Source organism: Priestia taiwanensis, from assembly GCF_014638355.1.
Lineage (GTDB): Bacteria > Bacillota > Bacilli > Bacillales > Bacillaceae_G > Priestia_D > Priestia_D taiwanensis.
In genome coordinates this window covers 436,174-493,844 of record NZ_BMFK01000001.1, presented here as the reverse complement: position 1 = coordinate 493,844, position 57,671 = coordinate 436,174, and the positions used below count along the sequence as shown (strand labels likewise).

The following is a 57,671-nucleotide window of genomic DNA, read 5'->3' as shown; positions in this document are numbered from 1 at the left end:
CGCTTTCTTTGGTAAAAAATTAAGATACAGAACCATCAATTCCCCGAGAGTAATGATTCATCTCTATCAACTCTAACATGTATTGTGTAATCCGTAAGTCTACTTCAACATTTTCGCGTGCTTCTGGTGATAATTGGTCATTCTCTAACATACGTAAAAGTTCCTGCTTCTTATTCTCTGTGTGGGCCTTTACTTTCTCATAGTTCAATTCCATTCTAATCACCTGCTTTTCTTTTATTATTATTAGTATAAACTATAAACAATATATGGAAACTATGTATTATTGAATTTTCTGTAAACATTGTGTGACAATTTAGACAAATTTACTTTTCTTTCTCTGAATAAGGATATACACATATAGAAAAATAAAGACTACTACGACTACGATGACATACGGCATATATGGTGTCACATATGCCTTAATCCTGTACCAACTAGTCCCGAGACTGCGCCCAATATAAATGAAACAAAATGACCAAGGAATCATTGCCAATATCGTATAAAACGTAAACGGAATTACCCGCATTTTTGCTAAACCAGCTGGGATGGAAATAACATGACGAACAATCGGGACAAATCTAGCAAGGAAAACAATCCCTGTTCCATAACGATTAAACCACGACTCCGCCATCTCTATATGCTTCTGACGAATGAACAAATATTTCCCGTATTTCATTACGAAAGGTCTTCCGCCGTAATAACCAATCCAGTACAAAAACAACTGGGCAAGTGTTCCCCCAATAACACCAGCTATTAACGCCCCAACAAACGTAATTTCGCCTTTTGCTATTAAATATCCCGCATAAGCAAGAACAAGTTCACTTGGAATAATTTCAACCATTAATCCAATCATAATCCCAATATATCCGAGACTCATTAAAAATTGTAATAACTCTGTAACAACCGATGTTAGCATCTTCATCCTCTTTTCCGTCTCATCTTCCGTACATATGTATGACCTTTGTCCATGAAACAGAACAAAAAAAGAGAGAAGCATAACGCCTCTCCCTCTCTTTATTACTCTTATTCCACAATAGATACCCACTTGTAACTGTAGTCCCCACCGATTTTATGTGATACTAATCCCTTCACATTTGGACGTAATACGTATGCACGAGCACGTTGGTAAACTGGTGCAATTGCATATTCCTCTGCTACAAGAATTTTTTCCGCTTCTAATAATGACTCCCAACGCTTCGGTAAATCTGATAACAAATCAACTTTCGATTTCTTAATAAGATCATCATACTTCGCATTTGAGAAGCCCATGCTGTTATGGCTATTGTCTGTTATGAACATATCTAAGAATGTCATTGGATCTTCATAGTCAGGACCCCATCCACCGTAGCTAATATCATATTCCATTTTGTCTACTAATTCTAACTGTTGTTTGAATGGTTGGATTTTAACATTAATTTTTAAGCCAGGTAAGTTCTTTTGTAATTGACCTTGTAAATACTCAGCCGTTCTCTTCCCTACTTCTGTATCTGATGACAGAAGCTCAATCGCTACTTCATCTTTGCCTAACTCTTTCTTTGCTGCTTCCCATGCTTTTTGTGCTTCAGCAACGTTGTATGAAGATAAGTTACCATTCGTTTCACGGAAATCTTTTCCAGTTTTAGTATCTGGACCTTTCGCCCAGTTTCCTGGTACTAATGCATCAATTGGTTTAGAACCATCACCTAATAATTCTTCTGCATAGCTCTTCTTATCGAATGCTAATGCGATTGCTTTACGAACATTCTTATTCGCTAACGCTTCTTTCTTCTGGTTCATACGTAAGAAGAATGTAGTTGCTTCTTCTCTCGCTCCTAAATCTGGCTTATCTTTAAATGATTTTACTACGTCTCCACTAATAACAGAGAAATCTGCTTCATTTGTGTTATACATGTTCACACGTGTTTGAATTTCTTTTACAACGTTTGTTTGAATTTCTTCAAGCTTCACCGTTGCTTTATCCCAATATTGATCGTTCTTCTTGTATGTCCAACCTTTTTCTTGTACCCAATCAGTTAATACGAAAGGACCATTGTATAAAGCTGTTGTTGCTTCTAATGCATATTTGTTTCCTTGTGCTTTCACAAACTCTTCATTTAGCGGCATAAATGTACCAAACGTTGTTAATTTGTCAAAGTAAGGAATTGCTGTTTCTAATTCTACTTCAAGTGTTGTATCATTTACTGCTTTTACACCCAGTTCAGAAGGTTGCGCTTCTTTTGCCATGATTTTATTTGCGTTTTTAATATCTCCCATGATGTACGCATATTTAGACTTTGTTGCCGGGTCAATTGCACGTTTCCATGCAAATTCGAAATCTTTTGCAATAACTGGCTTACCATTTGACCATTTTGCATCTTTACGTAGCATGAATGTGTATTTTTTTCCATCTGGGCTTACATCATGTTTTTCTGCTACCCCAGGAACTAATTTATCCCCTTCACCAAGACGATATAATCCTTCCATTACGTTATTTAATGCAAGGAATGAAACAGCGTCTGTTGCTATCGCTGGGTCAAGTGATGGTAAGTTAGATGTTTCGATTGTTTTCAATACTTGCTTCGCTGCTAACTTGCCATCACCTTTACCTTTACCATTAGATTCTTCTTTTTCCCCTGTGCTTCCACACGCTACTAAAAATACACTTAACATGAAAACGAGTGCTGTAAGAATGGACCATTTTTTCTTCATTGTATAGAACCCCCTCTATTTAGTATGTAGTCGTAGATGAATGCATGTATACGATAATACATCTACAAGCTATATTTTACGCAATATTATCAAAATATCAATAATTTTCTGAAAAATATAAAAATATTTTTTTACAACGATATACTTCCTTCTCTTTCTTTCGCTATAAATACACATGAAACAACAACTTCCCCGACTTCCAACTCCCCCAGGAAAGAAAGCGTTACCATTTTAGGTGTAACCTTTCATTTGTATGTTACGCAGCAAAATCATTGATAAAAAACATCACTATGTTGCAAAATATTATTGCAATATCCTTTAGCTTCCTTCAAAATGGTAAAGAGGATATATTATACATTTCTTTTATACAAGAAAGTGTATTTATGTAATTAATTTTAAGTAGGAAGTGATAGTTTGATTAGAAGTATGATCCCTAATTTATTCACATTAGGAAACTTGTATTGCGGATTTTTATCTATCGGTTACGTAGCCGCCGGAGAAACAAGAAATGCAGCAATCCTTATTTTAATCGGTATGATGCTTGATAGTTTGGATGGTCGAGTAGCTCGAATGCTGAACGTACAATCTCCACTAGGAATGCAATTAGACTCCTTAGCAGACGTTGTAACATTTGGTGTGGCTCCTTCATTCTTAGTATATAGTACTGTTTTTAGTGGTACTGGTTATACTGGATTATTCATCGTTGGACTATTCCCACTATTTGGCGCGTATCGCCTAGCACGCTTTAATATAACTCCTGCTTCTACGTCGATGAAACACTTCACAGGAGTGCCGATTACTGCCGCTGGTGGTATCGTTGCATTAATGACGTTATTTACGCATTGGATTCCTAACGCAGTAACAATGGTTGTATTCTTTGCATTATGTTACTTAATGGTTAGTACAATCAAAATTCCAAGCGGAAAAGACATCCCAATGCCAAAGTACGGTACAATCGTTACAATTTTCTTACTGAGTGCCATTATCGTTGTATGGCAAACGAAAAAAGCAGATTGGCCATTCTTCTTGTACATAGCAATTCCATTATACGTTGTATACTTACTATTCCAGTTCGTATGGAAGAAGCGTAAATATGTCGATGAGAACGGCAATCCAACTAAGAAGCGATTTAAATTGCATCGCAAACAGTAATACGAATAAAAACCGCTATTACCCTGCCTTTATTGGCGAAAGTAATAGCGGTTTTTTTCTACTCCAATTACGCCTTACACCTTTCACTAGGAATCTAAATGCTCTCCTTTTCATATGAATAATATTGTGACAATTCACTCATATAGGAGGAAGATGATGAATCAGCCTATTTTACAACGTGAACGTATACAGAAGTTGGATATTATTCGTGGCTTTGCGATACTAGGAATATTTCTTGTTAATATCCCTACAATGGCAGGAAACTCCTTCATGCACCCCTCTTCATTTGTTGGAATAGATAAGTACGTTAACCTATTCCATGATCTATTCATCCAAACAAAGTTTTACACGATTTTTTCCTTTCTATTCGGTTTCGGTTTTTATATTTTCATTAGTCGTGCAAAAGAAAAAGGACTTGGCTACAAGTGGCTATTTGGAAAGCGCCTAATTCTACTATTTCTCTTCGGAGTCACTCATTATGTATTTTTCTGGTTCGGTGATATTTTACATACGTACGCTTTGCTTGGGGTATTTCTGCTTTTCTTTTATCGGTGTAAGGCAAAGACAATCTTAATATGGGCTATTTCTCTCTTCATTATCGCTCATACAGCCGTTCTTTACTTACTCACTGAGGGCATAAGAAAGGTGACACTAACTTCACCACCTAATTATTTTTACGAATGGGCTACTCATGTACAAACAAGAGCAAGCGATTTCTTTAGCCTAAAATTGCTTGCTCAATTATTAATGAGTCCAGAAATATTATCCCTCTTTTTATTCGGATTATATGTTGGGAAGAAAGGATTCTTCTACAAAATAGAGGAATACCGAAACAGTTTGCGTAAATGGCAAATAGGCTCCCTTATTGTCGGACTGTTACTATGTATCCCAATCGTCATTGGATTTATTCAAAATGAAACATATTCAACGAAAGAACATTATCTGTGGGTTATTTTAAGTGGAAAACCGCTAGCAATGTTCTATATCACAACGCTCATGTTAGCGAAAGCAAAATGGTTGAACCATCTTGGATACGTAGGACAAATGGCGCTTTCTAACTACATTACACACACACTAATCGGCACAGTTGTACTTTCTCTTTTCGTTCAACAAACAGCGGACATTTCGCTTCTCACTCAAGTCTTCATCGTACTTGCGGTATACATTACGCAAATATTTATAAGTAAATGGTGGCTTGCTCGTTATCAGTTTGGCCCGCTAGAATGGGTATGGAGAAGCGGAACGTACGGACGCTTCCAATCGATGAAAAGAAAAAGAGAGCTTGAGAAATAATAAATGAATTTAATACAAAAAGAGCATGGAATATTTCCATGCTCTTTTACATTAGGAAAAATTCAGCTCCTACTGGATACAAAGCAGTATATTCATCGTCTTCAGGATTTAAATAACCTATGCTTACTCCTTCAAGTAAATTGTTATTCTTTAGTTCTTCTAGGATTGTTTGTGTTGCCTTCTTAACATCTATAACGTAGTTAACAATATTAGCTGTACCACTACCTATATCACCACCATCACAAAAACCATTCCCTGTCCAACCTAAACATTCATTCATTAAATCCTCAACGTGATGTCTCTTTTCAAGAGTCACTTCCATCTGATGTTCCCCATAACTATATTGAACAACAAGCTCCAGTAGTTCATCTTCAGCTAAAGAATTGTAGCCATCATTAGCTTTTTCTTCTACTAATTCGCCCATTAACTTTTCTGCCTTTTGAAATAGTAATAGTTTCTTTTCCTCAGTCTCACCAATATCTCCAACAGTACCGTGATGAATTACTAATGTCTTACCATCTTGCCAAACTTCCCAATACAAAACCATATCATCAACCACTTTGACCATCTTAATCAAGACTAACACCACCCATTATTTTATCTTAAATAGAGTATATCATTTGTTTTAAAAACTTTACTCGTAAATTCTCGATTTCTGGGCTGAGGTTAATTTTTATATAAAAAACAAAAGTTATAATACGTCCGTAAAATTATCAACAATCTAATTTTTAATAACAAAAAGACAGACCTATACATTGCTAATTGGCCTGTCTTTTAACTGTTTATTTTATCGCCTTCGCTCCTAAAGAAAAAACCTCTAAGCAATAATTCAAACTTACTTTATTCTTATCCTACTTCGCTACACAATCACGAATATGTTCTTCAAACCATGCTTTATTTAAGTCTTTTCCAATGAAGACAAGCTCACTTACTCTCTCTTCCCCTTCGCGCCACTCTCTGTCTATCTTGCCAGCAAACAAGCTATGTACACCTTGGAAAACAACTCGCTTATCCGTTCCTTTAACCGAAAGAATACCTTTGTAGCGGTATAAGTTCTCTCCTAACATCTCTACAACCGCTGTCATCCACTCATTCACTTGTTGCATATTAAGTGGACGCTCTTCACGAATAACGAACGATGTAATGTCTTTCAAGTGACCCCCATCGTGTTCTACGTTATGTAATTCCAACTTGTCTTTCATCGAGAAAGTACCAATATGCAATAAATCTTCGACATCTACTTCTGTATTTTTCGAACGAATAACTGTTGCTGTTGGATTTAACGAATGAAGAAGTGTTTCTATCTCTCCTGCTTCCTCTCCTTCTATTAAATCCACTTTATTCATTAAGATGCGATCGGCAAACGCAATCTGCTCGCCTGCTTCAATACCTTTCTCCAGGTGTTTCTTAATATGATAACTATCAACAACCGTTATAACACCATCAATGTTATACGCCTCTTGTACAACTGGATCTAAGAAGAACGTACCGATAATCGGTCCCGGACTCGCTAAGCCTGTCGTCTCAATCACAACTGCCTCGAACTCTTTCTCTGCTTGTAGTAACTTTTTCAGCGCTACTAATAAATCGCCACGGACACTACAACAAATACAGCCATTCGTCATTTCCATTACTTCTTCATCTGTATTCATGACAAGTTGATTATCGATGCCAACTTTCCCAATTTCATTGACAATAACCGCAATTTTCTTCCCATGCTTCGCTGTCAAAATATGATTTAATAACGTCGTCTTCCCACTACCAAGGAATCCTGTCAAAATCGTTACTGGTATCTTTTTCATTGCTTCCACCTCTACTACATAATCTTCTCCTACTGTATCACTTCTTTTTACAACAAACAATGAAACAAATTGCACACATATATATTTCTTTCTATGAAACGTTATGATATTGTATTGGTACAAGAATATCGAAAAGGAGACGAAACAAATGATTGACTTCGGATACGATGAAAAACAATTAGAACGATATGCAGATTTACTCAAGACATTAGCCCATCCTGTTCGCCTATGTATCGTCAAAGGCCTCATCGAAAAAGGAACATGTAACGTATCAATGATGCATACATGCTTAAATATGCCACAATCAACGATTTCGCAACATTTAGCAAAATTAAAACAAGCGAATGTTGTAACAAGTAAACGAAACGGCTTAGAGATGTTCTACAGTGTGGAGAACAAACAAGTTATTGCACTTGTCGATACACTCTTTAAAGATTAAGCAAAAAATATTTGCTTTTTCGCCAACTATATCGTAATATTTGAATATAAAGATTAATAAATGATAAACGAGGGATGCACAATGAATCAAAAAATCGTAATTGTCGGTGGCGTTGCTGGTGGAGCAACTGCAGCTGCACGTCTACGCCGCTTAAATGAACAGGCTGAAATTGTACTTTTTGAAAAAGGTGAATATATTTCGTTCGCAAACTGTGGACTTCCATACTATATCGGTGGCACAATCCCACAACGCGACAAATTATTACTACAATCCGTTGAAGGCATGAGCAAGAAATTCAACATGGACATTCGCAACTTGAGCGAAGTAATCCGTATCGACCGCGCGAACAAAAAAGTAGTCATAAAAGACTTACGCACAAACAATGAATACGAAGAAAGCTATGATAAGTTAATTCTTTCTCCAGGCGCAAAGCCAATCAAACCTGCTATCCCTGGAATCGAAGACGCAAACAACTTATTCACACTGCGTAACATTCCTGACACAGACAAAATTAAGAGTCACGTTGATACCAACAATATTAAGAAAGCAGTTGTCATTGGTGGTGGCTTCATCGGTCTAGAAATGGCAGAGAACTTAGTAGACTTAGGGATTGACGTATCATTAATTGAAGCAAGCAACCAAGTTATGGCCCCACTTGATAGTGAGATGGCGGCGATGGTTCATGAACATTTAGTACAAAAAGGTGTTACTCTTCATTTAGGTGACGGCGTTCAATCATTTGAAGCGAATGGAACAAAAGTGAACGTAACGAGCGGCGCACACGTAGATACAGACATGATTATTCTATCAATTGGTGTAACACCAGAGAACACACTAGCAAAAGACGCAGACTTAGCCCTTGGCGTACGTGGTACAATCGTTGTAAATGAGCATTTACAAACAGAAGATGAAGACATTTACGCAATTGGAGACGCTATCCAAGTAACCGACTATGTAAATGGTACACCAACAATGATCCCACTCGCATGGCCAGCAAACCGCCAAGGACGACTAGTTGCTGACCACATTAACGGTCTTCAAGCAACATACAACGGCACAATGGGAACAGCTATCGCAAAAGTATTCGACCTAACTGTTGCGTCAACTGGCAACAACGAAAAAACATTACAACGCTTGAACATTCCATACCGTGCAATTCATATTCACCCGGTATCACACGCTGGTTATTATCCAGGCGGTGCACCAATTGCTCTGAAACTATTATTCGATGAGCAGACTGGTAGAATACTAGGTGCACAAGCAGTCGGAAAAACCGGTGTTGACAAGCGTATTGATGTTATTGCAACAGCAATGAAAGGTAACTTAACTGTTCATGACTTACAAGACCTTGAATTAGCATACGCACCACCCTACTCTTCAGCGAAAGATCCAGTGAACATGGCTGGATACGTAGCAGGAAACATCATGGACGAAATGGTCGAAACTGTTCAATGGCACGAGATTGACGAAATCATCGCAAACGGTGGTATTGTTGTTGACGTACGCGAACCAATCGAACGAGAAGCAGGATACATCTCTGGCACACTTAACATTCCACTTGGTGCAATTCGTGAACGTTTAACAGAATTACCGAAAGACAAAGCCATTTATGTATCATGTCAAGTTGGTTTACGTGGCTATTTAGCAAGCCGCATTTTAACACAACATGGATACAAAGCAATCAATGTAGACGGTGGCTACAAGACATATAAATACGGACATTATACAGTAGGGACACCTACTCCACCAACAACAACAACGAAGGAAGAAACAAAGATGACAAAAGAAGCAAACATTACTTTAGATACATGTGGCCTTCAATGCCCCGGTCCAATCTTACAAGTAAGTCAAACAATGGCGAAATTAACAGACGGCGAAACATTACATGTAAAAGCTTCTGACGTAGGATTCACGAGCGACATCGCAGCATGGTGTAACAAAACAGGTAATACTCTTCTATCATCAACAACAGATGGAAACGCTATTTCTGTTACTCTTCAAAAAGGAGCAGAAACACCAGTAGTACCTATGACAACAGACAAAGACGGTGCAACACTTGTTGTATTTAGTGGCGAGTTAGATAAAGCAATCGCATCATTTATTATCGCAACAGGTGCAGCCGCAATGGGCAAAAAAGTAACGATGTTCTTCACATTCTGGGGCTTAAACATCTTAAAGAAACAAGGTGCACCAAAGGTTGAAAAAGCACCACTAGAAAAAATGATGTCGATGATGATGCCAAGCGGTCCAACTAGCTTACCGTTATCAAAAATGAACATGGGTGGTCTAGGATCAAAAATGATTCAACACGTTATGAAAGAAAAGAATGTAGATGACATCCAGACATTGATCCAAAACGCACTAGACTCGGGTGTAACCCTAATGGCATGTACAATGAGTATGGACGTGATGGGAATTAAACAAGAAGAATTAATTGACGGGGTTGGTCTTGGTGGTGTCGCAACATACTTAGGCGATGCAGAACATGCAGGCGTTAACTTATTCGTCTAATATGAAAAGACGCAATCTAAATGATTGCGTCTTTTTCTCTATCCTTTAAAAAGTAGAAGGTCCATCAGCAAACTTAATGATTGTCATATTCGCAGACGATCCATTAGCCGTAACAACAATCGTTCGATCACTTAAAGAACGATTGGCAAGACCTACATCAAATGGTACCGTTGTTACATTTATAAGCGCCATCCCTGCTGTATTCCCACTCCCTGCATCATTACCGACTCCCGAGAAAGGATTTCCATTTTGTGACAAACCAAACGCACTACCTAAGCTATCAGCTTCTATATTCACTGCCCAGTTAACAAGGTACAACCCTACTTCCTCAATCGTAATAATATTCCCGGGTGCAGTGAAATCAAATGATGTCCCAACATTTTCTGCAGACGTAAAAAGCACTAACCCATCATTTGGTATCGTTTGCGAACTAGCTCTTAAAAGTTCTATTCCACTGGACAAAATTTGTTGAGGACCAGTAGGACCCGTGTCTCCTGTTACTCCTGTTGCACCAGTGTCCCCTGTCGGGCCTGTTATTCCTGTCACTCCCGTATCTCCCGTTGGGCCGGTTATTCCTGTTGCTCCCGTATCTCCCGTTGGGCCTGTTATCCCTGTTGCTCCTGTGTCACCCGTTGGACCTGTTACTCCTGTTGCACCAGTGTCTCCTGTTGGGCCTGTTACTCCCGTTGCTCCTGTGTCACCCGTTACTCCTGTTGCACCAGTGTCTCCTGTTGGGCCTGTTACTCCTGTGTCACCCGTTGGGCCTGTTACTCCCGTTGCACCAGTGTCTCCTGTTGGGCCTGTTACTCCTGTTGCACCAGTGTCTCCTGTTGGGCCTGTTACTCCCGTCGCTCCTGTGTCACCCGTTACTCCTGTTACTCCTGTTACTCCTGTTACTCCTGTTACCCCGGTGTCTCCTGTTGCTCCAGGTGCAATTAATGTATAATCTGATGATATTCCTGGAATCCCTTGCGGTGGCGCTGTATTTACTAGATACGTTTGACCATCAAATACTACTACTTGGCCTACTTGATAGTTCTGAGCATCTGCTGGATTAAAAGTTACAATCCCTGCTGGACCTGTTGGACCCGTTGCTCCTGTTATAGCTGGAGGAATAATAGGGAATGCGCGGAAGTCCCTACATAAATCATCACTAGAATACAAGATGAATTCTCCCTTTCTCTCATTAAACTAAAACATAAAATCTCCGTTTCTTCATAAGATGCACAACAACACTATATGGGGATAGTCTTTTATACCATTTTCTTCATCAATATGTATCTTTTATTTTTCGCATTTTGCACAACTATTTATCCCCATTCACAAATAAATTGAACAGATAACCACTTCAGTAGAAAAAACGTAAGCATTATGCCTACGTCTCTCTACTATATAATCTCCCCCTTAAATAATTGTTACTCCTGCACTACCATATCCCGCAATAGCCGCCGCAAATGTTAGTCCTGTCGTTGTCACAGTAAATACCATCAACAAGCGATCTTCCGTCGTTACTGGGATAGATAACCCTGTCGTAATGCCATTTGCAATATCACCAATATTAATTAACCCTGAGAAAGTAGGTGCCAATACGACACTTGCTCCTGCAATCGGGGTAAATATATTATTAGGTGTTGTGGACTGATACAACTGTGCAGTAACTGTTGCTGTTCCAATACCTAGCTGTACCGCTGCTGTTGTACTAAAGTATGCGGAGAGAGCAGTAATTGTACCATCACGAGGTACAGAGAATGACATATTAAGCAATAATCCAACTGCGCCAGTTAAATCAATCGTCCCACCTAATACACTTACCGATGATGCAGAGTTACCAAAGCCTACTATCCCACCTGTGTCCGCAGTTCCAGCAATAAGAGACGTCAAAATTAGCGGCAATCCTGATGCAAGCGGAATAATTGCTCCTTGCCCTGTTACTCCTGTTACCCCTGTTACTCCTGTTATTCCTGTCGCCCCTGTCCCTCCCGTCGGACCTGTTGGACCTGTTGGACCTGTTGGACCTGTCGGGCCTGTTGGACCTGTTGGACCTGTCAGACCCGTTGGACCTGTCGGACCCGTTGGACCCGTTGGACCAAATGGACCTGTTGGACCTGTTATACCTGTTGGACCTGTTGGGCCTGTTGAACCTGTTGGGCCTGTCGGACCCGTTAGGCCTGTTGGACCTGTTATACCTGTTGCTCCTGTTGCTCCCGTTGCTCCTGTTGCTCCTGTCGCTCCTGTTACCCCTGTCGCTCCTGTTGCTCCTGTTGCTCCTGTCGCTCCTGTTACCCCTGTCGCCCCTGTCGCTCCTGTTGCTCCTGTCGCCCCTGTTGCTCCTGTTACACTAGGTGGAAAAATAGGAAAAGCCATGAACCCATCTATAGACATACGCATTCCTCCTTTCAATTCATACAAGAAATCCCTCTATAATAATAGATGCAACTCTCCTAACATTTGTATAGATAATCTAACTATCTTTTTCAAAAATATAGCCAAACCTTAAACAACTATAGAAACTAAGAAAAAGGCGCTATTACACTAAACGTAAATCGCGCCTTTCCCTTCACTACTATACACATTCATTTTGTCTTAAAGAATATTTACTCCTGCACTTCCATAACCCGCTACAGCTGTAGCTATAGTAAGTCCTGTTGATGTGATGGAGAAAACCACTAACAGACGTGTTTCTGCTGCTACTGGAATTGCTAGACCATTTGTAATACCATTTACAATTGTTCCAATTCCAAGTATTCCAGTTAACGTTGGCGCCAAGTTCACAACAGCACCTGGAATTGGTGTGAAAATATTATCCGGCGTCGTTGATTGATACACCTGAGCTGTAACAGTCACATCTCCCCCAAGAATCGTTAACGCTAGTGTTGTACTAAAGTAAGCTGCGATAGATTCAATGACACCATCCCTCGGCATGGAGAACGACATATTAAGAAGCGTTCCAGCTGCACCAGTCAAATCAACTGTTGAACCAAGTAATAATACAGTAGGCGCAGAATTACCAAATCCTACAAGACCAACAGTCCCCGCTAAGCCACCAACTAGGGTTGTCAACGCTAGTGGTATTCCTGACGCAAACGGAATAATTGCTCCAGATCCTGTTGCCCCTGTCACTCCTGTTGCTCCCGTTGCTCCTGTTACTCCTGTCACCCCAGTTACTCCTGTCGCCCCAGTTACTCCTGTTGCTCCTGTTGGACCCGTTGGACCTGTTGGACCTGTCGGACCTGTTGGACCTGTTGGACCCGTCGGACCTGTTGGACCTGTTATACCTGGATCACCTGTCGGACCTGTCGGACCTGTTGGACCCGTTGGACCTGTTGGACCTGTTGGACCCGTTGGACCTGTTGGACCTGTCGCTCCTGTTGCCCCTGTCGCTCCTGTTGCTCCTGTTGCTCCTGTTGCTCCTGTTGCTCCTGTCGCTCCTGTTGCTCCCGTTGCTCCTGTTGCTCCTGTCGCTCCTGTTGCTCCCGTTGCTCCTGTTGCTCCCGTCGCTCCTGTCGCTCCTGTCGGACCATTAGGAGGAAAAATCGGGAAAGCCTGAAAGTTATCACATATTGACATACTCTTCCCTCCTTATACGTTTACTAATAGAGGATTTTCATGAAAATTCTCTATAATAGTAAATGCCAGCTCTCTACAACTTGTATAGGTGATGCAACTACATTTCCAAAAAGAATATATCCAATCCTTCATTCTAAACAACACAGCTTGTTCATATAGTTAATACAAAACACATTGGAGGACAAACAAATGGCCAAAAAACAAGCGAACTTATCCTTCAAAATTGCCGCAACGTATATAGGGACAATTGTTGGTGCTGGTTTTGCTACTGGCAAAGAAATCGTTGAATTCTTTACAGTACATGGTCTTTACGGTGCTATTGGTATTCTCCTTAGCGGGATACTCTTCATTTGGCTTGGAACAAAAATGATGCTACTTTCTGTCGATATACAAGCATTTTCCGTACAAGAATTCAATCGTTATCTGTTTGGCAACACCGTTGGGACAATCATTAACGGCATTACCATTGTCGTATTAATAGGTGTTACGAGCGTTATGTTATCTGGTGCCGGAGCAGTATTCGAAGAACAACTACATCTTAATCGCCAACTCGGCATTATTCTAACTGTAGCGATTTCTCTACTCGTTCTCCAAAAAGGAATAGAAGGTGTCTTTTCTGTCAATGTCATTGTCGTTCCAATCATGATGCTATTTATCATCGGACTAAGTTCGACGACGTTTTCCACAAGCTTAGCTTCTATCGGACAAACCATCCCAGAAGGACCAGTAAATATAAAATGGTTCATCAATCCATTTGCATACGTTGCACTCAATCTCGTATTAGCACAAAGTGTCCTCGTCCCACTCGCTCATGAAGTACAAGATAAAAAAGCGATTATGAAAGGTGGTATTCTAGGCGGAATCGGTCTATGTTTTATCTTATTAAGTAGCCATTTAGCGATTTCATCAATTGAATCGTTTCATACATACAACATCCCTATGGCAGAAGTCATTAGACAGCTCAATTATGTATTTCATTTCCTCTTTATTTTCATTATTCTCGGCGAAATCTTCACAACCGTTGTCGGCAATGTCTTTGGTATTAGTAAGCAACTACAAAGTATTTTTGATATCCCATACTTTATCGTCGTTGTTGTCGTGATTTGCGTTGCGTATTCCATTAGTTTCGTAAGCTACAGTCCGTTACTTAGCTTCTTATATCCCTTAATCGGATGGGTCAGCTTAGCCTTCCTTCCACTTGTTGCCTTCAAAACAAAAAAGCACCTCTAACCTTGTCGGTAGAGGTGCTTTCTTATTCATCACATTCATCACACGATTCAAAGAACGGTCCGAATTCCACGTGAAGATGTGGCTCTACTTGCACCTTAATCATTCTACTAGGCATACGTTCTAGTATGAATTGCACACTTTTTTCAAAACCATCATCTGTAAAAATACTATCTTGAATAGCAATTGCTTTAATATCTACGATACGTCTATCATTTTGTTCCCACATAACCTTTAATTCATTATCATCATTCACACAGATTGTTAATCTATTCAAGGCGATGCTTCCTTCATTTCCTGTTAACAAAAAGCGGAAAAATTCTTGTCTATCCATTACTGGCATTATTGCGAAAAACTCTTGTAATTTCGCTAGCATTCATCATCACCTCTATCTTTATCTACATCCTATTATACCAATATCCCAATGCTTTATGTACTATTATAGAGCGACAGAATTACGCCATATGTATAATATTTAACAGTAGCATATGTCACTTTAAAAAAGACGCGATATTTCGCCCCTTTGGATTTGTTTATCTAAAGGGGTGTTTTTATCGTGAAAAGTGTCTTATTAAAAAAACATTTTAGACCATAGAATGAAATATTAGACTGTTAAACAATAGTTGCAGAGCATTTCTTTGAATGAAAAATGTTTTTTATTTTTGTTTAAAACAAAAACACGCAATAAAAATATTATTTAAACCAACAAATTTTTATTGTAAAACAATAAAATATATATTAAAATCAAAAACAGAATAAATAAGTGAGGTGCTTTTTATGAAAAAAGTAACAACGTTGTTTTTAAAATTTGTAAGGCTTTAGAGTGGCCACCAGGAGATATTTTAGAATAAAAAAGTGACGAAGACAGTTAAATGAATCAAGGAAACTTCATATAACAACTATTAGGGGGAGATATAACTATGGACATTAACAATTTGCTTATTAAAAATATTACTAACCCCCATGAGCTGGAGAGAATGTATAGAAAAGATCCGAAAACTTTTAAAAAGTCATTCTCACACGCATGGGAACAAAATCCTGATTCTCAGGTTCTTGGCGTTTGGTATGAAAGATTGCATTTCAAGGAGACGGCGAATACAGAAAAACCTTCCTTGCTTCAAAAAGATTTCTTATTCATGGGCATTTTAGCCATTCTGGCCGGGATAATCACCAGAATCATTTTCCATTTTGTCGAACAGGAAGCAATTGCTCCAATTAACCTGGCTTTTGGTATAATTCCCTTTATTGCTGCCTATTTTGTTTACAAGAATACTCCAAAAAAACGTATTATTTATTCCATTACAGCCCTATTCCTAATTTCCGGAGTGTATCTTAATATGCTGCCATTACATTATAAAGACAGTACTATCCTTGCTTATTTACACCTTCCCATATTCTTATGGGTATTGGTAGGGCTTGCATTTACAGGAAATGAATATTCAAAAGGCAGTACAAGATTAGCCTATATTAAATTTAATTTGGAATATTGTATTCTCTACGCTAGCATGGCAGTTAGCGGAATGATACTAGCAGCATTAACCATGCAGTTATTTAGCTTTGTTGGCTTGAATATAGAAGACTTCTATTTTAGTAATGTCGTTTTATTTGGTGCAGCCTCTCTCGCTGTCGTTGCTGCATACCTAGTATCAATGAATCTTAAACTTGCTAAGAATATTACACCATATATAGCTAAAATTTTTAGTCCTCTTGTCCTGGTCACATTGTTGGTCTATCTTGTAACAGTTATATGGGTCGGAAAAAATCCATTCTTGGACCGCAATTTCCTGATAGCCTTTAACGGAATTCTCCTTGGTGTATTGGCCATTACCATATTTTCCATTACCGAGAGCGATTCAGACGAGAAAAAGAGCATTTCAGATTATATAAATTTTTCCTTAATTGTTCTTGCACTTGTCATTGACAGTGTGGCTTTGTCCGCCATTGTGTTCAGACTGTCTTCTTATGGGATTACGCCTAATAGACTTGCTGTTTTAGGCATAAACATACTTATCTGGGCAAATCTAATTTGGATTATGTTCTCCTATATGCGTTTTCTACAAAATAAATCCGGACCTTCAACTATCCAAGATGCCGTTACTAAGTATTTGCCGGTCTACGGACTTTGGGCAGCTTTCGTTATATTTACTTTTCCAATAATGTTTAGGTAGAAAAGCTAATCTTCTATAACTTATAAGATCCTTAAAGCCGATAGTATGCAACTTTTTATACAGAGTTACATACTATCGGCTTATTTTCATTACTAAAGTTAAAAGGAGCATATTCCAAATTCAAGTGTTACTAAAATAAAATTATGTGCTAAAAAACGGCCAAGATATACTTGACCGTTACGTACGTTAATATGCTTTATATTTCTTTTGTACCTTCTCTGGCTTCTTGCTTTTTCCATTCAGCGCTTTCCTTAAAGCCTGCTTTTGCTTACGTAATCCGTATGCAATTTCACGTTGTAATTTATTGTAGCTTATTAAACGTCCGTGTTCTAATTGACCACTTTCAATTGATTCTTGTACAGCACACCCTGGCTCTGTTTCATGCTTACAATCATGGAAACGACATAACGTCGCTAACTCATCAATGTCCGAGAACGTCGCACTAAGCGAAGAATCTCCGTCCCATAATTGTAATTCACGCATACCCGGTGTATCCATTACAAGGCCACCCGTCGGTAAAATAAACAATTCACGATGTGTCGTCGTATGTTTCCCTCGGTCATCGCCTTCACGCACTTCTGACGTATGCTGAATTTCTTCACCAATTAGCGCATTTAAAAGCGTCGATTTGCCGACACCAGACGAACCTAACAATGCTACCGTCACACCGAGCGACAGAAGCTTACGTACTTCCGCTACTCCATCATCTTCTAAACTATTCACCGCGATAACCGGAATGCCAAATGCTACTTTCTCTACTTCTTGTATTTTCACCTCTACATCATCACACAAATCTTTCTTTGTTAAAACGATAATTGGCGTTGCACCACTTTCAAAGGCTAATAACACGTAACGCTCCAAACGACGGACGTTAAAATCTCCGTTCAGTGCATTTACTAAAAACACATAATCAACATTCGCGGCGACGATTTGTTCTTCCGCTTTGCCACCTGGCGATCTCCTAATAAAGACACTTTTTCGTTCGAATAAGCCGTGAATCATCACCTTTTGCTCACCAGGTACTTTCGTGATGAATACCCAGTCTCCAACCGTTGGATAATCGCTACGTAAATGAACGCCATGTCTGAACTTCCCTGTTAGTTCCCCGACATATTCACCGTCTTCACACATAATGCGATAAATGTGTTTATGCTCCAAGCAAATGCGTCCGACCTCATAAGTCGTATCCGTACATTGCCCTTCAAAAAATGATTGCCATCCTAATTCTTGTTTTGTAAATTGATTCAAATGTGTATCCTCCAATATAAATGTTATGATGAAGGACACAGCTAGAAACAAACTACTTTCCGCTGTCTCCCTCCAACCCGCGACTTAAGTGACGAATCAATACAATGCTCATTTTTTTCATCATTATCAACACTTCCTTTCCGAATAAGTTATTTCTAGTTTATACCAAATTATAGAGAAATGCTACAACTAGTCACAAAATTAAAAATGCCCCAGCAAGCCTCATCAGCTACTAGGGCACTATCATTTTATGAACTTAATTCTTCCCACTCATCATATAGTGCTTGAATGGCTTCTTTCGTTGCTTCGCATTCATCGTTAATCGATTTCGCTTGCATTGGATCATTGAAGATTTCTGGATCGCATAGTTGTTCTTCAAATGCAACAACCTTCTCTTCTAATTCCGCAATTTCTCCTTCAATTGCTTGAAGACGTTCTTCTTTCTTACGTGCCTCACGTTTTAACATGCGGTCTTCTTGGCGTTTACGCTTTTGGTCTTCGAATGATGTATCTTCTTCTTTTTTCGTTTCGACTAGTACTTCGCCGTTTTCTCTTGCTAATTCTTCTAAAAAGGCCTTCTTCTCCACATAGTCATCGTAGTTTCCTAAGTAAGTAGTAAGTCCCTCTTCCCCAAGTTCTACGACACGTGTTGCTAGACGATTTAAGAAGAAACGATCATGTGAAATGAAGAATAGTGTACCAGGATAATCCGCTAGCGCACCTTCTAATACTTCTTTTGACATTAAATCAAGATGGTTCGTCGGCTCGTCCAAAATCATCACGTTTGGTTTTTGTAACATTAACTTTACTAAAGCAACGCGGGCGCGCTCTCCACCTGATAAAATCGAAATCGGCTTCTCTAAATCATCCCCTGTAAATAAGAAATGACTAAGAATCGTCCGAATTTCACGACGATCTAAATGCGGGAAACTATCCCACACTTCTTGGATAACCGTCTTATTCACCTGTAAATGTTCTTGTTCTTGCGTGTAATACCCTAGGTCAATATTCGTTCCGAAACGAACATTCCCTTTAAACGGCTTCATATCACCAACGATATTTTTCAATAACGTTGATTTACCAATTCCATTCGGGCCGATTAACGCAACACGTTCGCCTCGTTTTAACTGAAGGTTGATATCCTTGGATAATTGTTTAGTCTCATAACCAATCGCCACATCTTCGACCATTAATACATCATTTCCTGTTTGACGCATAATATCGAAAGAAAAACTAACTTTCCCAGTACTCGTAATTGGACTTTCAATACGGTCCATCTTCTCTAACATTTTACGACGGCTTTGTGCTTGTTTCGTACGGACACCCTCAATGTTACGACGAATATACTCTTCTGTACGTGCAATTTCAGCTTGTTGTTGTTCAAAACGCTTCGCTTGCAGTGCTAAATCTTGTGCTTTTTGCTCCAAATACGCTGAATAATTTCCTTTGTAACGTTTTGTCACACCACGCTCGATTTCGTACACAATATCCGCTAATGCATCTAAGAAATAGCGGTCATGCGACACGATTAAGACCGCGCCAGAATACGACTTCAAGTATTCTTCTAACCACGTTAGACGTGCAATATCTAAGTAGTTCGTCGGCTCGTCCAAAATAAGCAAGTCCGGTTGCATAAGAAGTTGCTTTCCAAGCGCTAGACGCGTCTTTTGTCCACCCGATAATGATTGAACAGATTGACTATGCATATCTTCCGGGAAGTCTAATCCGTGTAAGATCGAGCGTACATTTGCATCAATTGCATACCCATTACGATCTGTGAATTGTTGCTGTAAGCGCGCGTACTCCCCGCTTAAACTTTGAAACTTGCTTTCATTTTCGTATACAGACGGCTTACTCATCTCCGCCTCTACTTCACGCATACGCTTCTCAACTGCGAATAAATCATTATATACAGAACGTAATTCCTCATACACAGTCATTGAAGAATCTACCGTTGAATGTTGTGCCAAGTACCCAATTGTCGAGCCCTTTGCGATATGTACTTCACCTTTATCATGTGATAATTCACCTGCTATCACTTTTAAAAGCGTTGATTTGCCAGCCCCGTTCGGACCAACTAACGCTACACGTTCTCTCTCTTGAACTGTAAGCGTCGCATCTTCTAAAATAACATCTGTCCCGTACGCTTTATGTATATGCGATGCCGTTACAAGTATCATACTATTGTCACTCCCTTAAAACTTATCTTCTTACAAGTTTAGCGTATATACGACAGAAAGGGAAACTATTTTCGCTCTTCAACCAACCCCATCATGAAAAACTGCTATTCATTAAAAAAAATAAATACAGACATATAATTTAACTAAAAATGGAAGGAATATACGACAGAAAACGAAGAGGCATGCTCTTTTTGAACTCCCTATTACATATTTGGATTAACGGCTATCTTCGTAAAAGAATAAATGGCTATCTGTACAACAAAAGATTCGTAGATAATAGGAATTCTAGGTTGAATATTGAGAAAATCCTTCTAACTCATTCACAAGTAGCATAACATCAATTCCTCCTATAACTCTTTCATCTTCACATTATTTTCATGTTAGTCAAGAAACATGATCTTTAAAATAGGTAAATACAAAAAAACAGCTAATCCCTAGTTAGGAATTAGCCAGTTTTACGTACTAATATCTTTATATGCCATATAAATTTGTTTCTATTCTTAACTGATAAGAAGTACTAAATCTATTTATAGATTCTTTCTTACCAGTTAAATATCATGATACACTCATTCTACATACAATACTCGATATTATTATCTGCCTTCATAGTGACCGTAATAGCCGCCACCACAATCAGATGTTTTAGAAGAACCTTTGAAATACCATGTAATCCCTGTACTATCGGTATATTGATTAGCGAAAACATTGCTAGAGCTGAATTTATTTTGATAATATTTACCAGTTCCACTGTCATACCAAGATAATTCAGAAGCACATGACAACGTTTTCGGAGCACTTTCTACACTCGATGCCGATACTCCACCAGTTCCTAATGTTAATGCAATACCCGTTGCAACTACTCCTAATACTAACTTCTTAAACATAATAAATTCCTCCTTGTAATTAAGCATAATAGTAGTCTTTTAAATTGGCGTATTTATTAGACTACCATCACACTATCATAGGAAAAATGAAAAAAATGTAGAATTTTGACATATTCATATTGGGAAAATAAATCTACAAAAGCCACCATTCAAACAGCTCTAGCACCATAATAACAGTCACTTTTAGTACTTAAATTACTCTCCCCTTTCAGCTTGATATCCCCTACACATACAAAAAATTACTTTTTTATGATATAATTGGAATAATCTGTATAAGGAGGTAAAGAATACGTGGAAATTGGGAAAATAATTTATTATCATCGTAAAAATCAATGTAAGACACAAGAAGAATTATGTAGGGGAATATGCTCTATTACACACTTGAGTAAAATAGAAAATAACGTAAAAGAAGCAAATGTAGATACACTAACTTTGCTATGTGAACGATTGGGCATATGCATTGAAATAGAAGAGAAGAAGTTCCAAGACTTTCAAAAAGAAATAAATCTTTTCTATGATTCTATAGAAAGGTTACATGCAACAAAGGCAGAATCTATCTATAATTATTTAAACAATCATCAACCTTATATAAATTGTACAAATCTAGTTTATTTATACGAGCTATATGAAATACGCTATTATTTATTTTTAAATAAATTAGACACCGTTAAAGAAATGCTTACGAACATCATGAAACATAGCCGTAAATTTTCCCAATATGAAAGGTATTTATTAGATTTTTTATATGCTATATACTATTTTAAGAGAAAAGAATTTATCAGCTCGTTAGAACTATTAAATAACATTAGCGAGTTAGTTGAAAAATTTAGCGACAAAGTAAGAGAGTATTACTATTTCAAAGCTTTAGTACATAGCAAGTTGAATCATTCTACTTTAGCTATTCATTTTGGTCATAAAGCATTAACAATTTTTCAAGAAACGAGCAATATTTATCGTATATTACATGTGAAAACGATTATAGCCATTCACTTAATAAATACATGTGAATATAGAAAAGCAGAAATATTTTTATTAGAACTATTAGATGATGCAGACTTAATGCAAAATGTTAAGGAAACAACAAGAACTTTACATAATTTAGGTTTTTTATACGAATCTGATAATAAACCGTTAAAGGCACTAGATTACTACTCTAAATCCTTACAATTAAAACAAAAACATACCCCCACTTACTACCTAACAATAGCCAGCATTGCAAAAGTTTACGTAAATATGCAAGAATTCGAAAAAGCTGAAGAACTATTAAAAGAGGAACTGGTTCTATTAAAGGACCAAGAAGACCCTACATATGTGATTCTAAAAGCTTTATATCTGCAATCTTTAAAAAACGAAAAAGGTTTAATTAACTATTTAGTTAACTATGGTCTACCTATTATGCAAAAACATGACCAATTAACAAAAGTTGTAGAGTATGCAGAAAAAATTGCTTCATATTACGTACAAGTTGATTGTTTATTAGCTAATCAGTATCTCTGCATTAGTAATAATACCTTAAAAAGCTTATTAAATAACAAAGGAGGAAATAGCTATGAAAAAATTGATTAAGTATTTCGCATTATGTTTAGTATTTTTTGCTGGTGGTATCGCAATAACAGATGACTATTCTCGTACAAACAATAACGAAAGCGCATTCAGTATGCTTGACCCAGAAGATCCACCAGGACAAAAGATTAACATGCTTGACCCTGAGGATCCACCGGGACAAAAGATTAACATGTTTGATCCTGAGGACCCACCAGGATACACAATGTAAGTATTATGGATTTTTTCCTATAATATATACTTACGCCGCATGAAATACATGTACTTCTTAATCATAGGGGTATTCGCTTTTATGCGGCGCATCTTAAGAGGAAGTCTCTTCCCCTACAAATAAACCACCAGGCTATAAAGAGGTTTCTATCCCTTCCTCTTTAACCTGGTGGTTTATTTTACTCTTACATTCAAACATGTATTTTATATAAGTCATATAAAGTAGTAGACTTTCTAGCTAGCGCACATACATTACCATTATGCAGAAGGGCTTCTACACCTCTGCTATTTCAGAAAGATACAGGTTAAACTGAGACCTTTTATTAAATAAAATAGTTTACATGCTCGGTCGCCCATTCTGCAAAAGTACGTGCTGGTCTACCCGTAACCTTTTCAACACTCGAATTTACCGTATATGAATATTCAGGAGGATTACTATGCCAACGGATAACATAATCAATAGCATCTTCCTGAACACCCATTCTTCTCATCCGTTCACGCTCTTGTTCTTCCGACAGCTTAACAAATCGTATGTCTCGATTTATTATTTTACTAATAATCCCGACCTTTTGAGGTACTGTCAGTGATTCTGGTCCAGTAAGTACATACGTTTTTCCAGCATGACCGTTCTCCACTAAAGCAATTGCCGCTACACGCCCTATATCCCCCTCATGAATAGAAGCACTTAATGAATCAGCAAATAAATCTTGGACTACGCCTTCGGAGCGTATCGATTCTTTCCATTTAAGCGCATTAGACATAAACTCTGCCGGATGAAGCAATGTCCACTCCAGATTACTAGCTTCAACAGCTTTCTCTGTAAGCCCCTTCTCCCCTCCCCATAAGACGGTAACACGCCGAACTCCAGCTTTTGTAGCAAGCTCAACAATCTCTTGCCCTGTTTGCAGTGGTACATACCCAACTCCATTCGTAATTAAATGCATGCCAGTAACACCTTCCAATGCTCGCTTAAGCGTATGTGGTTGACTTAGATCACCAAGCGCAACTTCCACCCCTTGAGGTAAATTAATCCCTTCAACATTACGTGTTAGTGCACGGACTTTCTGCCCAGCCATTAACAACTCATTAACAACATGACGTCCAACTCGCCCCGTTGCACCTGTTACTAAAAACATCGCCATTCATCTCCTTCTTAACACAAGTAAATCACCTTTGAATATACATACCATTCAACAAAATATATTCCTTAAAGCGATAGAACATACAGTTTTTCCGCGGGAATGAAGTTGGGCACACATACGATGTAGCAGGTATCATAAAATCCATGTCGAATGAAATATATTACATTATCTACAGAAGAAAGGAGAATCACATTGAAACGAACGTACCTACTCCTTACCACACTACTCCTATCCCTACTACTAACTTCTAGCTGCACAAACAACCAAAACGATGAAGCAATCACCATCTCAGCAAATCAACACTCCCACTATATGAAGAAATTTAAAGATTTAAATTTGGGTATTTTATATGATTTCACCCTTCGACTGCCACACGCCGATAAAAGGTGGGTAACTCTTTGGATAGAAAAATTCACCGATGGTCAAAAAGAATCTCAGTCTCTTCTAACATTAGGTTATGGTTTAAATCCTAATCAAACACCAGAAGGAAATATAGGATTTGGAATCCTAAAGCAGACTGAACTCCATTCATTTTTTCTTTATGGATCTGGCGCAAAATCAGTCATTCAGCCAACCGAAAACATTCTCAGCAAAGAAGGTGCAAGCACATGGGGATATGCAATTGGAAACGAAAAAGTAGAGATACAAATAGGTAAAGAGCTTGTATTAGCCGCATACCGACAAACATCGGAAGACTTTATGCAGACATATGATTTACAAGACGAAGACTCTATGAAACAAATGATAAACGACGACGATATGGTACTTTTACTGAAAATAAAAATAGAAGAAGGCCATCCATCCAGATAGCCTTCTTCTTTCCACTAGTTACCCTCGTTTTACATTTTTCGTTTCCTTATCCCAACACTCTGTATTCTCTACACCGATACTCTCTGCGTAGAATACAGGGTCAAGACCTTGTTTTTTCTGGCGTGTGTAATCTTTTAACGCTGCAAACGCAATTTTACCTAGTAATGCGATTGCTAGTAAGTTAAGAATTGCCATGAAGCCCATGAATAAATCAGCCATGTCCCAAACGATTTGGATTGTCGCCACAGAACCTAACATAATCATTCCGATAACCGCTGCACGGTATACCCACATCCATGTTTTACTTACCTTTAAGAATTCTAAATTCGTTTGGCCATAGTAATAGTTTCCGATTAATGATGTGAATGCGAATAAGAAGATCGCAATTGCAACGAATCCAGTTGCCCACGAACCGATATGTTGACTTAATGCTACTTGCGTTAACTCAATACCTGTTAAATCCCCTTGATTTTGCACATCTGAGAATAAAATCATGAACGCCGTTGCGCTACAAATGATAAGTGTATCAACGAATACACCTAACGTTTGAATTAAACCTTGTTTAACTGGATGCGATACGTGAGCAGTTGCCGCTGCATTTGGCGCACTACCCATACCAGCTTCATTCGAGAATAATCCACGCTTAATCCCTTGCATCACAGCCGCACCGATACCACCAGCTACTGCTTCTCTAAATCCAAATGCATTCATGAAAATAGACTCTAATACTTCTGGAACTAATGTAATGTTTGTTAACACAACAAACATTGCTACTACAATATAAATCAACGCCATAACAGGCACGATAATACTACTCATCTTCGCAATACGTTGTACCCCACCAATAATAACGACTGCCGTTAAAATTGCTAACACAACCCCTACAACTGTACGATTTACACCGTATGCATTGTCTAATGCAAGACCAACTGTATTTGCTTGAACTGCATTAAATACTAGTCCGTAAGAAATCGAGATTAAGATGGCGAAGATAACACCCATCCAACGTTTTCCTAGACCTTTTTCCATGTAATAAGCAGGACCTCCACGGAAGCCTTCTTTATCTTTTACTTTATAAATTTGTCCTAACGTACTCTCTACAAATGCTGAACCAGCTCCGATTAACGCAATTATCCACATCCAGAATACTGACCCTGGACCACCAGCAGCAATTGCGATAGCTACCCCAGCTAAGTTCCCTGTTCCTACACGAGAGGCAACACTAATCGAGAATGCTTGGAAAGCAGAAACACCTTTCTTCCCATCCTTTTCCTCTGCTTTTTCCCCCATTAAACGGAACATCTCCGTGAAATAGCGGAATTGTACAAACTTCGTACGAACCGTGAAATATAATCCTAATCCAATTAGGAGAGCAATTAATACATAAGACCAGATAACGTCGCTTATATCCAACATCATTTCATGAAAAATATTCATACTATTTCTCCTTCTCACAACTTTATGATAGAAACATAATATTATATGTCAGAAGTTATGTCAATATAATGTGAGGTTTTCTAACATTTATTTTTTTATTTGTTTTCTTTTTTCGGACAAATAAAAAATCTATTTCTCTACGAATAGAAAAATAGATTTCGTCTATATTACGATACCGTTGTAACATCGTATGTATGCTCTTGTAATAATTGTTTCGCTCTCTCACAATCATTCTCTTCTTGGAAACTAAGGCGCAATACCCCCATCACACCTTCTCTCATTTCTAAAATGCGAATGTTAATTAAGTTCACTTCATGCTTTGCCAATAATGCGGTAATTGTCGCAATCTCCCCTGGTCGATCAACAACATCTACATATATATCATAGAAAGAAGGGATTGCTCCTTTCTTACGGACTGGCAAAGAGTCTCGGTATACCTTCGCTTCTTCGAAGTACGTTAACACTTTCTCGCCGTCCCCTTCTTCTAACATTGCACACACCTCTTGCATTTCTCCAATCCATTGTTTCAAGAAGAGCACCATGTTATCCGTATTTTGTTTCATAATATCGCGCCACATCTCAGGATTACTAGAAGCAATTCTCGTAATATCTCGGAATCCTCCGGCAGCTAAGCGTGTAATTAATTCATCCTCTTGTGCATATGAGCGAATTTGTTGCACTAAACTCGCTGCAATTAAATGCGGAAAGTGGCTAACAAGTCCTGTTAGTTCATCATGTTGCTCGGCACTCATGACGATGAAATGCGCTCCCGTTCCATCCAGTAACTGCTTCATCGTTTCTACGTTTTCCGCAGTCGTAGATGATGATGGAGTTAATAAATAAAAAGCATTCTCAAATAAATGTGCCTTCGCACTTGCGACACCACTTTTGTGTGATCCTGCCATTGGATGTCCACCGATAAAGGCAATACCACGCTCGGTTAATTTGCTTGCGCATGTCATAATCTTCCCTTTTGTACTACCGACATCCGTTACAATGACACCTTCCTTGAACGTATAAGAAGCAATTTCCTCTATCCATGTACATACATGTTCAACTGGTGAGGCAAATATAATAACATCTGCTTTCGCAACCTCTTCTCGTAGATTCATAGCTACTTCATCAATTACATTCATTGTATTGGCAATCTTCTCTTGTTCCTTATTCGTATCGAAACCGACAAGATGGACGTCATGCTTTCTTCGTATTGCCAGTGCAATAGAGCCACCAATTAACCCGACACCAATAAGTAAAATACGTTTTTTCACCTCTCCCACCACCTTTTCGAATATTCAGACGTGAAATTATGTAAAGAAAGTGGAATTCTCCCTGTTAAAAGAATCCCACTTTTATACAATTCTAGATAACTACCCCTTATAGGTGTATAGTCATATATATTTATGCTAGTTTATTTTTGAATTCCTTTAATTCATTGATGAATTCATTGAATTGCGGGATATCCATTTGTTGTGCTGAATCAGATAACGCCACAGCTGGATCTGGATGCACTTCTGCCATTACCGCATCTGCACCAATTGCTAATGCTGCTTTTGCAGTTGGTAATAATAAGTCTTTACGTCCTGTTGAGTGCGTTACGTCTACAACAACTGGTAAATGTGTTTCTTTCTTTAAAATCGGTACTGCTGAAATGTCTAACGTATTACGTGTTGCTTTCTCATACGTACGAATTCCGCGTTCACATAAGATAATTTGGTCGTTACCTTGTGCGATGATGTACTCTGCTGCGTGAACGAACTCATCGATTGTCGCAGATAAACCACGCTTTAATAGTACTGGTTTGTTTACTTTTCCAACCGCTTTTAATAGTTCGAAGTTTTGCATATTACGTGCACCAACTTGGATGACATCTACATACTCAAGTGCTACTTCTACGTCCGCTGGATTTACAATTTCACTAATAACAGCTAAGTCATACTCATCCGCTACTGTTCGTAAAATTTCTAAACCTTCTACACCAAGACCTTGGAAATCATAAGGCGATGTACGAGGTTTGAACGCACCACCACGCATCAATTTAATGCCTTGTTCTTTCATCGCTGAAGCAACTGCGCGTACTTGCTCAATGCTTTCAACTGCACATGGTCCCATGATGAAGTTTTGCTCACCGTTACCGAATTTCACACCTTTTACATCAACTACTGTATTTTGTGATTTCGCTTTACGTGATACAAGTAACGTCTTACGCTCATCTGCTTCTTGTAAATCTAGACATGCTTTGAAGATTGTTTTGAATACATGCTTCATCGTCGGTGTATCAAATGGACCTTCGTTATTTTCTGCGATTTTGTCTAACACTTCGCGCTCACGAACAGGATCGAAACGCTTCACACCTGATACTTGCTTCACCTTTCCAATTTCTTGAGCAAGCTTGCCACGCTCACTTAAAAGTTCCAACAGCTTCACATCAATTGCATCAATCTCATTCCTTAACACTTGTAAGTCTTTATTTGACATTTTTTCTTCCTCCTTGTTTTTATGTACTCTTTTCTATTTGGTGATGCATTACTTCTTCGATAAACAAAAAAGTCCCTACTAGATTCTCTAGTAGGGACGATTTCACATCGCGGTACCACCCTAGTTGCAAACAACATCGTTTGCCTCTTTCATCAGATAACGGATTACCCGTCTTCCCCTTCATGAAGTAAACCTTCACTACGAGAAAGATGCTCCAGAATTGTAATTCACACATGCCACTGTACTGATTCACACCAACCATCAGCTCTCTGAGACAGGAATGCAAGCGCTACTTTGATTCTTTCTTCGCTCATTATATATTTACTGTATTATAATTACTAAAAAATAGAAAAGTCAATGCTTTTTTGCCCTAGTTCCGCCTAATTTTATGTATGTGCCCAGACACGGAACTTTGACACAAAATATAACATTTTCCATGTCTTGATGCAACCTTTTTCACCCGAATTTTTGTCCTTTTTTTACAACGTGACAAAATGCCTCTGCACGCGCTTTCGCATCGTCCGAAAGACTGATAGCCGATATGACGGAAACACCGTCTGCTCCTGCTCGCACAACCACCTCTGCATTCTCCGCTGTAATGCCACCAATTCCAACAATCGGAATAGTAAGCCCCTCACGGCGAAATGATTCAATAACCGTTGTCCCTTGTACTGCTCGTGTATCCTTTTTCGTCCCCGTCGGAAAAATAGGCCCAACCCCTAAATAATCAGCCCCACACTTAATTGCATAACGTGCTTCTTCGATATTATGCGTGGATACACCCAATAGTTTGTCACCAATTTTTGCACGTACTTCCTCCACCTTGTCATCTTCTTGCCCAATATGAACACCATCTGCCTCCAACAATAACGCTAATTCCACATCATCATTAACGATAAATGGCACACCATATTGTTTACAAAGTATTTGCACCTCTTTCGCGAATGTCACATATTCTTCCCCACTTAGCGCATCGTCGCCTTTTTCACGGAACTGGAAAAGAGTAATACCACCTTGCAATGCCTCTTCCACAACGTGCAGTGGATTTCGCGTACAGTTGTTACTTCCCATAATAAAGTAGACTTGTAGTAATTCTCTCACGTTCATTGTTTACTCCCCCTTCTCAACAATCGCATGTTCACGTACAATTTCACTCGTTACATGATGCAACTGATTCAAGAACTCGATTTGGAATGTTCCTACCCCTCGATTATCCGTACGCGCCACCGCACGTTCTGCTGCCACGCCGTAATATGCTAACGCTTCTGTCGCGCCAACAACTGTATCTTCCTCTACCGCGACAAACGCACCAACTACAGACGTTAACAAGCAACCTGTCCCTGTCACGTTTGTTAACATCGGATGACCGTTCTTCACAATATGAACACGTTTTCCGTCTGTAATAACGTCTTCTTTTCCCGTAATAACAACTACTGTTTGTAAAAGATTTGCCGCCTTTTTCGCAAGTGCCACAACATCTCCAGTACCACTACCAGCATCTACCCCTTTAATTGTCCACGCTTCACCAATTGTATTCGCAATTTCTGCGACATTCCCACGAATGACCGATATCTTTACTTCACGCACAATTTGTTTTGCTGTTTCTGTACGATACGCCGTTGCACCGACACCAACTGGATCAAAAATAACCGGAACACCATTCTCATTCGCCGATTTCCCCGCAATCATCATTGCTTCGACTACTTCTTCTGTTAGCGTTCCGATATTTAAAACAAGGGCTGACGCAATTTTCGCCATATCAGCTACTTCTTCTTTCGCATACGCCATCACAGGCGACGCTCCTAGTGCTAACAGCCCATTCGCTGTGAAATTCGTCACAACAACATTCGTTATATTATGTACGAGCGGATTTTGCTCTCTTACTTTTTCTACTGCATATCCAACCATCTCTTATTCCTCCTCTTTTTGAAGTAGGGAAAGAAAAAAGGACACAATACGCGTACGTAAAGTGTCCTTATCATTGCATTCGCACTTTCCCTACGCTGGCATTATCCAACAGGTTCCAACGGTCGATGACGGAATAGCCACCCTCTCAGCCCGCTTCCGCAAGCTCCCAAAATGATATATGATTCTACTATCAGTCTACTCTTTTTAGGATAAAATAACAATAAAAGTTTCTTCACAGAAAGATAGTATTTATTCTTCGGAAAATAAAGTACTTCTCATATATGGAACAGAAAATGGTGACTCCTGCGGGAAAAGCGAGACCCCACATACTTTCACTTTCGCCCAAGGAAAGCGTCCACTTGTAGTTCAGTGCACACATAGTACCGTTCTCCTTATATTTTTCTAAAAAAGTTTTATTTTTTTGCAGGGTTTCTCAAAAACAGTTCGTCTAATAGTGTAGAAAGGAGAAGTGATGCAATGGATTCCGATGTTCAACTCATCCAGCAAATCATCGGTGGCGATACATCTGTGTTTCGGCAACTTATTAAAAAGTACGAAACACGTGTGTACAGCGTCGCGTTCAAAGTAACAAATAACCAAAAAGACGCTGAAGATGTGACACAAGAAGTGTTCCTACAATTATATCGCTCGTTACATAGTTTTCGCCAAGATGCTAACCTCTCAACGTGGATCTATCGTATCACGATGAACAAGGCACTCGATTTCAAGCGAAAGAAAGATAGGCAAACAATCAACGAAACAAACACACTACACGATATAAAGCCTATCTCTCCTGTCTTAACCCCTGAACAAGAACTCGTGAAGAAGACCGAACAAGAATTGTTGTATGAGGCACTCAATAAGTTACCACCGCCGTATCAAGAAGTATTGAACTTATATTATTTTGAGAATAAGTCATATCAAGAAATTGCTACTACACTCAACATCGCAGTGAAAACAGTAGAATCTCGCTTATACCGAGCGAAAAACATACTAAAAGCAAACGAACTAGGAGGGAGAAAATGAAGCATGTTACGGATGAACAACTAATCTCATATCAACTCAATGAACTCTCTTTAGAAGATACAACGTTCGTGATGAAGCATATAAGTACATGTATGAAGTGCCAAGAGAAATTTGAACTACTAAATATGTTAACGGATGAATGGGATGAACCGTCTATCACACATATTTCTACGTCCTTAGAAGACTCTATTATGAGCATGATTGAAACATCGAAACAAGTGAAGAAACCAACGTATAAGCCTAACGCCTATATGAAATATATTCATTTCGGACTAGCTGCTGCCGTCACACTGCTATTTTTCAAAGCTGACGTTACTGGCAGACTATTAAATACATCGAAACAAATGACCGACACATATGGTTATACAGTAGAACAGACAAATAAGTTTTCCATTGAACTACCAAAATGGATGACACCTTTTACACATAAGGAGGAATAAAACATGCAAAAACCAAAACGACTAATCTACTTACTGTCGTTCTTCCCAGGACTAGGGCACTTTTATTTAGGGCTAATGAACCGAGGATTACAACTAATGGGGATTTTCTTCGCCCTCTTCTACTTCACAACAATTGGATTTAATAATCTATTCGTATTCATGCCAATCATCGTCTTTTATGCGTATTTCGACGCACTAGAAAACTATCGTTACTGGTTACAATACGATGAATTGAAAGATCATGACGTATTTGAGACAGCACTTTTCAAAGAGAAAAAAGTCTTCATTGGCTGGGGCCTTATTATATTAGGTGGATACTTTTTCCTAGATAACTTTGTCATGCGAGCACTTGCACAGTACTTTTACTTACCACATAACTTCTTAGAGAAACTATTAATGAGCTTCTTATTTATTTTCATTGGTTATCGTCTATTACGTAGCAAGAAAGAAGAGGTGACGAACGAATGAAAAACTGGAAAATAGGTACATTAACTGCTGGATGTTTATTAATTTTAACTGGGATACTATTACTTATACATTTGTTCATCCCGCTCCCAATTTACAAAGTCTTTACCTACATTTGGCCCGTCATCTGTATCGCACTCGGTGCAGAAATACTACTCTTGCATTTTATGAAAAAAGAAGCGAACCTTCGTTTTAGCTTCGTGAGTATTTTCTTACTTATTATCGTTACGTTCACATCACTAGGGTATTTCTTCGCTTCAAGTGTCATGAATGAATTCGGCATAAGTTTCAAAACACATAAACAAGAAATAAATGATTCGATTACATTAGCAGAAAAAGTAGATGAAATATTTATTAATATTCCGAGCGCTTCTATTCAAATTGAAGGAACAGATACAAATAAAGTAACCGTACAAGGTATGGCATATATCAACGGAAACACGAAAGAAGAATCAGCAGAAAACTTTGCTGAAAACTATACATTCAAACAAATCGGAAATAAATTCTATCTTTCGTTAAAGAAACAATTAGATAACTTCGACTTCGACCGTGACACGAAACAACTTATTACAGTATTTGTACCGAAGAATATTGCGATGCACATCGATACATCTCATAGTGATGTATCCGTAAAGAACCACGATGGAACCATCAAAGTGAATACACACATGGGTACATTCCAAGCCGAAAATATCAACGGTACACTTCTATCCCAGAATTCACATGGCAATGCCATCTTAACAAATGTATCCTTAACTGGCGATTCTTACGTGAGCGCAACGAATATCACTGCCATCTTCAATGACAAACAAAACGGAAAGATAGACGCGTCTATACAATCCGACGGTGAATTAGCAGGAAATGTAAACTGGCAAACAACAAAAGACGGCAGAGCAGACTCACATACAAAAGGAACAACAACTATCGGAAGCGGTGAACACAACGTCCGCTTCGAAGTACAACATGGAACGATATCTGTTTCGAAATAACGTGAAAAAAGGCATCGCTATCGCAATGCCTTTTTTCTATACAAGACTTAAAATCTCCTCTGGTGTCGCTACAATATGAGTCGGCTCTTCTTTCTCCACTTTCTCACGAATATCGAAACCCCACTCTACCCAGACAACTGGAATACCACATTTTTTTGCTGCAACAATGTCACGCACTTCATCCCCTATATACAGAGCCTCAGAACTTTGTAACTTATGCTTTTTCAAGAACTTCTTCATCACCTTGTCTTTTCCTAACAAGTTACTTGAACAGACGATATTATCAATGTAGTCGACTCCTTGTTCATGTAAGAAGTCACGAATCACGTCTTCTGAGTTCGACGAAATAATCGCTAGTTGGTACCCTTTATGTAGCAACTGCTCAAACACTTCTTTAATACCACCGAACATTTTTAAATCTTTCATCGATTCTTTGTATGCACGATAAAAAGAAGGGGCTAAAAACGGAATTTTGTACATCGGAAACTCAAGGTAATTACACTTTTCTTTTACTGTTAACGTGCGTAAATATTCCTTATCCTCCGCACGAATTTTCTTATATTCATGCTTATCAGCTAATTCATTATATACACTTATCGCCATATCCATCGAATCGACAATCGTCCCGTCGAAATCAAAGATAATACATTTCGTCATTAGCTCATACTCCTTTACAATCTTTGCTTTTATTATAAACTATTTCTGCTGTTCCAATTGTAAAGTTTTCTTCAATAGTAATTGTAATTCCTCTACTGACGCCACAACATGCGTCGCCTTGGCACTTTCTAATTCCGCACGATCACCATATCCCCACTCTACGCCAACTGAATCTACTCCATTTTTCATCGCACCAATTAAATCATGCTTTCTATCACCAATCATCACAATTTCATCTTTCTTGAACGTTGGATATTGTTCCAATATGTACGCAATAATTTCTGCTTTATCACGACGTGTTCCGTCTAAGTTACTACCAACAATGCTTGAAAAATACGGAGATAACTGAAAATGCTCCGCAATCTTTTCAGCAAATACAGTTGGTTTTGACGTCGCAACAACAAGTGTTTTTTCTTCCTCACGTAACATTTCTAATAATTGAGAGATTCCTTCGTATACTTCGTTCTCAATCATACCACGTTCGCTGAAGTACTCACGGTAATACGTAATTGCTTGTGTTACTTGTTCTTCACCCCAACCGAAATGCTCTGCAAATGATTCCTGTAGCGGTGGCCCAATGAATGACAGCAAGTTCTCTTCTTTCTCTTCTACACCAAATTGACGTAGTGCATATTGTACCGAATTAATAATACCTTCCTTCGGATCCGTTAACGTTCCATCTAAGTCAAATAACACGAGTTTATACTCTTTTCTTAATGAATACTGCAAGATCTTCTGCATCCCAACTGGTCCTTCACGACGAATACCTTTATCAACGAAATTCACATGCTCGTATAACTTCTGTGCGGCAATATTACGCATATTGACTGCCAACACAAGCTCGTCTACTTCCGGAAAATGTTCACGAACAAATGCTGGTAACGCAAGCATCCCTACTTTCGCATATCCTTTCCCTTGATGTGCCGTATTCACCGATAACGCTCGAATTAACATGGCACGCTCATTATTAACGAGCTGTTGAAGGTTGTCCCCCATCTTCAAGACAAAAAATCCAACTGGTGTATCTTCATGTACCATCACAATTGGATGTTGTCCACTCGTAATTGCTTCATCTAACACATCAGATGGCAATCCTGTAAACTGCGCTTGTTCTTCCGGTAACTCGAAACGGCATAATTCTTCCCGGTACTTTTCTTCAAAAAAGGCCAATCTCACCATCATTTTCTCCCCTTTTGCCAACATTACGATTGAAACACAAATACAGGTCCGTTCCACAGTTCATTACGTAGGAGCCCTTCTTCATAGATTGAATCGCTCGTATAAGCTGTTATAACATGCTTCCAAAATGCCGTTGCGGCTATGTTAGCATCTGTTTGTTTAATCTCCCATACACCTTGAAATTGTTGAAACACACGATGCGCAACCTTCTTGCCGACACCTTTACGTCTAAATTTCCTCATAATAAAGAAATCACTTATTACATTCGTTTTCTCGGCTGCACTAAACTTTGTATACTCTTTCGGCACGTCAAGGATTACTAACACAAAGCCAGCAATCTCACCGTCCACTTTCACAAGTAAAGGATGACGATACTCTTCTGTCCATTGATGATCTAACAATTTATACGAATAGAGGCCATGATAATTCAACGCATGACCATCAAATTCACTACTATCATAGTGGTATAACTTGTAGCAGGTTACTTAAAACACTCTTATCTTCGTATGTAATAGGTAATAATTCAATATTCATATTTGAGTTCTCTTGTCATCATGAGTTGTTCCGTCATCTTTACGACAATTGACGCAGAATGATTCGCAGCTATTTCTTTAAATTGCTCGTAGTCAACTGTTGCCTGTCCATTCGCAAGATCCGAAATGCTTCGAATAACAACAAACGGACACTTATTCATATACGCAATATGCCCAATCGCCGCACCTTCCATCTCTACCGCATACGGCTCATACGTTTCCACCAATTGTCGCTTCTGCTCATCATCCGAAACAAAGCTATCACCAGTTACAATTCGACCCGTATGGCTCGTGACACCTACTTGTTTACAACTCGCCTCTGCAACTTCTATCAATCGCTCATTTGCAAAGAAAGACTCCTGAAACGGCGAAAAATTCTTCATCTGAATTTGTCTCACGTCATGGTACGTCACATCCGTCGAGATAACAACATCACCGAGGTTCAGTGATTCATGCATCCCACCAGCTATACCTGTATTGATAATGCACGTGACATCATATTTGTTGATTAATAGTTGCGTACACGCAGCAGCGTTCACCTTGCCAACGCTACATTTCGTCAAAACAACTTCTGTATCTCCAATACACCCACGATAAAATGAAAACCCTGCTATTCTAGCTTTAGACGTGATTGTCATATGCTGTTTAATTTTCTCTATTTCAATTTGCATCGCTCCGATAATTCCAATCATCGTATCCCTCCTAGTAAATAACGAAATATTCAGATTCTAATAAGCGCATGTTTTCCTATGTAGAAGCATCCTTTTTGGACAGATGTTTCTACATATCCAATTATTTGCGCAAGCGTGAATACGTTCAGTTCTTCGTTTACCATGCCTTCATCGTATTCCATCCCTTTTCGTACATGTGGGATAAGACGCTCCAACTCTTCTCTCGATACTTCCTCTAAATCGACAGTGCCTCTCACCTTATACATTAACTGCAAGAGCTCTTCTTTGCATCCATAATGCTCAAGCAATTTCCCATTTAACAACGAAAAGTCACGGTGATATCGCTTATGTATATCCGAGTCTACTTCCATTCGTTGCTTCAACCAAGGTAAATAAAACCCACTCAGCCATACTTCATCCGCAATTAGATGTGTGTAGTAACCAAGAACGTAGGCATGGTGCTTATACGCATCATATTTTTGTAGAAAACCTTCAAAATCAATTGTTCTCGTATAATCGCTATGGTCTCCAGCAAAGAAATGAGAAACATCTTTATTAGAAGAGGCATCTGGTGCAAGTGCTCCCAGTAAAAAGGCCTCTCTGTCCTCTATTTCTATTTGCTGCAAAATCTTGTTAGCGATTATTCCGTGCATCAACCATGATCCCACAAACATCACTCCTCATAATTGTTTTACAATATGTACAAGCAAAAACGATCCATATACAACAATATTCGCAAGTCCAAATCCACTTATCAGCCCAGTTGCCACCCGTAACAAGTTCGTACTCATGCGCCATTTTTTAAGCTGCGTATAACCGTCTACAACCATCGGAACTTGCAGACATATGCTCACCCAAAGCGGCAAGGCAAACTGAAAGAATAACAGAAATGGAATTGCAATAAAACCAAGTAATATCCCCATACATCTCGTACAAAGCGGAATCGGTTTTCCTTTTATATGGAGGCACCGCTCGGGCTTACGATGACACGGGACGATGTATAATAAATCTTTCACGTAGTGAATAGTCCTTTCTAGTTACAGTTGAAGCAATCCGGTCCGTCACAATCCAAAGCATCACAATCTGGTATGCTACCATGCATACATAAATCCGGACAATTCTTCTTTGTTTGTTTACGATAATACGTAAGCAAAATAATCGTACAAGTCACCGCTAATGCCAAACAAATTCCTCCGTATAAGTAGAGTTCTTCTACAAACAACATTGCTGAACTAACATAAAAAATGAATGTTATAGTCATTAAAATGAAAAACATCTTCCCCTCTTCCTCTCTATGCTGAAAGAAATCCTTGCTCTTTATCTTAATCTATTACACCTGTTTTTTCCATTATTAGTCTATCATTATCAATCGATTAATGTTTTTCACAAACAAACTTATAAAACATAAAAAGAATCAATACCATATAAAAAAGGCCTCTCTAAGAGACCTCTTCTTTACGGTACATGATATCCTTTTGAGCTTTCCAATACGTCGTACCATTGTTCCTGACTCATATGTAATTTTAGCGCATCAACCGCACTCTTTACACGCTCCATTTTTCCTGTTCCGCAAATTGGCATTAGATTAGCTGGATGACGCAATAACCATGCGTACATCAGTTGATCTAATGACTGAGCCCCAATTTCCGCTCCAATTCGCTCTAGCGTAGTACGCAAACGAATAGCTTGTTCTGTCTGTTCATGGAAAATACGCCCTCCCGCAAGCGGTGACCAAATCATTGGTGCCATTCGGTGTTGCATCATAAAATCGAGCGTACCATTCTCCATGTTGTCTGTACGCATTGCAGACAACTCAATTTGATTCGTTACGAGCGGTGCATCTACATAAGACTGTAACATCGCCACTTGAGACGGTGTGAAGTTCGATACACCGAAAGAACGTACTTTTCCATCTTTCTTTAATACAGAAAATGCCTCTGCAATTTCTTCTGGGTCCATTAAATAATCTGGGCGATGCAACAATAATACATCGATATAATCTGTTTGTAAGTTGCGCAGCGATTGTTCAGCGCTTTCAATAATGTGGGGTTTACTTGAATCGTAATGAATTACTTTTCTATCTGGATAATTTACAGAGGGTAGTTTAATCCCACATTTCGTTACAATCTGAATCTCGTCTCGTAAAGAAGGTTTTAACGAAAGTGCCTCGCCAAATATACGTTCACATGTATAGTCACCGTATATGTCAGCATGATCAAATGTTGTTACTCCTACCTCGATGCATTGTTCCATAAAGGTTACTAACTCTGCATTCGTCATCTTCCAGTCGGCTAGACGCCAAAATCCTTGAATAATTCTTGAAAAAGATAGTTCTTCTGTTATGTTCACGTTGTTCATCATTATCCCTCCACTTTACACTATATCCGCTCTGTCATTAGAATACAAATCAAAATTAAATTTTCAAAAAATACCGTTGACATGATAACTTGTCATCATTTACCATTTACTTAAAGTTAAGTACTAAACGTTTAGTATTTATCATTTACTATAACAAAAGGAGCATCCACATGACACGTACAATGGTATTAGGGCTATTAACAATGGGAGGAGCCATGTCTGGGTATGAAATGCAACAAATGATGAACCTATCACAAACAGACAAATGGGCAAACGTCCAACCTGCCTCCATTTATCATGCCCTAAAGAAATTAACAGCAGAAGAATTTGTCTCATTAGATTCCATCGAACAAACTGGTAACCGCTCGAAAGCAATTTACTCGATTACGAAACAAGGAAAAAAAGAGTTTGAAAGATTACTTGTCGAGTCATTCAAACAACCATCTGTCGTCTTCCCAACTGGACTGTACACAGCTTTAACATTCATCGACAACGTCCAGACGGAAGAAGTATTACACGCACTAGACATTCAAGAAAAAGCAATTAACGAATTATACGCGGACATGAAAGCAGGCGAACAAGAAAAAGCGAAATACATTTCTATTCCCCCACATGTCATGCTTATTTTTAACAACATGTACGACCAATGTGAACTACAACTGAAGTTTATTCAACAAATTAGAGAAGAAATTTCAAATCGAAAGGATGAGTAACAGATGGAAAAACCAACTGTTTCACCCAAAATGAAAAAGGCTGTGTTGTTAGTTGTGGCAATTGCAATTTTTACCGACATGCTTATTTATGGGCTTGTTGTACCGATTTTACCACTGTACGCTACTTCTCTTGGTGCATCACAAACAGAGATTGGTATTTTATTCGCTAGCTATGCGATTACGTTATTTCTGGCAACCCCTATTTTAGGGGCACTGTCTGATAAAGTCGGTCGGAAAAACCCGATGTTTTGGGGATTAATTGGTTTAGCCGCATCAACAGTACTCTTCGCTTTTGCCGAAAGTTTCTGGTTACTCGTACTTGCTCGCGCCTTGCAAGGTATCGCTGCTGCTGCAACATGGACTGCCGGTCTCGCTTTACTTGCTGATGTGTATCCGAAAGAAGAGCGTGGGAAAGCGATGGGAATTGCCTTATCAGGTCAAGCGGCTGGGATGTTACTTGGACCAACAATGGGCGGTTGGCTTTATGAATTAGGAGGCTATCACTTACCCTTTATCATTGCGGCTGCAATTGCATTACTCGACGGATTATTACGCCTTATTTTATTACGCGATTTACCAGAAGCAGTGAAAGAAAGCACCACTTCCCCGTTCGCGCTACTCAAAAACCGCGAACTACTCATGATTGCATGTGTTGTTCTTATTGGAGCTGCTGTCCCAAGCATATTAGAACCAACATTACCCCTTTTCCTAGAAGAAACGTTACATCTATCCCCCGGCATGATTGGCTTACTATTTGCCGTACCAACGATTGCATACGGTGTCATGGCTCCAATTATCGGATCCATGTCAACGAAAATCGGCGCCGCGAAAACAATCGCAATTGGACTCATCGCAACTGCAATTACATTTCCACTCGTAGCACTATCAACAAACCTTGTCACACAACTACTCGCATTAGCCTTACTCGGCGCTAGTATGGGAACCGTTCTTACACCATGCCTTTCACACTTAACATTCATCACTGACAAACTACAAATAAACGCATACGGCGTAACCTTTGCCATCTACAACATTGCTTATTCAATCGGGATGATGGTCGGCCCACTTACGGGAAGTATCCTCGTCCAACAATTCAATTTCACATGGGGATATACAATCATCGGCGCTGTCGTTATCGTCTTCACGCTTTTCTTTATGCGACAAAAAACGGAATAACTTCTCTATCCTAAAGAACGTCCGACTAGCTTCCATAAGCTGTTTGGACGTTCTTTTTGTTCCTTAGTATAATGAAACATGTAGAAAGGTGGTTTTACATTGAAAAAGAAACTACAAATTATTGGCATTATCATTGTCGTACTCATCGGATCATTCTTTGGACTGTATAAACTGATGAATTCTCGTACCTATCAAGTAGCCGGAACATTAGTAAACAAAGTGGAAACAAATGAAAAAGTTGTCTATTTAACATTCGATGACGGCCCAACAAAAGAAACAGATCGAATTTTACAAGCACTTAAGGAATTAGATATAAAGGCAACCTTCTTCCTAATTGGATCTAATATTGAAAAACACACGGAAGAAGCAAAATCGATTCTCGCACAAGGACACGCAATTGGAAATCATACGTATTCTCATAACAGAATGGTATTTAAATCACCGTCATTCATTCAAGAAGAGATTGATAAAACAAATGACATCATTAAAGAAATTGGCTATACGGATGAGATTCTTTTCCGACCTCCTTATGGCAAGAAACTAGTCATGTTGCCACTATATTTAGATGAAGTTTCTCAAACAACTGTAATGTGGGATATCGAACCTGAATCGTATGAGGAAGTGAACAAAGACGCTAAAAGCATTGCTAATCATGTCATCGACAATGTACAAAACGGTTCGATTATTTTGCTACATCCAATGAACGACAAAACAGATAAAACGATAGATGCGATTAAACAGATTGTTCTTACACTCAAAGAACAAGGGTACTCATTTGAAGTATTGCCGACATCATAAGGCATAGATTAATAGTTACTTAAGGCTTGCCGAAGAAGCTCGCTCCCGCCCGCGGAAAGCGTCCTCCCGGAGTGCAGTGGATGGTCACTCCGACATGTTGACGAAAAAACAATATTTCCATTTAAATTTACTTATTGTAAGTAGTTAAAAAAGTCCAAACAGCACTTATCAGCCGTTTGGACTTTCATTTCTTAATCTGTATCCGTTATACAAATAAGCCAAAATCTCTTTAACTTCTTATCTATGATGAACCATGTATCATCCCACGCAACATCATAAAACCACGAACACCATGCTTCATTCGTTTTATATGCTTCTATATCAAAAAGTCTATCTTCAAACATAACATCACACAATTTCTCAGCTAACTTTTTCGCTTCTTTTGGGGTACCATAAAAACGCTCATACGCTCCGCCGCAATAAATAGATCGTGCAATTCCTCCATCTACTGTAAACTGGCAACATGGAGTGAATGTAGGTTGAAAGTAAGAATGGCATCCTTTATATAATTGTGGAATAGCTGCTTTTATATCCTCAGAAGTTAAAATACTCATAAAATAGGCTGCGTTCTCTTCTATAAAGTCGGGAGTATGTAATACTTCTTCATTATGAATTTGAAAACATTCAATAATAACGCCACCATTAACATGCGTACGGCAAATTTCGTCTTTCACTTCTTCAATGACTTCATTACGTATACGTATTTTCTCTATAGAATCTTTTCTCATCTCGACGCCCTTCCTTATGTAGTATAATTATATCATAATAGAAAACACATCTTTTTTCAAAAAAACATCTCTTTTCATTTCCTATTTCCCCCAAAAAGAGATAAGCTAGAGACATAGCCCTTACACGAAAGGAGTATATCATGATTAGCTTATCTGAACGCTTCATTACACATACGAAAGACGTCTACGGTGAACAAGGTACAGAGTGGTTAAAAACCTTCCCTCACCTCTTACAAACATGCCAAGAACAATGGAAGCTATCCTTACAAGAACCTTTTCCAAACCTATCGTACAATTATGTGCAGTCCGTCACAACTAAAACAGGTGAACAATGTGTTCTGAAATTATTTATTAACAAAGAAGAACTGAGTCGCGAAATGGAAGCGCTGCAATTATTTGATGGGAACGGAATGGCTCGACTAATCGATGCTAATATGGAAGCCGGTGCACTGCTACTTGAGCACCTCTCTCCTGGTCATGCTTTATCGACAATTGAGAGCGATGAAGAAGCAACCGCAATCGCGGCGAGCGTGATGAAACAATTAAACAACGCTGTCTCTACACAACACTCTCTCCCTTGTTTAGAAGGACTCGCTTACGAATATAAGAAACTACGAAAACACTTTAATGGCTCGACTGGTCCAATTCCAGCACATTTAGTTGAAAAGGCAGAACTACTTTTCCCAGCATTGTTACAAACAATTCAACAACCCGTTCTTCTTCACGGGGATCTTCATCATGACAATATTTTATGCGCAGATGACACATGGAAAGCAATTGACCCAAAAGGATTGATTGGCGAAGTAGAGTATGAAACAGTTCCATTCTTATACAACTATTTACTAAATCAATCTTCGCCACTCGATGTGTTAAATCGCCGTATTAACCAATTCGTTGACATACTTCACTTGAATCGAGAACGAATTTTATGTTGGGGATTATGCCACAGTATTATTTCTGCATGGTGGTTCCTTGAAGACAACATAGATGAATGGAAAGACCGAGTACTATGCGCTCAATTATTCGATGAATTAATGACAAACAGCCACACACTCTAATACGAGTATGTGGCTGTTTTCTTAACTAGCAACTTCTTTTGTTTCCTCTGCTTGCTTATATTCAATTTTTGTACGAACCATAACAGCGAATAAAATGAACATAATAAGTGATGCTGCCATGTACGGGTAGAAAATATTCACATCAAATAAGAATCCTGCAAGTGATGGCCCTAAAATATTCCCAAGACTAATATACGCATTACTCATGCCCATCACCATGCCTTGTTCATTCCCTGCCATCTTGGATAACATCGTATTAATAGCCGGTCGTAAAATAGACGTAGCAAGGAACACACATAGCGTTGTACCGAACACAACCCAATAAGACTTTGCCATTAGTACTAAAATGAATGAAATTGCTGCGAATAGAAGTGCCCCACTCACAACCTTCTTCTCTCCAAATTTACCAATTAACTGATGAATAACAACAGCTTGAATGCCTACCCCCATAAGAGCTGCAAAAGTAATGACAATTGCAATATCTTTCGGTGTAAAGCCGTGTTGAATATCAACGAATAATCCGAATACTGCTTCAAAGTTACCTAATCCAAATGTCATAACGAACACTAAAATAAATAACATTGCATACGGTCCTTTTAACGAATTAGCCAGTTGCTTGAAGATTGATTCTTTCTTCTTCTCTGATTTCGACTGTGCCTCTGCTCTGGCTTCTTCTGACAACGTTTCTGGTAAGAAGAAAATCGAAACAAGTGTTGCGACAACAGCAGTTGCTGTCGATACATATAATGGCATACGTAAGCCAAATTCAGCTAAGAAACCACCAATACCAGGTCCAACAACGAAACCAAGTGACATTGCTGCGCTCAATAATCCAGTCCCCTTCGCTCGCTTCTCAAGCGTTGTAATGTCGGCAACCGCCGCCATAAGTGGCGACATAATAAGCGCTGCGGCCGCTCCTTCGATGAAGCGTGAAACATACAGCATCCATAACTCTGTTCCAACCGCGAAAATAAGCTGTGAAACAGCGAAACTACCAATACCGATAACAATTAACCATTTACGTCCATATTTATCGGATAAACCACCTGCAAGTGGTGAGAATATAAATTGCGTAAAACCAAATGCTGCAATAAGCAGACCAACCGTTTGACCAGTTGCACCAAACTCCAACATTAATGCTGGCATAATTGGCACGATAAGACCAATACCAACCATCGTAATGAACATGTTAATCATTAAGATAGCCAGAATTCTTTTTGCTTTTTTTGTCATACTATTCTCCTTTTCCCTATGTATTAACAGAAAAAATCCCCGCAGATATTCAGTATATCTACAGAGATTTATCACGTTTCTTTTTTTAGTCTATTCTCAAGTATATGTAGACATCAACATAATGTCAATTACTTTTCTAATAATAGATATATAGTTTACAATATACATGTAGTGAAAATATAGATATAAAGGAAGTGTTATCCATGAAGAAGATAGTTCTTCCAGGCGGCTCAGGGTTTCTCGGGCGATCATTAGCCGAATACTTACAAGCTTTTGGATACGAAATTGTTATTTTAACAAGAGGCAGCTCTACAGTGAAAGGAAAGATAAAATACGTTCACTGGGACGGCGAAACATTAGGGGATTGGAAAGCAGAAATCGATGGTTGCGACGCCGTTGTCAACTTCACAGGAAAAAGCGTTAACTGCATCTACACCCAGAAAAACCGCGAAGAAATTGTAGAGTCGCGATTACGCTCTGTCAGCGTCCTGCAAGAAGCCATTCTACAAAGTGAAAATCCACCTCCTGTCTTCGTGCAAGCAGGTTCACTCGCTATCTACGGAGACACGACATCGCTTTGTGATGAAGAAGCACCACATGGAACAGGATTCTCCGTGGAAGTGTGTCAACAGTGGGAGAAAGTATTCTTCGAGAAAGAATTACCGAATACACGAAAATCATTACTACGTATCGGCTTCGCCTTAGGAAAGAACGGCGGTGCACTAGAGCCATTAGTGAAATTAGCCTCTCTCTATTTAGGTGGAACAATTGGTTCTGGCAAACAATATATAAGCTGGATACACATTGACGATTTAAACAACATGTTCCGAACAGCCATCGAAGATGATACAATCTCGGGTGTATATAACGCAACAGGCCCTACCCCGGTCACGAATAAAGTATTTATGAAAGCTGTTCGTACCTCATTAGGAAAAGGATGGTCGCCACCTGCTCCCACTCCATTTGTGAAATTAGGAGCATACTTAATTATGCGAGCCGATCCAGGTCTAGCACTTACTGGTCGAAACTGTATTCCAGACCGATTTGTGAAGAGTAATTTCACATTTGAATATACAGACCTTGACGCGGCATTACGTGATATTATTCATTCATCTTCATAATGGACAAAAACATACATGTTTGTCCAAGCATCTCATGAAAGAATAGGCTTTACCTATTTGAAGATACGCAAAAAACTGTTCATTCGCCCATACATAAATACAGTTTCCGCATATCTTATCATTAACCATGGTAAAACTCCCTTGCTTTAACATATTTTATTCGGAGGTGTGATAAGAAATGGGTTCTGATAATCGCGGACATGGGCATCACCATCATCATGGAAATGGCTTTGCCCTAATAGTAGTATTGTTTATTCTTCTTATTATCGTAGGTGCTAGTTGGTATTCAGGCTGCGGCGGATATGGCGGCGGATACGGATACTGCTAAACAAATGTAATCTGTAAAAACCACAAACCAACCGAGTACGATCAATGAATCGTATTCGGTTGGTCTTTTTTTATGATGATAATAATAGAAAAAAAAGCAGCTAGTTCATACACTAACTGCCCTCATTATCGCTAGTTGCTCGAAATGCTTTTTGCATGTTCTTCAACTGCTTAATACTGTTTTTTATTTCATCTAACGTCTCTTGTAACACAACTTCTCTATCCTCTTCTACTACTTCTACTTCCACTTCTACCGGCTTCATACGCTTTACACGGGTACGCATTCCACACCCACACGGCATATATTGCGGTTGAATAATTTCCATACATTGTGGACACGTTGGCTGGTAAATCGGCTGTTGTACAATTGGTTGCGTAATTACTTGGCACGGTTCTTGCGCTGGTTGCTGTGCAGGCTGTTGTATCGGCTGTACAACTGGCTGTTCTTTCTCCGGTGTCTTATACGTTGCTTCTGTCAATTTCCCTTCAATGCTGTATACCTTTATTTGTGTCGGAACCGGTCCTTCCGTAGCTGGCGCTGTAAGTGGTGGTGGCGTTGGTGTTGTAAGTGGTTGTAACTGTGGTACTGGTTTCGATTCCATCGGTGATACCGCAATCGGTTCTGGTGGTGGCGGCGGCGCCGTAATTGGTTGCTGCATCGGCAGTTCTGCTACTGGGCTTACTTGTTGTGGTTGTACATAGCTTTGCGGTTGGTAATAAGGTTGTGGCTGCATACAAGGTTGCTGCGGTGGACAGCCGTACATATCCCCTCTGAATGGAGACGAACTATACGTCATATCCATCGGTGTTCCATGACTTGGAAACGATTGAAATGGCGATCCGAATCCCTGCATCCCCTGCATTTCTCCACCAAACATATTTGGTATCGAAAATGTATTGCTAGGATATCCTCCAAACATCGATGGCCCATGATACGGTTGAAACATCGATTGTAATTGAGGATTTTCATGATGGCCAAAACGATGATCCATCCGAGACAACGGATGAAACGGTGGAAACGGACTCCTATTAAACTGTGGCGGATACATATGAAAACTCCTTCATGTAAAAAGTGTAACGCACGTTCATAAAAAGCAATGTCTATACAAACAACGTCGCCTTCCCATCGTGCCCCCTGCATTTACTATATGGAGAACAAATGCCTACCGTTACACATCGAAGGAAAACAGAAGTCGTGAATCTAGCCTATATTTTGGCTTGAAGTATAAGGGGTATTTCATATTGATTGACCGTTACCACTAGCTGAAGGTGTCCACCTTGACAGGGTGGAGGTCCTGAGGTCAATCCAAAATCGCACAAAAACCCCCTTGATTCACCCAAGGGGGTTCCTTTCTATCTATAAAGCAGTCCATCCACCATCAATAACTAATTCAGATCCCGTCATGAAACGAGACTCATCAGAGGCTAAGAAAAGTGCACCGTATGCGATATCGTCTGGCTTGCCAAAGTATGGAAGTTGTGTGTAAGCTTTATAGTATGGTAGGGCTCCACCTTGTTCCAATGTCGGCTGGATCATCGGTGTGACAATAATGCCTGGATGTAATGAATTCACTCGAATTCTATCTTTTCCATACTCTACCGCGGCAGATTTGGATAATACACGAAGCGCACCTTTAGCAGCTGTGTAAGGGCTTGTACCTGCCATCCCAACAATACCACCGATGGAAGAAATGTTAATGATAGATCCTCCTCCAACCTTTTGCATTTCTGGCACAACATATTTCATACCGAGAACAGAACCGTTTAAATTGATGTCCATAATACGATTCCATTCATCCATTTCCATGTTCTCCATTGTTTTAGGGGAAGAAATACCTGCATTATTCACAAGAACGTCTACTTTCCCGTATGTGTTTACTGCTTCTGCAATGACAGCTTCCCATTCTTCTTCAGATACTACATCGTGTTTCATCGCAATAGCTTCGCCACCGTTGGCTACGATCTCTTGTACTACTTCGTTCAATGCCTCCATCTGAACATCTGTAGCAATGACTTTTGCTCCTTCTTTCACAAAAAGCTTTGCTTCTGATGCCCCCATTCCCATTGCTGCTCCAGTAATAATTGCTACTTTTCCATTTAAACGACTCATGTATATCCCTCCAAGTAATAAGTAAACATTCTGTTCGTTACATTATCGATTCATTAACTCCTGCACACTATTAATCAAACTTTTAATCTTTTATTCAAATTGTGATAGTACTCTCTTTATTCCTAGTAATACTATTCAATATGCTAGTGTACAAACTATGTCGTAAACTCCCCCTATTATGTATACTTGTTAACTTCTCTAGCACAAGCGTACCTATTGCTTGTACTATCAGAAAATAAAATGACCAAAATAACAATATGTTCAATAAGGTCTTACAAATAAGATAACATAGTCGTTTATCTAATAACACTCTTGAATTAATAAACTCGTTCTGCTACACGGTAGTATCCAAATCATGCTGAAAAGGCTTCCATCTATCGCGATTTGACACTTTTCACCTACAGCCTCTTGGTGTTTAAGAAAAGCAAAAAATAATAAAAATCCCCTCTCGATTCATTCTCTAATTGACAAAACTTTTCACACGAACTAAAATTTAATCAAACAATCAATTTTTTATACACATAAATAAAAAAGGAGAAAAGTCATATATGTCCATTTCATCAAACACCGAAACAACAAGAAGGACAAAACGTGCTTATTCATTAGATATAGCACGAGGTGCCATGCTGCTACTCATCGCACTCGCCCATGCACCCTTATACTTGTATATGAACGAACCTGGAATTATGCACCGGGTTGCTAGTACGGACATTTGGGATCAACTCGTGAACCTCTTCGGCATGCTTATTATTGATAACAGAGCAAGGGCAATGTTTGCGATTTTATTCGGATACGGGTTAGTTTTATCCTATAAAAGTCAACTTTCAAAAGGAAAAAAAGAAGAAGATGCCGTAAAAACGATAAAACGACGTTCGTGGTACTTAATTCTGTTTGGAGGTATGCTGGCAGTATTTATTGGCGGTCAAGATATTCTTATGGCTTACGGAATATCAGGGCTTCTCGTCAGCTCATTATTACTACGTAATAAGAAAACATGGAGTCGGACGTTTCTTATTATGACGTCGCTATATGCTATTTTTCTTCCGGTAGTATGGGGATTCATTATGCAGTCGACCGGAAGTTACGGATTTGCTCCAGATGTTTCAGCTCAAGATACGTATGTAAATACAATGTTTATACGGTTATTTATCTTTCCTGTTATCCCTGTATTTATCCATCTCATGTTCCCAGTTCTTCCTTCCATTTTACTCGGGATGTGGATGGCCAACTATGAGCTATTAACAAAACCAGAGAAACATATCAAAACACTTTCTTTCATTTCAATTATAGGATTAGCGATTTCCTTATTAGGGGCATTACCATTAATCTTATTAGGAACTGCATGGTATCCCTCATTATTTGTAGCTGGTGTCGTACAAGCATTGCATATTTTAACCGGTATTGCGGGAGGATTTGCTTATGCAGCTATCTTCGGTATCATCGGCGCAAGATTGAAAAACCCTGGATGCTTTAGTCTTGCGCTCATTGCTTTAGGAAAACGTTCCTTAACATTCTTTGTTTGGAATGAGGCATTACTTGTTTTATTCTTATCACCAGTAGCACTTAATTTAGGCGGACGTGTCAGTAATGGCTTTTCGGCTTTACTTGCTGTGGCTGTTTGGATACTTTCTATTCTATTAGCAACTATACTAGAAAGAAAAAATCTACAAGGCCCATTAGAAATAGCATTGCGAAAGTTAGTCCATAAAAAACAATAGACGAAACACCCTTTCATATGTTGAAAGGGTGTTTCGTTATTTACTTCGCAAATACTTTGTCTAACTCTTTCCAATTTGCCAATATAACTTCCCCTAATTGATCATTTGAAACAATTTTAAAGTTCCCGTCCTTATCTTTGTTGAGTGTTAATGTTACTTCGCGAGTAACCGTCTTTGCACCTGTCTCACTTAAGTTTTTAATAAGCTCTTTTAATACTTTTTCTTCCATTTCTTTTTCAGATGGCTGCTTGCTTCCACTCATTGCATCTGCCATCGTCATCGCCATAACATCACCAACTGTTTTACCTAATGCATGTGCAAAGTCAACAGATGTAATCTTTACTTTCACTTCCGCTTTGTTATCTTTATTCGATACTTCTGTTATATTCTCAAATTTATATTGTTTCGTTACCGCATCCATTATTTCTTTTCCGTCAACACCATCTACCGTCTTTGTCATGTCATCTAACTTAAAGCCACTCTCTGTACCCTCGACAAATGTGCGGGCTTTTTCATAATCACCTTTTTGAATAGCCGTTAAAAATCCGTCCACCGTATCCTTTGGAACCGAACTCGGACTAGTATTATTTGAACACCCTGCGAAAACACCAATAAATAACCCAACTATAACAAGAAAAAATCCTATTTTCTTCATACTTCTCACCCTTCATTCTCCTCCTCTTTGATGTGTATCTAAGCTGTCGAATCGAACAAAAGATTTAACACCGTTTATCCACTTCCTTACCTATGTATTTTGTAGCGCTTCGCTGCTTACCCATTCATTCATATTCGTGATGGACTACAAAAATTCGCTACAAAAGGGATAACATTTTATCGTACATAAAAAACAGCCCTTACTCGCATCTAGACGAATAAGGGCCACTTATATTAATTTTGTTTAAGTTTGTTTTCTAGTTCTTTTGACTTTGCTAATAACGCTTCTCCTAGCTCTTCATTAGCTACAATCTTGTAATTACCATCTTTATCTTTCTTTACATTCAATGTTACTTCACGAGTTGCTGTCGCTGCATCGTCAGCTGTTATGTGTTTCATAATTGTTGTTGCTGTTAACTCTTCCATCTTCTTCTCTGACTCTTCTTTATTTTCACTAAATGCACTAGCAAGCGCCACAGGCATTATTTCTGCGAGTGTCTTCGTCATCGCTGATGCCATATCTACTGATGTAATCTCCACTTTCACTTCTGCTGCATCATCCGTATTCGATACTTCTACCGGATCTTTAAATTTATAATTCTTCGTGATAGCCTTGAACATTTCTTCCCCGCTAATGCCATCTTTTGTTTCTGTCATTTTGCTGAACTCAAATCCATTATCTGTATCTTCTACAAATGTACGTGCCTTTTCATAATCACCTTTTTGTACTGCAGTTAAAAATTCCTTCACTGTATCTGTTGGAGCAGGCTTCGTACAACCAGCCAATACACCAAGTGGTAATACTGCTACCATCATTGCTACTAATAATTTCTTCATCCTTCATTCTCTCCTCTTTTGTTGCAATAACTTTTTCTACAAAACAACGATTAACAGTCTATCACCTAAAACTGGAAATGTACATACATTTTTTTACTTTTGTTACAATTTACTAAGATGATTGATATCAAAGCAATGTTTTCCATTATCTTAAAAACTTCTTCCGAATCATGACGAATTGCACCCCCATAAAAAAAGAGGAGATACACATATCTCCTCTCTTTCATCGGACAAGCCTTATTGTTGCTCTTCAAATACTGCGTCGAATGCAGTAGATACTTTGTCAAACTCATCATCACTCTCAATGTATGAGAATTCGCCGTCTTCTTCTACACGGAAGAAGAACACGTTTAAGTCTTCCTCTGTCTCTTCTTGCAGTTCTTCTACGAAACCAACCGCAATATATTCTGTACCTTCGACTTCCATGACCCCTAGCACTTCTACCTCTTGCTCTTGATCATTCTCATCTGCAATTGTAAATACTTCGCCTACTTCTATTTTCTCCATGTCTTTCCCATCCTTTCTACACTCAAAATAGAATATGTACACTGTATACTTACCATATCTTCCTACAAAAAAGCAAATGAATATACAAAAAAATAGCATATAAACCGAAAATATGACTTTATTCATTAAAATAATCGCGATTTCAACAAACAAAAAAAGGAGAAATATGTAAAATGTTGAATATCTTTTATATTACTATCTATAAGGGGGAGATTCCAGATGGATGATAAGCTTCATTGCATTGCTGTTTATCAAATGAATGATTATTTTGTAGTAAGAAAGTGTTGTGATTCTAGTTATAGATGGCATGCACTTGAAGGGGGAGCAGCGATGAGACTACCACAATGTAACTGTGAAATTGTCGCATCAAAATTAACAAAGGACGAAGCTATGAAGATGGGTGCGGACCTTAGTAGAGAATATGATGTTTCCCTTGTTAGTGAATAATTAATAAAAAGCAGGAGAGACACTATAATCTTTCCTGCTTCATTCATATACTTGTTCATCCATCATTCTATCGAATGATGTTGATACTTTATCAAACTCCTCGTCACTTTCTATGTATGACAACCCTCCATCTTCTACACGGAAGAAGACTTCTATCTCTTGCTCTTGTTCAGTCTCATCCGTAGTTGCAAATACTTCTCCTACTGCTATTTTCTCCATGTCTTTTCCGTCCTTCCCTACACTAAGAATAGGACATGTACATTGTATACTTACCATATCTTCCTGTACAAAAGTAAATCAATAAATAAACTTGCAACGTCTCCTTATAACCATCTCTTACTTTCCCATCATTAAAAGGAATGGCCTAACTACATAACGAATATACAAACAATAAATGTTTAAGAAAGGCACCAACTTATCTTAACTGGAGGGAAAAATATGAAGCGGGTGAACGTCCTAGTCCTAGTAGGTTGTCTCGTCTTACTCCTTAGTTTATTTGGATGTACGAATAAAGAAGAACCCGTAGCAGATTATATGAAAATGAGTGACTTCAAAACATTAACGGGTTATATCGTCCTGAAAAACGGGAAAATTCTTCTTATACAAGGTAACAATGTAAACAAGAAAGACTTAGAAGCGTTTACTCTACAAGAAATCATTCATACATATAACGAACGTATCTTTATAGGCTTTCATGACGGAATTGACAGTAGTGCACTAGTTACAGGTGTAAAGGTAAAAGTCTGGTATGATATGATACAAGAATCCGACCCACCGCAAACGACCGTGTTGAAATTCGAACTGTTAGAAAACTAGAAACAAAGCCGCTTCAAGAAATTATCTCCTAGCGGCTTTTTCTACCTTCTATATACACGTCTCATTTAAAAACTCTCTAATCGCCTCTCCCTGATTAACAAGAGAATGCCCTTCATCTGGAAGTACGTTTATAGTAGCATACTCTACCAATGACTTTAGGCGTTTTGCCGTCTTGGCAGAATGAATCATAATATCTTTTGCTCCTACAAATAAGGCGACCGATATTGTTAATTTGCGTAATTCATCGTCTGAGAATAGAGGAATCGTTTCTTTTCTAAAGTTAAAATGTTTTGTGATTAACTTTTGATACGTTAATATTTCCTTTGGTATATGTTTATCACCATTTATCCTATAGTATAATTTCTCTATTCCTTTTTCTCCTGCTAGCATATAAAAAAGGGATTTAAACATAAAAGACTTTTTCTGAGGACCTATACCTGCTGGACAAAGTAAAACCAATTTATTTACCTTTGGTGGATATTTAATAGAAAATTTTGTACCTAACCATGCACCTAATGAAATACCGACAATACTTGCTGTTTCTATTGATAAAACATCAAAAATATTGTAAAGCCAATTGGTAAAATCATCACCCTCAAATGGCAATTGAGTGACACTACTTCTTCCCGGTTCCCCAGGCATATCCACCGCATATACTCGATAATGACGTGCATACTTCACCAGCTCATGTACCCACATAACAGAATTCATCCCACTACCATGAAGTAAAATAAGTGGCGGCAAATCTTCTTTTCCACTATCCATTATAAATGTCTTTCCATAACGTGTATCAATTATAATTTTTTCATGAGGAACCGACGACTTTTCAACTAATGATTCATAGTAGCTTAAAATCTCTTTTTGCCCTTCTGCCGATTTAAAAGCAACTCGCATTTATTACACCACCTGGCTATTTAACAGTCAAAATCCACTCTTCCGCATCCGCAAGATTCGTAAATACTCGAAAATCCTTTGCTTTGTTTAATTCATACAGTAATTCTCTAAATCTTCCTTGCACTTTATTTTGGTCTTCTATCATAGCCGCAACTTTTATATGGTAATTCATAAACTTTTGTAACATGATACCTGCTAGACCTGTCTTCAAATCAATAAAGTCTTCTGTAAATACTTCTTCTCGAAATACTAATAAGTTAACATCATTCGAAAAACAAATACCGATAATATCCAACACGTCAGACTCACACGTAATTGGCTGTTTCATTTCAATGTATCTTTTATTTGCTTTCTCTACCATTTGATAATTCATGCTTTCTCCTACTTTCTCTTATTTTCTGTCAGCATCTCGATACAGTCCAACATTACTTTTGTGAACTCCAGATCTCCCCACAACATCACTTTTACATTTCTTTCGCTTTGATAATATTTAACATTAATAGTTGAATTGCTTAGTTTAGCATCTTTACTATTCATTACTGCTAAAAGCATATTTGATATTCTGCTACTTTCATCGATATCCACATCATGAATATCTACAACCGTAGCTATTTCCACCTTATCAACTCGACTCTTCATGCCTATTTCACTTGTAGAAAATTCAATCCCCTCACTTTCCACTTCGTTTTTATGACTAACGTTCACATTGTTATGTTCCATAAAAACACTTAAATCGTGTCCGGCTATTCTCCATTGCTTACCAACTTTATTAGCTCGAAGCTTACCTTCTGTTATAAATTTGCGTATCGTTTTATGGTGCATACCTAATATGTCTGCAATTTGATCAATTGTATAAAATTTTTCGTCCATCAGTATCAATCCTTTTTATCTTTCATTTGTATACACATTATATTGCACACCATTCATATTGTAAATGTATTTTGTTGTATTTTGTTAAACTTTATTGCTATTTATTATGATTTTATCTCAAATTTAGTAAATAAAAAAGTATGTATCGACTTTTACATCAATACATACTTCACTGACTTCTATCCTATTTCCACCGTAATTATGTACACAACAACCGAATTATCCCCAAACTTCCTGTAATGTACCTCTAAACAATTCATCTAACATTTTTGTTGGGTCCTTCACTTCTACTTTAAGTGATTTAGCATATTCTTCGAGTCGTGCCATTTCATGTTCAACAAACTCATTAATTACATTGACGCGGGGCTCTAAATCTAATTCATCGCCTATCATCTTTCGTTTTAAAAGATTGTCAATTTCTGTTTTTAATGTACCTTCTGGAACAATGTCTTCCAATAATTCATGGAAGCTAATTGGCGGTGTTGTGTTGTATTTCTCTATCCATTTACAAGCTAATAATGGACGCAGAACATAAAAGTATTTCTTGATTTTCACTTCTGCACCTTGTAAGTACTCACGATAATTCTTTTTCGCCATGTTTAAATAATGGTACAACATCGAACTTGGATAAAATACATCTGATTCCAACGCGCGCATGTTATCAACAAAGGCATATTTTTGATAATAGACAATATCACTTCTTAACCATTCTAATAATGGTGGATTGTTTTTCCTAAACAAGCGCAATGCTTTCGTAATTTCCCAACCACTTATATCCAATAAATCATTAATCGGTTCTTCAATGACATCTCGCTTCGTTCCAATCCCTTGTTGATCAATCGAAAGATACCACTCTGGTCGATGAACATAAATAAAGCGAACATCGTAATCACTATCTTTTGAAGGAAATCCCCATGCCCTACTTCCAGACTCAACAGCATACAAAATCTTCACATGATATCTTTCTTCTATTTTTACTAATTTCTGTTGAATCGTTTTATGCATTTCCCTATCCCCTTATGAATTACTTCCTTATTTATTCATTTCAACTTAATGCTTTAAGAAAGAAATTGTCAAGGAAAGCAATTCATCTTCCATTATAAAAAGCAGGGCATCCATTCCGAATCCCTGCTCTTTTTGGTGTGATTGTACAATTATATCGTAGGTGTTGACGTTACAGAAGCAGCAGCTTGTTCGTCAGCCTTCACACAATCAATCGCAACAACTAACGCAAGCATGATAACGTCCATTTTCTCATCGAATATTTGAACGTTGTAACTATCCCCCCAAGTGAACCATTTTTTGCTTACTTCCCCGATAACTTCACCGTGCTGTAACACTTGAAAGTCCATATCCCACCAGCTACCACGCACCTCTATACCTTCCGCATCAATCGTATAACGAGCTTTAAAGAAGGAAAACTCCTTCTTAATTGATAGCACCTCTTGGCCATTCACTTCAACAAGAAACTTCGGTAAAAAAGTGAATACCTTTTTCGTAATAAGCGCGACTTCATCTCCCATTGTATTCATAATGGAGAACGTCTTTGGGAATTTCATAAAACTCCCCTCTACGTAATAAACATCTTCCTCATGTTGATTCTTCACCGTGAATTTTTCACTTAGACTAAATACCTTTTGCTTTATATACAGTTCCTTCACCCTATCCCTCCTTCATTATTAAAGTATCAATTTCATCATAGCTAGTTATATTTACCATATACTTTCAACCTCTTATATCGACATACCTTCTTAATGAACAAATTATGTAAACCTTACTCTTTTATAATAACGAATAACCTAGATATATCCTTAAAAGATTATAACGCAGCACGGTAATGCCGTTTTAATTTCCACATAAAATTAAGTTAGATACAAGCAGTACATCCATCTAAAAATTAGGCTATATGAATGATTACCAATTAATCATTTAATCACTAATAGCCCATACCCATATAAAACATTTTAAAGTATTTATAACCTAAAAATAATTTGAAAAAAGTTTGACATCTCCAACTACTCTGTAATACTATATAGTGGTACTAAGTGATGCTAAGTAGTGACGAGGAGGATATATGAAAGATTTAACTGAAATGCTTAAAGGAGTACTTGAAGGAATGGTTCTTCAAAAAATACAAACTGGTGAAACGTATGGTTACGAAATAACCAAGTATCTAAATGAGTTAGGTTTCGAAGATATTGTAGAAGGTACTGTCTATACCATTCTTGTTCGAATTGAAAAAAAGGGCCTCGTGGAGATTGAGAAAAAAAAATCTGAACTCGGGCCTGCAAGGAAATTCTATACACTAAACACTAAAGGAAAACAAGAATTACGTGATTTTTGGGAAAGATGGTCATTCTTAAAAGAAAAAATGAATGAGATAAAGGAGCAAAAAGATGTTTAAAAAAATGATTCAAGAAAAACGAGAATATCGCGCATACAAAAAAAGAGTGAATGAATTACCTGAAGAACACAAAAAGGCGATGAAAGCAATTGAAAATTATATGTGGAACTTTGCTAAAGGGTCCGGTATGTTAGCCGTTTTAAAAAATATTTTAGAGATGCTTGAGAACAGTGTCAGTGATGGATTGAGCATCCGAGAAGTAGTAGGAAATGACCTAGCAGAATTTGCCGATTCCTTC

Annotated in this window: 63 protein-coding genes, 1 pseudogene and 1 other annotated feature (1 of these 65 running past the window's edge); of the genes and pseudogenes, 24 read left to right on the top strand and 40 right to left on the bottom strand. The window is 38.4% G+C overall.

Going from position 1 to position 57,671, the window contains the following annotated elements; genetic code table 11:
- Positions 1-19: 19 nt before the first annotated feature.
- The 3 genes from IEV41_RS02540 to IEV41_RS02530 form a co-directional block, all read right to left on the bottom strand.
- The gene (locus IEV41_RS02540; RefSeq protein WP_188386876.1) at positions 20-214 is read right to left on the bottom strand and encodes a DUF3896 family protein; all 195 of its coding nucleotides are present in this window, start codon (positions 212-214) and stop codon (positions 20-22) included.
- Between the two features lie 99 nt (positions 215-313).
- A complete protein-coding gene (gene uptA, locus IEV41_RS02535) occupies positions 314-916 on the bottom strand; it encodes an undecaprenyl phosphate transporter UptA (protein WP_188386875.1) in 603 nt (200 codons plus the stop codon).
- Between the two features lie 107 nt (positions 917-1,023).
- Positions 1,024-2,688, bottom strand: a complete 1,665-nt coding sequence (locus tag IEV41_RS02530) for a peptide ABC transporter substrate-binding protein (RefSeq protein WP_188386874.1) — start codon at positions 2,686-2,688, stop codon at positions 1,024-1,026.
- A 414-nt stretch (positions 2,689-3,102) separates the two neighbouring features.
- Between IEV41_RS02530 and pssA the strand changes: the two genes are divergently transcribed.
- The gene (pssA, locus tag IEV41_RS02525) at positions 3,103-3,840 is read left to right on the top strand and encodes a CDP-diacylglycerol--serine O-phosphatidyltransferase (RefSeq protein ID WP_188386873.1); all 738 of its coding nucleotides are present in this window, start codon (positions 3,103-3,105) and stop codon (positions 3,838-3,840) included.
- Positions 3,841-3,996: 156 nt separating this feature from the next.
- Positions 3,997-5,133, top strand: coding sequence for a DUF418 domain-containing protein (locus IEV41_RS02520; protein WP_188386872.1), 1,137 nt, complete (start codon positions 3,997-3,999; stop codon positions 5,131-5,133).
- A gap of 46 nt (positions 5,134-5,179) precedes the next feature.
- On the opposite strand, the gene IEV41_RS02515 is transcribed toward IEV41_RS02520, so the two are convergent.
- Positions 5,180-5,710 carry a hypothetical protein gene (locus tag IEV41_RS02515; RefSeq protein WP_188386871.1) on the bottom strand — a complete coding sequence of 177 codons (531 nt, stop codon included), beginning with the start codon at positions 5,708-5,710 and terminating at the stop codon, positions 5,180-5,182.
- A gap of 274 nt (positions 5,711-5,984) precedes the next feature.
- The gene (locus tag IEV41_RS02510; RefSeq protein ID WP_188388651.1) at positions 5,985-6,935 is read right to left on the bottom strand and encodes a CobW family GTP-binding protein; all 951 of its coding nucleotides are present in this window, start codon (positions 6,933-6,935) and stop codon (positions 5,985-5,987) included.
- A gap of 148 nt (positions 6,936-7,083) precedes the next feature.
- On the opposite strand from IEV41_RS02510, the gene IEV41_RS02505 reads away from it, so the two are divergent.
- A complete protein-coding gene (locus IEV41_RS02505) occupies positions 7,084-7,374 on the top strand; it encodes an ArsR/SmtB family transcription factor (protein WP_188386870.1) in 291 nt (96 codons plus the stop codon).
- 81 nt (positions 7,375-7,455) lie between these two features.
- Complete coding sequence (locus tag IEV41_RS02500; RefSeq protein ID WP_188386869.1) at positions 7,456-9,885, top strand: CoA-disulfide reductase; 2,430 nt, start codon at positions 7,456-7,458, stop codon at positions 9,883-9,885.
- A gap of 45 nt (positions 9,886-9,930) precedes the next feature.
- Here IEV41_RS02500 and IEV41_RS20235 read toward each other — a convergent pair whose 3' ends face one another.
- The 3 genes from IEV41_RS20235 to IEV41_RS20380 all read right to left on the bottom strand — a co-directional run bounded on the left by IEV41_RS20235 (position 9,931) and on the right by IEV41_RS20380 (position 13,452).
- Positions 9,931-11,049, bottom strand: a complete 1,119-nt coding sequence (locus IEV41_RS20235; RefSeq protein ID WP_275583692.1) for a collagen-like domain-containing protein — start codon at positions 11,047-11,049, stop codon at positions 9,931-9,933.
- 240 nt (positions 11,050-11,289) lie between these two features.
- Positions 11,290-12,267: an exosporium glycoprotein BclB-related protein gene (locus IEV41_RS20385; protein ID WP_275583691.1), complete on the bottom strand. Its 978-nt coding sequence runs from the start codon at positions 12,265-12,267 to the stop codon at positions 11,290-11,292.
- Positions 12,268-12,468: 201 nt separating this feature from the next.
- On the bottom strand, positions 12,469-13,452 hold the full coding sequence (locus tag IEV41_RS20380; RefSeq protein WP_188386867.1) for an exosporium glycoprotein BclB-related protein: 984 nt from the start codon (positions 13,450-13,452) through the stop codon (positions 12,469-12,471).
- 189 nt (positions 13,453-13,641) lie between these two features.
- Between IEV41_RS20380 and IEV41_RS02480 the strand changes: the two genes are divergently transcribed.
- Complete coding sequence (locus tag IEV41_RS02480) at positions 13,642-14,682, top strand: YkvI family membrane protein (RefSeq protein WP_188386866.1); 1,041 nt, start codon at positions 13,642-13,644, stop codon at positions 14,680-14,682.
- Positions 14,683-14,704: 22 nt separating this feature from the next.
- Here IEV41_RS02480 and IEV41_RS02475 read toward each other — a convergent pair whose 3' ends face one another.
- Positions 14,705-15,055 carry a DUF3979 family protein gene (locus IEV41_RS02475; protein WP_188386865.1) on the bottom strand — a complete coding sequence of 117 codons (351 nt, stop codon included), beginning with the start codon at positions 15,053-15,055 and terminating at the stop codon, positions 14,705-14,707.
- Between the two features lie 544 nt (positions 15,056-15,599).
- Between IEV41_RS02475 and IEV41_RS02470 the strand changes: the two genes are divergently transcribed.
- On the top strand, positions 15,600-16,847 hold the full coding sequence (locus tag IEV41_RS02470) for a DUF4153 domain-containing protein (RefSeq protein WP_188386864.1): 1,248 nt from the start codon (positions 15,600-15,602) through the stop codon (positions 16,845-16,847).
- 186 nt (positions 16,848-17,033) lie between these two features.
- Here the strand turns inward: IEV41_RS02470 and rsgA are convergent, their stop codons facing one another.
- The 3 genes from rsgA to IEV41_RS02455 form a co-directional block, all read right to left on the bottom strand.
- Entirely contained in the window at positions 17,034-18,095 is a 1,062-nt protein-coding gene (gene rsgA / locus IEV41_RS02465; protein ID WP_308420323.1) for a ribosome small subunit-dependent GTPase A, read from the bottom strand.
- A gap of 248 nt (positions 18,096-18,343) precedes the next feature.
- Positions 18,344-20,275, bottom strand: a complete 1,932-nt coding sequence (locus tag IEV41_RS02460) for an ABC-F family ATP-binding cassette domain-containing protein (RefSeq protein WP_188386863.1) — start codon at positions 20,273-20,275, stop codon at positions 18,344-18,346.
- 593 nt (positions 20,276-20,868) lie between these two features.
- A complete protein-coding gene (locus IEV41_RS02455) occupies positions 20,869-21,159 on the bottom strand; it encodes an LCI fold-containing protein (protein WP_188386862.1) in 291 nt (96 codons plus the stop codon).
- A 291-nt stretch (positions 21,160-21,450) separates the two neighbouring features.
- Here IEV41_RS02455 and IEV41_RS02450 point away from each other — a divergent pair, with 291 nt between their 5' ends.
- Both IEV41_RS02450 and IEV41_RS02445 read left to right on the top strand, forming a co-directional pair.
- Positions 21,451-22,725, top strand: a complete 1,275-nt coding sequence (locus IEV41_RS02450; protein ID WP_188386861.1) for a helix-turn-helix domain-containing protein — start codon at positions 21,451-21,453, stop codon at positions 22,723-22,725.
- Positions 22,709-22,933, top strand: coding sequence for a hypothetical protein (locus IEV41_RS02445; protein WP_188386860.1), 225 nt, complete (start codon positions 22,709-22,711; stop codon positions 22,931-22,933). Before IEV41_RS02450 ends, IEV41_RS02445 begins: the two co-directional genes overlap by 17 nt.
- A gap of 322 nt (positions 22,934-23,255) precedes the next feature.
- Here the strand turns inward: IEV41_RS02445 and IEV41_RS02440 are convergent, their stop codons facing one another.
- On the bottom strand, positions 23,256-24,074 hold the full coding sequence (locus IEV41_RS02440) for an NmrA family NAD(P)-binding protein (protein ID WP_229722117.1): 819 nt from the start codon (positions 24,072-24,074) through the stop codon (positions 23,256-23,258).
- A gap of 192 nt (positions 24,075-24,266) precedes the next feature.
- On the opposite strand from IEV41_RS02440, the gene IEV41_RS02435 reads away from it, so the two are divergent.
- Positions 24,267-24,884, top strand: coding sequence for a hypothetical protein (locus IEV41_RS02435; RefSeq protein WP_188386858.1), 618 nt, complete (start codon positions 24,267-24,269; stop codon positions 24,882-24,884).
- 18 nt (positions 24,885-24,902) lie between these two features.
- Here the strand turns inward: IEV41_RS02435 and IEV41_RS02430 are convergent, their stop codons facing one another.
- The 5 genes from IEV41_RS02430 to thiM form a co-directional block, all read right to left on the bottom strand.
- Positions 24,903-26,321, bottom strand: a complete 1,419-nt coding sequence (locus IEV41_RS02430) for an alanine/glycine:cation symporter family protein (protein ID WP_188386857.1) — start codon at positions 26,319-26,321, stop codon at positions 24,903-24,905.
- Positions 26,322-26,488: 167 nt separating this feature from the next.
- Complete coding sequence (locus IEV41_RS02425) at positions 26,489-27,589, bottom strand: prephenate dehydrogenase (protein WP_188386856.1); 1,101 nt, start codon at positions 27,587-27,589, stop codon at positions 26,489-26,491.
- Positions 27,590-27,719: 130 nt separating this feature from the next.
- Positions 27,720-28,796, bottom strand: coding sequence for a bifunctional 3-deoxy-7-phosphoheptulonate synthase/chorismate mutase (locus tag IEV41_RS02420; RefSeq protein WP_188386855.1), 1,077 nt, complete (start codon positions 28,794-28,796; stop codon positions 27,720-27,722).
- An 89-nt stretch (positions 28,797-28,885) separates the two neighbouring features.
- Positions 28,886-29,112 (bottom strand) — a binding site (T-box leader).
- A gap of 140 nt (positions 29,113-29,252) precedes the next feature.
- The gene (thiE, locus tag IEV41_RS02415; RefSeq protein WP_188386854.1) at positions 29,253-29,903 is read right to left on the bottom strand and encodes a thiamine phosphate synthase; all 651 of its coding nucleotides are present in this window, start codon (positions 29,901-29,903) and stop codon (positions 29,253-29,255) included.
- Between the two features lie 3 nt (positions 29,904-29,906).
- Positions 29,907-30,704 (bottom strand): hydroxyethylthiazole kinase, encoded by a 798-nt coding sequence (gene thiM / locus IEV41_RS02410; RefSeq protein WP_188386853.1) that lies wholly within the window; start codon positions 30,702-30,704, stop codon positions 29,907-29,909.
- A 477-nt stretch (positions 30,705-31,181) separates the two neighbouring features.
- On the opposite strand from thiM, the gene IEV41_RS02405 reads away from it, so the two are divergent.
- Genes IEV41_RS02405 through IEV41_RS02390 form a run of 4 tightly spaced genes read left to right on the top strand, consistent with a single transcriptional unit; the run spans position 31,182 to position 33,624 of the window.
- Complete coding sequence (locus IEV41_RS02405) at positions 31,182-31,730, top strand: RNA polymerase sigma factor (RefSeq protein WP_188386852.1); 549 nt, start codon at positions 31,182-31,184, stop codon at positions 31,728-31,730.
- Positions 31,727-32,170, top strand: coding sequence for a hypothetical protein (locus IEV41_RS02400; protein WP_188386851.1), 444 nt, complete (start codon positions 31,727-31,729; stop codon positions 32,168-32,170). Before IEV41_RS02405 ends, IEV41_RS02400 begins: the two co-directional genes overlap by 4 nt.
- A gap of 3 nt (positions 32,171-32,173) precedes the next feature.
- A complete protein-coding gene (locus IEV41_RS02395; protein ID WP_188386850.1) occupies positions 32,174-32,638 on the top strand; it encodes a hypothetical protein in 465 nt (154 codons plus the stop codon).
- The gene (locus tag IEV41_RS02390; RefSeq protein WP_188386849.1) at positions 32,635-33,624 is read left to right on the top strand and encodes a DUF4097 family beta strand repeat-containing protein; all 990 of its coding nucleotides are present in this window, start codon (positions 32,635-32,637) and stop codon (positions 33,622-33,624) included. Before IEV41_RS02395 ends, IEV41_RS02390 begins: the two co-directional genes overlap by 4 nt.
- A gap of 36 nt (positions 33,625-33,660) precedes the next feature.
- Here IEV41_RS02390 and IEV41_RS02385 read toward each other — a convergent pair whose 3' ends face one another.
- From IEV41_RS02385 to IEV41_RS02350, 9 genes and pseudogenes are all read right to left on the bottom strand, one after another.
- Complete coding sequence (locus IEV41_RS02385; protein ID WP_188386848.1) at positions 33,661-34,281, bottom strand: HAD-IA family hydrolase; 621 nt, start codon at positions 34,279-34,281, stop codon at positions 33,661-33,663.
- Between the two features lie 39 nt (positions 34,282-34,320).
- Positions 34,321-35,022 (bottom strand): HAD family hydrolase, encoded by a 702-nt coding sequence (locus tag IEV41_RS19920; protein WP_229722208.1) that lies wholly within the window; start codon positions 35,020-35,022, stop codon positions 34,321-34,323.
- Between the two features lie 48 nt (positions 35,023-35,070).
- Positions 35,071-35,460: pseudogene (locus IEV41_RS20125) on the bottom strand (GNAT family N-acetyltransferase); the annotation flags it as partial.
- A 23-nt stretch (positions 35,461-35,483) separates the two neighbouring features.
- Complete coding sequence (locus IEV41_RS02375; protein WP_229722116.1) at positions 35,484-35,891, bottom strand: GNAT family N-acetyltransferase; 408 nt, start codon at positions 35,889-35,891, stop codon at positions 35,484-35,486.
- Between the two features lie 92 nt (positions 35,892-35,983).
- Positions 35,984-36,685: a 5'-methylthioadenosine/adenosylhomocysteine nucleosidase gene (locus IEV41_RS02370; RefSeq protein ID WP_188386846.1), complete on the bottom strand. Its 702-nt coding sequence runs from the start codon at positions 36,683-36,685 to the stop codon at positions 35,984-35,986.
- A gap of 29 nt (positions 36,686-36,714) precedes the next feature.
- Entirely contained in the window at positions 36,715-37,332 is a 618-nt protein-coding gene (locus IEV41_RS02365) for a zinc dependent phospholipase C family protein (RefSeq protein ID WP_188386845.1), read from the bottom strand.
- A 12-nt stretch (positions 37,333-37,344) separates the two neighbouring features.
- Positions 37,345-37,680 (bottom strand): DUF2085 domain-containing protein, encoded by a 336-nt coding sequence (locus IEV41_RS02360; RefSeq protein ID WP_188386844.1) that lies wholly within the window; start codon positions 37,678-37,680, stop codon positions 37,345-37,347.
- A gap of 17 nt (positions 37,681-37,697) precedes the next feature.
- Positions 37,698-37,940: a hypothetical protein gene (locus IEV41_RS02355; RefSeq protein ID WP_188386843.1), complete on the bottom strand. Its 243-nt coding sequence runs from the start codon at positions 37,938-37,940 to the stop codon at positions 37,698-37,700.
- A 179-nt stretch (positions 37,941-38,119) separates the two neighbouring features.
- Positions 38,120-39,022, bottom strand: coding sequence for an aldo/keto reductase (locus tag IEV41_RS02350; protein WP_188386842.1), 903 nt, complete (start codon positions 39,020-39,022; stop codon positions 38,120-38,122).
- A gap of 170 nt (positions 39,023-39,192) precedes the next feature.
- Here IEV41_RS02350 and IEV41_RS02345 point away from each other — a divergent pair, with 170 nt between their 5' ends.
- From IEV41_RS02345 to IEV41_RS02335, 3 genes are all read left to right on the top strand, one after another.
- Positions 39,193-39,735 (top strand): PadR family transcriptional regulator, encoded by a 543-nt coding sequence (locus tag IEV41_RS02345; protein ID WP_188386841.1) that lies wholly within the window; start codon positions 39,193-39,195, stop codon positions 39,733-39,735.
- A gap of 3 nt (positions 39,736-39,738) precedes the next feature.
- A complete protein-coding gene (locus IEV41_RS02340) occupies positions 39,739-40,911 on the top strand; it encodes an MFS transporter (RefSeq protein ID WP_188386840.1) in 1,173 nt (390 codons plus the stop codon).
- 99 nt (positions 40,912-41,010) lie between these two features.
- Positions 41,011-41,709 (top strand): polysaccharide deacetylase family protein, encoded by a 699-nt coding sequence (locus IEV41_RS02335; protein WP_188386839.1) that lies wholly within the window; start codon positions 41,011-41,013, stop codon positions 41,707-41,709.
- Positions 41,710-41,900: 191 nt separating this feature from the next.
- On the opposite strand, the gene IEV41_RS02330 is transcribed toward IEV41_RS02335, so the two are convergent.
- Positions 41,901-42,437, bottom strand: coding sequence for a hypothetical protein (locus IEV41_RS02330; protein WP_188386838.1), 537 nt, complete (start codon positions 42,435-42,437; stop codon positions 41,901-41,903).
- 140 nt (positions 42,438-42,577) lie between these two features.
- Here IEV41_RS02330 and IEV41_RS02325 point away from each other — a divergent pair, with 140 nt between their 5' ends.
- Positions 42,578-43,495 carry an aminoglycoside phosphotransferase family protein gene (locus IEV41_RS02325; RefSeq protein ID WP_188386837.1) on the top strand — a complete coding sequence of 306 codons (918 nt, stop codon included), beginning with the start codon at positions 42,578-42,580 and terminating at the stop codon, positions 43,493-43,495.
- A gap of 21 nt (positions 43,496-43,516) precedes the next feature.
- Here IEV41_RS02325 and IEV41_RS02320 read toward each other — a convergent pair whose 3' ends face one another.
- Positions 43,517-44,728: an MFS transporter gene (locus IEV41_RS02320; protein WP_188386836.1), complete on the bottom strand. Its 1,212-nt coding sequence runs from the start codon at positions 44,726-44,728 to the stop codon at positions 43,517-43,519.
- A gap of 203 nt (positions 44,729-44,931) precedes the next feature.
- On the opposite strand from IEV41_RS02320, the gene IEV41_RS02315 reads away from it, so the two are divergent.
- Together IEV41_RS02315 and IEV41_RS02310 are read left to right on the top strand one after the other, a co-directional pair.
- Positions 44,932-45,849: a TIGR01777 family oxidoreductase gene (locus IEV41_RS02315; RefSeq protein ID WP_188386835.1), complete on the top strand. Its 918-nt coding sequence runs from the start codon at positions 44,932-44,934 to the stop codon at positions 45,847-45,849.
- Positions 45,850-46,027: 178 nt separating this feature from the next.
- Positions 46,028-46,177 (top strand): YjcZ family sporulation protein, encoded by a 150-nt coding sequence (locus IEV41_RS02310; RefSeq protein WP_188386834.1) that lies wholly within the window; start codon positions 46,028-46,030, stop codon positions 46,175-46,177.
- A gap of 112 nt (positions 46,178-46,289) precedes the next feature.
- Here the strand turns inward: IEV41_RS02310 and IEV41_RS02305 are convergent, their stop codons facing one another.
- A complete protein-coding gene (locus IEV41_RS02305) occupies positions 46,290-47,225 on the bottom strand; it encodes a hypothetical protein (RefSeq protein WP_188386833.1) in 936 nt (311 codons plus the stop codon).
- Positions 47,226-47,533: 308 nt separating this feature from the next.
- On the bottom strand, positions 47,534-48,286 hold the full coding sequence (locus IEV41_RS02300; RefSeq protein WP_188386832.1) for a glucose 1-dehydrogenase: 753 nt from the start codon (positions 48,284-48,286) through the stop codon (positions 47,534-47,536).
- A gap of 548 nt (positions 48,287-48,834) precedes the next feature.
- On the opposite strand from IEV41_RS02300, the gene IEV41_RS02295 reads away from it, so the two are divergent.
- Entirely contained in the window at positions 48,835-50,004 is a 1,170-nt protein-coding gene (locus IEV41_RS02295; protein ID WP_188386831.1) for a DUF418 domain-containing protein, read from the top strand.
- Between the two features lie 40 nt (positions 50,005-50,044).
- On the opposite strand, the gene IEV41_RS02290 is transcribed toward IEV41_RS02295, so the two are convergent.
- The 3 genes from IEV41_RS02290 to IEV41_RS02280 all read right to left on the bottom strand — a co-directional run bounded on the left by IEV41_RS02290 (position 50,045) and on the right by IEV41_RS02280 (position 52,002).
- The gene (locus tag IEV41_RS02290; RefSeq protein WP_188386830.1) at positions 50,045-50,668 is read right to left on the bottom strand and encodes a hypothetical protein; all 624 of its coding nucleotides are present in this window, start codon (positions 50,666-50,668) and stop codon (positions 50,045-50,047) included.
- A gap of 224 nt (positions 50,669-50,892) precedes the next feature.
- On the bottom strand, positions 50,893-51,495 hold the full coding sequence (locus tag IEV41_RS02285; RefSeq protein ID WP_229722115.1) for a hypothetical protein: 603 nt from the start codon (positions 51,493-51,495) through the stop codon (positions 50,893-50,895).
- Positions 51,496-51,732: 237 nt separating this feature from the next.
- Complete coding sequence (locus IEV41_RS02280; protein WP_188386829.1) at positions 51,733-52,002, bottom strand: DUF1292 domain-containing protein; 270 nt, start codon at positions 52,000-52,002, stop codon at positions 51,733-51,735.
- A gap of 219 nt (positions 52,003-52,221) precedes the next feature.
- Here IEV41_RS02280 and IEV41_RS02275 point away from each other — a divergent pair, with 219 nt between their 5' ends.
- A complete protein-coding gene (locus tag IEV41_RS02275) occupies positions 52,222-52,449 on the top strand; it encodes a hypothetical protein (RefSeq protein ID WP_188386828.1) in 228 nt (75 codons plus the stop codon).
- A 39-nt stretch (positions 52,450-52,488) separates the two neighbouring features.
- On the opposite strand, the gene IEV41_RS02270 is transcribed toward IEV41_RS02275, so the two are convergent.
- Positions 52,489-52,668: a DUF1292 domain-containing protein gene (locus tag IEV41_RS02270; RefSeq protein ID WP_188386827.1), complete on the bottom strand. Its 180-nt coding sequence runs from the start codon at positions 52,666-52,668 to the stop codon at positions 52,489-52,491.
- A 219-nt stretch (positions 52,669-52,887) separates the two neighbouring features.
- Between IEV41_RS02270 and IEV41_RS02265 the strand changes: the two genes are divergently transcribed.
- A complete protein-coding gene (locus IEV41_RS02265) occupies positions 52,888-53,265 on the top strand; it encodes a DUF3221 domain-containing protein (protein ID WP_188386826.1) in 378 nt (125 codons plus the stop codon).
- 48 nt (positions 53,266-53,313) lie between these two features.
- Here IEV41_RS02265 and IEV41_RS02260 read toward each other — a convergent pair whose 3' ends face one another.
- From IEV41_RS02260 to IEV41_RS02240, 5 genes are all read right to left on the bottom strand, one after another.
- Positions 53,314-54,159, bottom strand: a complete 846-nt coding sequence (locus IEV41_RS02260; protein WP_188386825.1) for an alpha/beta fold hydrolase — start codon at positions 54,157-54,159, stop codon at positions 53,314-53,316.
- A 16-nt stretch (positions 54,160-54,175) separates the two neighbouring features.
- The gene (locus IEV41_RS02255; protein WP_188386824.1) at positions 54,176-54,532 is read right to left on the bottom strand and encodes a DUF4180 domain-containing protein; all 357 of its coding nucleotides are present in this window, start codon (positions 54,530-54,532) and stop codon (positions 54,176-54,178) included.
- A gap of 8 nt (positions 54,533-54,540) precedes the next feature.
- Entirely contained in the window at positions 54,541-55,029 is a 489-nt protein-coding gene (locus IEV41_RS02250) for a helix-turn-helix domain-containing protein (protein WP_188386823.1), read from the bottom strand.
- Between the two features lie 219 nt (positions 55,030-55,248).
- A complete protein-coding gene (locus IEV41_RS02245; protein WP_188386822.1) occupies positions 55,249-56,034 on the bottom strand; it encodes a nucleotidyltransferase domain-containing protein in 786 nt (261 codons plus the stop codon).
- Between the two features lie 149 nt (positions 56,035-56,183).
- The gene (locus IEV41_RS02240; protein WP_188386821.1) at positions 56,184-56,690 is read right to left on the bottom strand and encodes an LURP-one-related/scramblase family protein; all 507 of its coding nucleotides are present in this window, start codon (positions 56,688-56,690) and stop codon (positions 56,184-56,186) included.
- Between the two features lie 413 nt (positions 56,691-57,103).
- On the opposite strand from IEV41_RS02240, the gene IEV41_RS02235 reads away from it, so the two are divergent.
- Both IEV41_RS02235 and IEV41_RS02230 read left to right on the top strand, forming a co-directional pair.
- Positions 57,104-57,433 carry a PadR family transcriptional regulator gene (locus IEV41_RS02235; RefSeq protein WP_188386820.1) on the top strand — a complete coding sequence of 110 codons (330 nt, stop codon included), beginning with the start codon at positions 57,104-57,106 and terminating at the stop codon, positions 57,431-57,433.
- A protein-coding gene (locus IEV41_RS02230; protein WP_188386819.1) for a DUF1048 domain-containing protein crosses the window boundary here: on the top strand, positions 57,426-57,671 show its 5' portion. 69 nt of this gene lie beyond the right edge of the window; 246 of the gene's 315 nt are visible here — the first part of the coding sequence; it begins with the start codon at positions 57,426-57,428; the stop codon falls past the right edge of the window. Before IEV41_RS02235 ends, IEV41_RS02230 begins: the two co-directional genes overlap by 8 nt.

Excerpts from the sequence above, each read along its gene's own strand:
- IEV41_RS02540 (WP_188386876.1), bottom strand. The coding sequence starts at position 214 with ATGGAATTGAACTATGAGAAAGTAAAGGCCCACACAGAGAATAAGAAG.
- uptA (WP_188386875.1), bottom strand. The coding sequence starts at position 916 with ATGCTAACATCGGTTGTTACAGAGTTATTACAATTTTTAATGAGTCTC.
- IEV41_RS02530 (WP_188386874.1), bottom strand. The coding sequence starts at position 2,688 with ATGAAGAAAAAATGGTCCATTCTTACAGCACTCGTTTTCATGTTAAGT.
- IEV41_RS02520 (WP_188386872.1), top strand. The coding sequence starts at position 3,997 with ATGAATCAGCCTATTTTACAACGTGAACGTATACAGAAGTTGGATATT.
- IEV41_RS02510 (WP_188388651.1), bottom strand. The coding sequence starts at position 6,935 with ATGAAAAAGATACCAGTAACGATTTTGACAGGATTCCTTGGTAGTGGG.
- IEV41_RS02505 (WP_188386870.1), top strand. The coding sequence starts at position 7,084 with ATGATTGACTTCGGATACGATGAAAAACAATTAGAACGATATGCAGAT.
- IEV41_RS02500 (WP_188386869.1), top strand. The coding sequence starts at position 7,456 with ATGAATCAAAAAATCGTAATTGTCGGTGGCGTTGCTGGTGGAGCAACT.
- IEV41_RS20385 (WP_275583691.1), bottom strand. The coding sequence starts at position 12,267 with ATGTCTATAGATGGGTTCATGGCTTTTCCTATTTTTCCACCTAGTGTA.
- IEV41_RS20380 (WP_188386867.1), bottom strand. The coding sequence starts at position 13,452 with ATGTCAATATGTGATAACTTTCAGGCTTTCCCGATTTTTCCTCCTAAT.
- IEV41_RS02480 (WP_188386866.1), top strand. The coding sequence starts at position 13,642 with ATGGCCAAAAAACAAGCGAACTTATCCTTCAAAATTGCCGCAACGTAT.
- IEV41_RS02475 (WP_188386865.1), bottom strand. The coding sequence starts at position 15,055 with ATGCTAGCGAAATTACAAGAGTTTTTCGCAATAATGCCAGTAATGGAT.
- IEV41_RS02470 (WP_188386864.1), top strand. The coding sequence starts at position 15,600 with ATGGACATTAACAATTTGCTTATTAAAAATATTACTAACCCCCATGAG.
- IEV41_RS02460 (WP_188386863.1), bottom strand. The coding sequence starts at position 20,275 with ATGATACTTGTAACGGCATCGCATATACATAAAGCGTACGGGACAGAT.
- IEV41_RS02455 (WP_188386862.1), bottom strand. The coding sequence starts at position 21,159 with ATGTTTAAGAAGTTAGTATTAGGAGTAGTTGCAACGGGTATTGCATTA.
- IEV41_RS02445 (WP_188386860.1), top strand. The coding sequence starts at position 22,709 with ATGAAAAAATTGATTAAGTATTTCGCATTATGTTTAGTATTTTTTGCT.
- IEV41_RS02440 (WP_229722117.1), bottom strand. The coding sequence starts at position 24,074 with ATGGCGATGTTTTTAGTAACAGGTGCAACGGGGCGAGTTGGACGTCAT.
- IEV41_RS02430 (WP_188386857.1), bottom strand. The coding sequence starts at position 26,321 with ATGAATATTTTTCATGAAATGATGTTGGATATAAGCGACGTTATCTGG.
- IEV41_RS02420 (WP_188386855.1), bottom strand. The coding sequence starts at position 28,796 with ATGTCAAATAAAGACTTACAAGTGTTAAGGAATGAGATTGATGCAATT.
- thiE (WP_188386854.1), bottom strand. The coding sequence starts at position 29,903 with ATGAACGTGAGAGAATTACTACAAGTCTACTTTATTATGGGAAGTAAC.
- thiM (WP_188386853.1), bottom strand. The coding sequence starts at position 30,704 with ATGGTTGGATATGCAGTAGAAAAAGTAAGAGAGCAAAATCCGCTCGTA.
- IEV41_RS02405 (WP_188386852.1), top strand. The coding sequence starts at position 31,182 with ATGGATTCCGATGTTCAACTCATCCAGCAAATCATCGGTGGCGATACA.
- IEV41_RS02400 (WP_188386851.1), top strand. The coding sequence starts at position 31,727 with ATGAAGCATGTTACGGATGAACAACTAATCTCATATCAACTCAATGAA.
- IEV41_RS02395 (WP_188386850.1), top strand. The coding sequence starts at position 32,174 with ATGCAAAAACCAAAACGACTAATCTACTTACTGTCGTTCTTCCCAGGA.
- IEV41_RS02390 (WP_188386849.1), top strand. The coding sequence starts at position 32,635 with ATGAAAAACTGGAAAATAGGTACATTAACTGCTGGATGTTTATTAATT.
- IEV41_RS02385 (WP_188386848.1), bottom strand. The coding sequence starts at position 34,281 with ATGACGAAATGTATTATCTTTGATTTCGACGGGACGATTGTCGATTCG.
- IEV41_RS19920 (WP_229722208.1), bottom strand. The coding sequence starts at position 35,022 with ATGCAGAAGATCTTGCAGTATTCATTAAGAAAAGAGTATAAACTCGTG.
- IEV41_RS02370 (WP_188386846.1), bottom strand. The coding sequence starts at position 36,685 with ATGATTGGAATTATCGGAGCGATGCAAATTGAAATAGAGAAAATTAAA.
- IEV41_RS02355 (WP_188386843.1), bottom strand. The coding sequence starts at position 37,940 with ATGTTTTTCATTTTAATGACTATAACATTCATTTTTTATGTTAGTTCA.
- IEV41_RS02350 (WP_188386842.1), bottom strand. The coding sequence starts at position 39,022 with ATGAACAACGTGAACATAACAGAAGAACTATCTTTTTCAAGAATTATT.
- IEV41_RS02345 (WP_188386841.1), top strand. The coding sequence starts at position 39,193 with ATGACACGTACAATGGTATTAGGGCTATTAACAATGGGAGGAGCCATG.
- IEV41_RS02340 (WP_188386840.1), top strand. The coding sequence starts at position 39,739 with ATGGAAAAACCAACTGTTTCACCCAAAATGAAAAAGGCTGTGTTGTTA.
- IEV41_RS02330 (WP_188386838.1), bottom strand. The coding sequence starts at position 42,437 with ATGAGAAAAGATTCTATAGAGAAAATACGTATACGTAATGAAGTCATT.
- IEV41_RS02325 (WP_188386837.1), top strand. The coding sequence starts at position 42,578 with ATGATTAGCTTATCTGAACGCTTCATTACACATACGAAAGACGTCTAC.
- IEV41_RS02320 (WP_188386836.1), bottom strand. The coding sequence starts at position 44,728 with ATGACAAAAAAAGCAAAAAGAATTCTGGCTATCTTAATGATTAACATG.
- IEV41_RS02315 (WP_188386835.1), top strand. The coding sequence starts at position 44,932 with ATGAAGAAGATAGTTCTTCCAGGCGGCTCAGGGTTTCTCGGGCGATCA.
- IEV41_RS02310 (WP_188386834.1), top strand. The coding sequence starts at position 46,028 with ATGGGTTCTGATAATCGCGGACATGGGCATCACCATCATCATGGAAAT.
- IEV41_RS02305 (WP_188386833.1), bottom strand. The coding sequence starts at position 47,225 with ATGTATCCGCCACAGTTTAATAGGAGTCCGTTTCCACCGTTTCATCCG.
- IEV41_RS02300 (WP_188386832.1), bottom strand. The coding sequence starts at position 48,286 with ATGAGTCGTTTAAATGGAAAAGTAGCAATTATTACTGGAGCAGCAATG.
- IEV41_RS02295 (WP_188386831.1), top strand. The coding sequence starts at position 48,835 with ATGTCCATTTCATCAAACACCGAAACAACAAGAAGGACAAAACGTGCT.
- IEV41_RS02285 (WP_229722115.1), bottom strand. The coding sequence starts at position 51,495 with ATGAAGAAATTATTAGTAGCAATGATGGTAGCAGTATTACCACTTGGT.
- IEV41_RS02280 (WP_188386829.1), bottom strand. The coding sequence starts at position 52,002 with ATGGAGAAAATAGAAGTAGGCGAAGTATTTACAATTGCAGATGAGAAT.
- IEV41_RS02275 (WP_188386828.1), top strand. The coding sequence starts at position 52,222 with ATGGATGATAAGCTTCATTGCATTGCTGTTTATCAAATGAATGATTAT.
- IEV41_RS02270 (WP_188386827.1), bottom strand. The coding sequence starts at position 52,668 with ATGGAGAAAATAGCAGTAGGAGAAGTATTTGCAACTACGGATGAGACT.
- IEV41_RS02265 (WP_188386826.1), top strand. The coding sequence starts at position 52,888 with ATGAAGCGGGTGAACGTCCTAGTCCTAGTAGGTTGTCTCGTCTTACTC.
- IEV41_RS02260 (WP_188386825.1), bottom strand. The coding sequence starts at position 54,159 with ATGCGAGTTGCTTTTAAATCGGCAGAAGGGCAAAAAGAGATTTTAAGC.
- IEV41_RS02255 (WP_188386824.1), bottom strand. The coding sequence starts at position 54,532 with ATGAATTATCAAATGGTAGAGAAAGCAAATAAAAGATACATTGAAATG.
- IEV41_RS02250 (WP_188386823.1), bottom strand. The coding sequence starts at position 55,029 with ATGGACGAAAAATTTTATACAATTGATCAAATTGCAGACATATTAGGT.
- IEV41_RS02245 (WP_188386822.1), bottom strand. The coding sequence starts at position 56,034 with ATGCATAAAACGATTCAACAGAAATTAGTAAAAATAGAAGAAAGATAT.
- IEV41_RS02235 (WP_188386820.1), top strand. The coding sequence starts at position 57,104 with ATGAAAGATTTAACTGAAATGCTTAAAGGAGTACTTGAAGGAATGGTT.